Genomic DNA, 55716 nt, shown 5'->3' with positions numbered 1-55716 from the left:
GACCATCGAACAGACCCGCCGTGCCGCCGCGCTTGGCGCCAGCCACGCGCTGGTGGTCACCCCGCCGTACGTGCGGCCGACCCAGGCTGGCCTGATCGCCCACTACCGCGCGGTTGCCGACCAGGGCGGGCTGCCGGTCGTGCTGTACAACGTGCCCGGCCGTACCGGGTGCGACATGCAGCCGGATACCGTGGCCGAACTGGCCAGCCATCCCAACATCGTCGGCATCAAGGAGGCGGTGGGTGACACCGGCCGGGTGCAGGCGCTGCTCGCCCTGCGCAGCCCGCAGTTTGCCGTGTTCAGTGGCGACGACGGTACGGCGGCGCGCTCGATCCAGGCCGGTATCGATGGCCTGATCTCGGTCGGCTCCAACGTGCTGCCCGGCGCCTACCGCCGGATGTGCGAGCTGGCTGCCGCCCACGACCACGAAGCCACCGGGTCCTGGGATGCGCGCCTGCAGCCGTTCCATGATTTCTGCGGCGTTGAGCCGAACCCGATTCCGGTCAAGGCGCTGCTGCGCCGTATCGGCATCGGTCACGACCTGCGCCTGCCGCTGCTGCCGCTGTCGGCGGCGCACCATCCGGCGGCCGATCATCTTGCCGGCGACATCGCCGCCCTCGAAGCCCTTTCCAGCCACTGACCTTCCGTCTTGGTCTGACCCAGGAGATTCACATGCGTCAATCCGTATCCACCGTCCGCGTGCTGTCCTACGCCCTGCTTGCGGTGGCCGTTGCCGCCGGCACCACCGGCTGCTTCAAGCGTGGCGTCAAGGGCGACTACGCCCTGGCCCCGGAAATGCGTCCGCTGGAAGTGCCGCCGGACCTGAACCTGCCCAACGCCACCAGTGACAACAAGGTGCCGACCCTTGCCTCGGCGACCAAGCCGGCGGCCCCGGTGGCTGCGGCCCCGGCCGTGGGCAACACCGGTTTCACCATCGCCGGCGGCAAGGACGAGGCTTTCGCCAAGGTCGGCACCGCGCTGGAAGGCGTGGAAGGCGTGACCATCGCCAGCCGCGCGCAGCTGCTGGGCTCGTATGACGTGGCCTACGAAGGCAGCAACTTCCTGGTCCGCGTGGTCGCCGTCGATGCCGGCGCCTACATCTCCGCGGTCGACCCGCGTGGCCTGCCGGCCACTGCAGAAGCGCCGGTGAAGCTGATCGCCGCGCTCAAGGCAAAGCTGGCCCAGTAAGGGCCGGTCGGGTGGGTGCGGGCCCAGGTCCGCACGTGCCCGGGTAGAGGCCGACCTTGGTCGGCGCTTCTGTGCCAACCAAGGTTGGCACCTACCGGATCCTGCGGTTGGCAGCTACCGGATCCTGCGGTTGGCACCTATCGGATCTTGCGGTTGGCATCTATCGGATCGCGCGGATGCTATCTGCCGAGCAACGAAAAAGGGCGCCATAGGCGCCCTTTTCGTTGCGGCAAGAGGCGCTTCTCAGCGCTCCAGCAGCTTCAGCTTGTCCGGCTTGCCGTCCCATTCGCCGGCGTCGGCGGGCGGGTCCTTGCGCACGGTCAGTACCGGCCACTCCTTCGCCAGCTCGGCGTTGAGGGCGACGAAGCTCTCCTGGCCGGCAGGAACATCGTCCTCCGGGAAGATCGCGTTGACCGGGCATTCCGGTTCGCAGAGGGTGCAGTCGATGCACTCATCCGGGTCGATCACCAGGAAGTTCGGGCCTTCGTGGAAGCAATCCACGGGGCATACTTCCACGCAATCGGTGTGTTTGCACTTGATGCAGTTTTCGGTGACGACAAAGGGCATGGGCTGGGGGTGGATCGATTCCTGAACCCGCCAATTCTAGAACAGGTTGGCCCCCGGTGTCGGCGCGGGGCGGAAATCAGGCGTCTGGCAGGCGCGGCCGTGGTGGTCGTTGGCGGCAGGGTGAGGCCTGTGCGACGCTGCGGGTCAGCCGGCTGCGTTGGATGGCCGGACCCCTTCCCAGCAGGATCGTTCATGTCCCCAGCCCAGCCCAACATCGCCTCCCATGGTGGTGAGAACACTGCATTCATCGTCCTGATCAGCTGCGTGGCCACGCTGGGTGGATTCCTGTTCGGCTTCGACAGTGGTGTCATCAATGGCACGGTCGACGGCCTGCGCCAGGCCTTCAACTCCAGCGAGGCGGCGCTCGGTTTCGAAGTCGCCTCGATGCTGCTGGGCTGCGCGATCGGTGCCTTCCTGGCCGGCTGGCTGGGGGATCGCCTGGGCCGTCGTGGCGTGCTGATTGCCTCGGCACTGATGTTCCTGGTCTCGGCGCTGGGCGCCGGTGCCGCTCACGCTTCCTGGCTGTTCATCGCCGCACGGGTGCTCGGCGGCTTCGCGGTGGGCGCGGCCAGCGTGATGTCGCCGGCCTACATTGCCGAGGTGGCCTCGGCGCGCTATCGCGGGCGTTTGGCCACGGTGCAGCAGATGGCGATCATCTGCGGCCTGTTCGCCGCCTTCCTCAGCAATTACCTGCTGGCCCGAGCTGCTGGGGCGTCAACCGAGCCGCTATGGCTGGGCCATGAGGCCTGGCGCTGGATGTTTTGGATGCAGGCGCTGCCGTCCGGGCTGTTCCTGCTGTTGTTGCTGGTGATTCCGGAAAGCCCGCGCTTCCTGGTCCTGAAGGGGCGTCAGCAGCAGGCGAGGGCGGTACTGTCGCGGCTGTACGGCGAGGCGGCAGCGGCGACCAAGCAGGCCGAGATCGAAGCCAGCTTGGCCCAGGATCAGCACAAGCCGCGCTTCAGCGACCTGCGCGACACGGTCACCGGCAAGCTGCGCCCGATCCTCTGGGTAGGCATTGGCCTGGCCATGTTCCAGCAGCTGGTCGGCATCAACGTGGTGTTCTATTACGGCGCGGTGCTGTGGCAGGCGGTGGGCTTCTCGGAAAGCGACGCGCTGCTGATCAACGTGCTGTCCGGCGCGCTGAGCATCGGCGCCTGCCTGCTGACGGTGCTGTTGATCGACCGCATCGGGCGCAAGCCGCTGCTGTGGATCGGCTCGGTTGGGATGTCGGTGGCGCTGGTGCTGATGGTGGTCGCCTTCGCCAGTGGCAGCCTGGCCGATGGTCGCCTGCAGCTGTCCGACGGCATGGGCCGGCTGGCGCTGGTTGCGGCCAACGTCTACGTGGTGTTCTTCAACATGTCCTGGGGCCCGGTGATGTGGGTGATGCTGGGCGAAATGTTCCCGAACCAGATCCGCGGCCCGGCGTTGGCCGTTGCCGGTGCGGCGCAGTGGACCTCGAACTTCGCGATCACCGTGACCTTCCCGATGCTGCTGGCCGGCATCGGCCTGGCCGGGGCCTACGGCATCTACGCTGTCGTTGCGATCCTCTCGATCTTCTTCGTGGTCCGCTGCGTGCGCGAGACCAAGGGCAAGGAGCTGGAGCAGATGGAAGGCTGACGCTGCCCGGCTTCGGTTGCATCCTGTTGGCGCCTGGTTGTCCCGAGTTTGAGGGGGCAGGCCACCCTCTCCAAGACACGCAAAAGCCCGTCCATGGTGCTCGATGGCGCCATCCATGGCGCCAACGGTCCTGGAGAGGGCGGTCTGCCCCCTCCTGACAGTTTCATGGTGCGTGCGGACGCGGCGAAGCGCTGGTCGGTTGTTGCCGAGGGTCGCGGGAAACCGTCCAGAGCCGGTGGGGTCACTCAGGGCGGGACCGTTGGCGCCATGGGTTGGGCGCATGCGCCCGACGGGTTGGGCAGGAGCCCAACCCCGGTCTTGCCGTGTGCGCAGGACAGCGCACGCGAGCAAGGCGCCATCGAGCACCATGGATGGGCTTTTGCGTATCCAGGCCAGGATGGCCCGCCCCCTCCCACGCAGGAACAGGAAGGCGCTACTGCGACCAGGCCGACCGATGCCAATGCAAACCCCGGAAAACAGAAAAGCCCGCACAAAGGCGGGCTTTTTCGGTTCCTGCTGCGGCGACTGGCGCTCCCTAGGGGACTCGAACCCCTGTTTTAGCCTTGAGAGGGCCACGTCCTAACCACTAGACGAAGGGAGCGTAACTGTGTCGCTGCCGAGGCAGGAGCGCTAGTATATGCACCTCGATGCCATTGGGCAATCCCGAAACTTCAACCGGAAGCGCCAACATCATTTCCTCTGCTACATCACCGTTCAGCCTGCGCGTCATCCCGCGCGACCAGCACACGATCTCCCGCAAGGACATCAGCCCGAACGCCCTGCGCGTGCTTTATCGCCTGCGCGATGCCGGCTTCGGCGCCTACCTTGTCGGCGGCGCGGTGCGCGATCTGCTGGTCAATGGCCAACCCAAGGATTTCGACGTGGCCACCGACGCCACGCCCGAGCAGGTCAAGCAGTTGTTCCGCAACTGCCGCCTGATCGGTCGCCGGTTCCGCCTCGCCCACGTCGTGTTCGGCCGCGAGATCATCGAAGTCGCCACGTTCCGTGCCAACAGCGATGACGGCAGCGGCGACCGCGAGATGGAAAACGGCATGCTCGTGCGCGACAACGTGTACGGCACCATCGAAGACGACGCCATCCGCCGCGACTTCACCTGCAACGCCCTGTACTACGCCATCGAGGACTTCTCGGTGCGTGATTACACCGGCGGCTTCGAGGACGTCCAGGCGCGCCTGATGAAGCTGATCGGCGACCCCGAGCAGCGTTATCGCGAAGATCCGGTGCGCATGCTGCGTGCGGTGCGCCTGGCGGCCAAACTCGGCTTCCAGATCGAAGAGGGCACCGCCGCGCCGATCCCGCACCTGGCGGGCCTGCTCAACGAAGCCGCACCGGCGCGCCTGTTCGAAGAAGTGCTCAAACTGTTCCTGTCCGGGCACGGCGTGGCCAGCTTCGAAGGCCTCGAACGTTACGGCCTGCTGGACGTGCTGTTCCCGGAGAGCGCCAAGGCGCTGAAGTCCAACCGCACCGGCGCGCTGCGCCGCATGCTGGTGGAGGGCCTGGCCAACACCGATGCCCGCGTGGCCAACGATGAACCAGTCTCGCCCGCGTTCCTGTTTGCGCTGCTGCTGTGGCCGGCGTTCTGCCGCGCCCAGGCAACCCTGCTCAAGCAAGGCGTGGCACCGGAAGAGGCACAGCGCCGTGCCGCCGATCGCGTCACGGTGCAGCAGCTGAGCACCATCGCGCTGCCGCGCCGCTTCTCGCTGCCGATGCAGGAAATCTGGCTGCTGCAGTCGCGCTTCAGCTCGCGCCAGCGCAAGCGCGTGTTCCGTACCCTGACCCATCCGCGCTTCCGCGCTGCGTTCGACTTCCTCAGCCTGCGCCAGGTGGCCTCGGCCGAGCACGCCGCCGATGTCGAGTTCTGGCGTGAGGCGCAGGCGCAGTCCGGTCGCGAGCTGGAATCGTCGCTGGACGTGATGCACAGCGAAGAGGGGGATGACGAGAGCGGGGCACCGCGCAAGCGCCGCCGTCGCCGCCGTCGTCCGGGTGCCCCGGCCGGTGCGGCTGGCGAGTAAACGATGACCCTTGCCTGGATCGGCCTCGGCGCCAACCTTGGCGACGCGGCCGTCACCGTCGGCGCGGCGATTGCCGCGCTCGACGGCCTGCCCGATACCCGCCTGCGCCAAGCCTCAAGGCTGTACGCCACGCCGGCCTGGGGCAATGAAGACCAGCCGCCGTTCGTCAACGCGGTGGCTGCGGTCGAGACCACGCTGCCCGCCGATACGCTACTGCAGGCGATGCTGGCGCTGGAGCAGCGTTTTGGTCGCGTACGCGATCCGGCGGTGCACTGGGGCCCGCGCGCGCTGGACCTGGACCTGCTGCTGTATGGCGCGCAGGTGCTCGACCAGCCTGGTCTGCAGGTGCCGCATCCTTACCTGCACGAGCGTGCCTTCGTGTTGGTGCCGCTGGCCGAAATCGCGCCGGATCTGGCCATTCCCGGCCATGGCCGCGTGCGGGATGCAGTGATGCGGGTGGATGCCTGCGGGATTGCGCCGATAGGGTGATAATGCCCGGGTTATCTCCCCCGGTTATCAGCACATGAGCACCCACGCAGACAGCAAGCCCTGGACCGTTCCCGCCCTGGCCGAGGCCAAGCGCAATGGCCAGAAGCTGGTCATGTTGACCGCCTACGACGCCGGCTTCGCCCGCACTTTCGATGCCAACGGCGTCGACCTGATCCTGATCGGCGATTCGCTGGGCATGGTCGTGCAGGGCCATGATTCGACCTTGCCGGTGACCGTGGCCGACATGGTCTACCACACCCGCGCCGTGGCCCGCGTGCTGCAGCGTGCGTTGCTGGTGGCCGACCTGCCGTTCGGCGCCGATGCCACCCCGGAGCGCGCGCTGGATGCCTCGTTGCAGCTGCTGCAGGCGGGCGCCGAGATGGTCAAGATCGAAGGTGCCGGCTTCAAGGTCGACATCATCCGCTACCTGGTGGAGCGCGAGATTCCGGTCTGCGCGCATCTGGGCCTGACCCCGCAGTCGGTGCTGCGACTGGGCGGCTTCAAGATCCAGGGTCGTGGCGATGCCGCGCGCCAGCTGGTGGAAGATGCCAAGGCTGTGGCCGCTGCCGGCGCCAGCATCATGGTGCTCGAATGCGTGCCGACTCCGGTCGCCGCCGAAGTGACCGCTGCGGTGGATGTGCCGACCATCGGCATTGGCGCAGGCCCGCAGTGCGATGGCCAGGTGCTGGTGCTGCATGATTTCCTCGGCCTGGACAGTGGTCATCGCCGTCCCAAGTTCGTCAAGGATTTCCTTGCCGAAGGCGGTTCGGTGGCCGGTGCCACCCGCGCCTATGCCGACGCGGTGCGCGACGGCAGCTTCCCCGACGAACAGCACGCCTACGCCCAATGATCCAGACCTTCAACGAGCTCGGCGCACTGCGCGGGCAGATCGCCCAGTGGAAGCGCGAGGGCCTGCGGGTGGCGCTGGTGCCGACCATGGGCAACCTGCATGGAGGTCACCATTCGCTGGTGACCCTGGCCCGCCAGTACGCCGACAAGGTGGTGGCGAGCATCTTCGTCAACCCGACCCAGTTCGGGCCGAACGAGGATTTCAGCCGCTACCCGCGCACGCCCGAGGCCGACGTGGCCGGGCTGGAGCAGGCCGGCTGCGATGCGGTGTGGCTGCCCAGCGTCGAGGTGATGTACCCGCTGGGGGTGGACAAGACCACGCGCATGCACGCGCCGGGCGTGAGTGAAGTGCTGGAAGGCGCCAGCCGTCCGGGGCACTTCGATGGCGTGTGCACGGTGGTGGCGCGCCTGTTCCTGCAGGTGCAGCCGGATGTGGCCGTGTTCGGCCGCAAGGATTACCAGCAGCTGGCGGTCATCCGCCAGATGGTGGCCGAGCTGTCGTTCCCGATCCAGATCGTCGGTGCGGACATCGTGCGCGACGAGGATGGCCTGGCCAAGAGTTCGCGCAACCAGTACCTGAGCGCCGAACAGCGCCCGGTCGCGACCAGCATCCACCGCACCCTGCTGGGCATGCGCGAAGGCTACGTGGCCGGGCAGGCACGTGATCGCATCGAGGCCGACGCCACGGCGGCATTGCAGGTGGCCGGTTTCCAGGTCGACTATGCAGTGCTGCGGACCCCGGAACTGGCCGAGCCGACCTTCGACGGCGGTGGCCGCGTGGCGCTGATCGCCGCACGCCTGGGCAGCACGCGCCTGATCGACAACCTGGAGTTCTGAGCCGCATGCGGCTCCGGGGCGCCCGCAACGGGCGCCTCTCGACTTCCCACGGACGGGAGACCGGAAATGAAGACCCCCAGCACTGATACCGGCCGTCTTGCCCAGGCCTCGATCCTGGCGGTGCTGGCCGCCGGCATGCTGCCGGCCCAGCTGTTTGGCGGCCTGTTGTTCGCGCTTGAATTCCGGCGCACGCCGATGCCTGCGCTCACCGGCGGTGGGCTGATGTTCGTATTGGCCGTGTGCAATGCGATCGCGGTGTTGCTGCCGATGGCGCTGATCCTGCAGTCTCAACAGCGGCTGCGCCGGACCGGATTCGTGCTGGTCGGCTTCGGGCTGGGCGCGCTGGCCATGGCCACCTGCACCTGGCCGGGCGCGGACAATGGTCCGCTGCTGCAGCGCCTGCGCTATGTCGACACCTTCGACGTGATCAGCTATGCCTTGCAGGTGCTGGCCGCAGGTGGCTTAGGCCTGGTCGCCGGGCTGGCCTTCCATACGGTGTTCCGGCTGTCTCTGGAGGGTCGTTCCGGGCATGCCGCGCCGCCGCCGCCGGGGGAGGGGGCCTGAACAGCCCTCAGCGTCCTGCTGCGGCCCCCTGACGATGGCCAAGCGGGTGCTAGAATCCGCTCTTTCCTTTGCCGTTGCAGCGCCCCCATGCACCTGTCCCTGCTCAAGACCAAGATCCACCGCGCCACCGTCACCCATTCCGAGCTGAACTACGAAGGCTCGATCGCCATCGATGACAACCTGCTGGCTGCCACCGGCATCCGTGAGTTCGAGCAGGTGCACATCTGGGACGTGACCAACGGTGCGCGCTTCTCGACCTATGCCATCCGTGCCGAAGCCGGCAGCGGCGTTGTTTCGCTCAACGGTGGTGCCGCGCGCCACGTGCAGGTCGGTGACATCATCATCATCGCCGCGTTCGCCAGCATGACCGAGCAGGAAGCTGACAGCTTCAAGCCGAAGCTGGTGTACGTTGATGGCAAGAACCAGATCTCCCACACCAACGACACGATCCCGACCCAGGCCGCATGACAACGAACAACGGATTCGACTCGCTGCATTTCCACGCCCAGCGCCTGAAGGGCGCAAGCATTCCCAGCCTGCTCGCCGCCGAACCCGGCCGCGTGCAGGACCTGGCGCTGCGGGTCGGTCCGTTGTATGTCAATTTCGCGCGGCAGAAATACGATGCCGCGGCGTTGCAGGCCCTGCTCACGTTGGCCGCCGATCGTGATGTCGGTGGTGCCATCACCCGCTTGTTCCGTGGCGAGCAGGTCAACCTGACCGAAGGTCGCGCCGCGCTGCATACCGCGCTGCGCGGCGACGTGGTCGATGCGCCGGTGGCGGCCGAGGCCTATGCCACCGCGCGCGACATCCGCCAGCGCATGGGCGTGCTGGTGCGTGCGCTGGAAGACAGCGGCGTCACTGACGTGGTCAGCGTCGGCATCGGTGGTTCCGATCTCGGTCCGCGCCTGGTCGCCGATGCGCTGCGCCCGGTCACCGGTGCGCGCCTGCGCGTGCATTTCGTATCGAACGTGGACGGCGCCGCCATGCAGCGCACACTGGCCACGCTGGATCCGGCGAAGACCGCCGGCATCCTCATCTCCAAGACCTTCGGTACGCAGGAAACCCTGCTCAACGGCCAGATCCTGCACGACTGGCTGGGTGGCAGCGAGCGCCTGTATGCAGTCAGCGCCAATCCGGATCGCGCCGCCAAGGCCTTCGCGATCGCCGCCGATCGCGTACTGCCGATGTGGGACTGGGTCGGTGGCCGTTATTCGCTGTGGTCGGCCGTTGGTTTCCCGATCGCGCTTGCGATCGGCTTCGAGCGCTTCGAGCAGCTGCTGGACGGCGCCGCGCAGATGGATGCGCACGCGCTGGATGCACCGCTGGAGCGCAACCTGCCGGTGCTGCACGGCCTGACCGACATCTGGAACCGCAACCTGCTGGGCCATGCCACGCACGCGGTGATGACTTACGACCAGCGCCTGGCGCTGCTGCCGGCCTACCTGCAGCAGCTGGTGATGGAAAGCCTGGGCAAGCGCGTGCAGCGTGACGGCCAGCCGGTCACCACCGACACCGTGCCGGTGTGGTGGGGCGGCGCGGGCACCGATGTGCAGCACAGCTTCTTCCAGGCGCTGCATCAGGGTACCAGCATCGTTCCGGCCGACTTCATCGGCTGCGTACACAACGACGATCCCTACACGATCAATCATCAGGCCCTGCTGGCCAATCTGCTGGCGCAGACCGAAGCACTGGCCAATGGCCAGAGCAGCGACGACCCGCACCGTGATTACCCGGGCGGCCGCCCGAGCACGCTGATCCTGCTCGATGCGCTGACCCCGCAGGCGCTGGGTGCGCTGATCGCCATGTACGAACACGCCGTGTACGTGCAGTCGGTGATCTGGAACATCAATGCCTTCGACCAGTTCGGTGTCGAGCTTGGCAAGCAGCTGGCCAGTGGTCTGCTGCCGGCGCTGCAGGGTGAGGATGTGGCGATTGCCGATCCGATGACCCGCGAGATTCTGGCGCAGTTGATGGGCTGACCGGGCCTGCGGATGTGCCGGCGCCGGCCGGCCATCCGATGCCTCTCCGGTTGCCTTCGATCCGGTCGCGCAGGAATGGCGGCGCGGCCACTCATTCCACGTCACTTCCGTACTGCACGTGCAGCGTATTCGTGCGTCCTGCCGCAGCGCAGCTTGACGCACTTCACACGCGGATGCAGTGTGCACGGGCGGCTGTACCTGTCATCCAGTATCGCTCGCAGCATGAAGTTGATGCCAGGGACTGGCCGTATCCGAAGGGACGTGGAATCGATCCATGTCCTCAACGCCTCATGTTGTGAATGACAGGAGATTGCGAATGGATCTGAACGACGATGTTGTGTCCGGCTGGCTCAATGGCTCGGACGATGTGGATGGATGCGCCAACCCTGCGGGTTCGCTGTTCATCTATGGCGCTGGGGCCACCGAGTCCGCGCTCACGTCGGCCTCCGACACCCTGATCACCGGTGGCGGTACCGAGTGCACCACCACGATGTCGGTGGTCAATCACTGCCTGTGCTGTTGATGTAGCCCGAGCCGGCACGCAGCGGCTTGCGCTGCGTGCCGGCGACTGGAACAGACTCTGGACACTTTGCAGGGGGCGTAATGACCGCTTCTCCGGCTGCGGCCGCGTTTGCGCGCATCACCGAACATTTTCTTGTCGACGCGCGCACCGCGTTGGCGGCTGGCCTGCATGACCCCGCCATCGATCTGCGGCCAGACGAGCGCGCACTCCTGCATGAGCAGGGCGATGCGGCGCTTCGTGAACATGCCCAGCTCAAGCTCAACCGCGTACTGCTGCTGGAACTGCATGCGGCCGCGCGCGGTGGTGACATCGGCCCGCTTGAGGGCGCCGGTGCGCTGGACGAATTCGTGGCCCTCGCCACCGGCGAGGGCTTCCATGAGCATCTGCAGCGACGCTACCCGGTGCTGCTGCCGCGACTGTCGCGCATGCTCGAAGGACAATGTGCGGCTGTGGTGGAGCTGGCCGCGCGCATCGGCCGTGATCGTGCGCTGCTGACGGACCTGCTCGGCAGTCCGGCAGGATCGCTGCGTGCGGTGTCGCTGGGGCGCGGTGACCTGCACGGTGGCGGCCGGACCGTGGCGCGGTTGCAGTTCGACGGCGGTACGCTGATGTACAAGCCGCGCTCGCTGCGCATCGATGCCACGCTTGATGGCCTGCTTGAAGCCGTCTTCGGCGAGGGCCCTGGCCGGGTACGCGTGCCGCGCGTGGTGGATCGTGGCAGCCACGGCTGGGCTGCATTTGCCGAGCACCGTTATTGTTCCGGTGACGAAGAGCTGCGCGCCTACTACCGCGGTCTCGGTCACTGGCTGGCCATCCTGCGCCTGGTGGGCGGGACCGACATCCATCTGGAGAACCTGATCGCGGTCGGGCCGGTGCCGGTGGTGGTCGACGCCGAAAGCGTGTTCTCGCAGGTCATCGACGTCGAACCATCCGGTCTGGGCGATGCCTATGACACGGCAGTCAAGCTGATGCGCAATTCGGTGCTGCGCACCGGTATCGTGCCGTTCCGCACCACCGGCCTCGGCATGGAAGGCGTGGACCTGTCCGCCGCCGGCGCACTGCCGGGCGAGCAGCCGCGCGTGCAGGTGCCGGTGATCATCGAAGACGGGACGGCGCCGGCGCGGCTGGGCCTGGTCGAGGCAGAGGTCGCCATCGCACAGAACCATCCGAGCCCGCAGCCCGATGTGTCGTTGTACTGGGATCACATCAGCGAGGGTTTCGTCGATGCCAGCGGGCGCCTGCGTGCGCTGGATGCCAGGGGCGAACTGATGCCGTTGCTGGCCGGTTTCGAAGGCTGCCAGGTGCGCGATGTGCGGCGGCCGACCATGGCCTACGCCGAGCTCGGGCGGATGCTCTGGCATCCGGCATCGCTGCACAACGAAGCCCAGGCGGTTGAACGCGCGATCGACCTGCTGGTGCGCAATGCGGCGGTGTCACCGGCCGCGCCATCGGACCTGGAGATCGTGCGCGGCGAAGTGGACGACCTGCGCCACGGTGACATTCCGATCTTCGCATCGCAGCTGGACGCGGCCCGCATCCGCTCCATCACCGACAACTGGCGTGCGATGCGCATCGACCTGGAAGACGTGACCATCCGCAGCACGCTGGTAGCCACCGACCTGAACCAGCATGCGCTGGCCCGCGCCGAGGCTCGGTCCGGCTACAGCTACGCCGCGCAGCAGCCTCGCGCGGACGATCTGGACCTGCGCCGACGAACGCTTGCGGCACGCGCGGTGGAGAATCTTCTGCGTCTGGCCGTGCACGGTGAAGATGGTTCGATGACGTGGATCACGCCCGAGGTGACCCGCACAGGATGGACCGTCCAGCCGGTGCAGCCCGACCTGTATTTCGGGCTGGGAGGCATTGCGTTCGCGCTGGCGGCCTACCGCCGGGAAGTGGAGCAGGGCCGCGCCGATCCGGTGGCTGGGTTGGATCCGGCCATCGAAGGCGCCATTGCGGTGTTCCAGACCATGTGCGAGCGCCATCCCGCCGGGATCGATGGTGGTTTCGTCGGCACGGGCTCGCAGATCTGGACCCTGCTGGCATTGCATGATCTGCTGCAGCGCCCCGCACTGCTCGCGCTGGCCGAGCGCTGTGCGGAAGGAGTGGAACGTCGTGGTTTCCAGGGGCCGGTGAAATTCGAACTGATTGATGGCGTGTCCGGCATGATCCTGCCGCTGCTGGCGCTGGCCGAGGCCACCGGCAGATCGCGCTGGCTGGAGTTGGCGGCTGCAGCCGGGCGCCGCATGCAGGAAGCAGCGATCGTCGATGCCGACGGCGCACGCTGGCCGACGCCACAGTTCCGCGAGCCGATCGGTGGCTTTGGCCACGGCGCGATGGGCATGGGCTGGGCGCTGGCACGGCTGGCGCGTTCGGATGCCGGCAGCGTGCCTGAGCGGGCCGCCTGGCGGCAGCTGGCCGAAGGAGCCTTTGCGTTCCAGGCGGCGCTGTTCGAGACGCATACCGGGCGCTGGCGCGATATCCACCTGGAGGACGGGCAGAAGAATTTCCCGACCTGGTGCCATGGCAGTGTTGGCATCGGTCTGGCGGCGGCGGATCTGTACGCCCGCACCGGCGATCCCGCGCAGTTGCGTGACATGCGGCGGGCTGTGGCCGACGCGCGCGGCAAATGGGGGTTCAGCCACACCCTGTGCCATGGCGATGTGTCCACCCGGGAGCTGCTGGTGCTGGCGGCTGCGCTGGATCCGGAGGGATGTCCCTATCCGCAGGATGAGGCCGCCATCGAGATCGTTTCTTCGATCGAGGAGCACCAGGGCATGGTCGGCGGACTGACCCGCGCGGCCTTTACTCCGGGCCTGATGATCGGCCTGGCAGGTGCGATCTATGGCTTCCTGCGCATGCATCCGGCCTGCGCGCTGCCGTCGCCGTTGCTGCAGGAGACGGCGGCGGCGCGGGTCGATGCCCCGGCATCGCGTTCCAGTGCCGCGCAGGACCGACCGGCGCTGGCCGAGGTCTGAGCCGGACGGGTTCGGCAATCAACGGCTGGGATCGCGTTCCGGGCTTGGCCGCTTTGCCAGCTTGCGCTGCAGCGAACGACGGTGCATGCCGAGCAGGCGCGCTGCCGCGGACACGTTGCCGCCGGTCTCGTGCATCGCCTGCTGGATGTGTTCCCACTGCAGGCGGCTGATCGGCGTCATCGCGTCCGGCACTTCCATTTCGCCATCGTCGGCCGGGCCATCGTCTTCCTCGCCGAGGGCGCGCAGGATCATCGGCACCGTGGCCGGCTTCGGCAGGTAGTCGTCGGCGCCGAGCTTGATCGCCTCCACGGCGGTGGCGATGCTGGCGTAGCCGGTCACCAGCAGGATCCGCATGTCCGCGCGCAGCGCGCGCAGCGGCTGGATCAGGGCCAGGCCGGAATCGCTGCCCAGCTTCAGGTCGATCAGCGCGAACGCCGGCGGATGCTGGCGGGCCAGTGCCAGTGCACTGGCGGCGTCCTGCGCGGTCTGCGTTTCAAGCCCCTTGCGGGCCAGGCTGCGCTGCAGGGTGCGCAGGTACAGCTCGTCGTCGTCGACCAGCAGGCCCAGGGTGGAGTGATGAAGGCTCATGGGGTGTCCTCACGTGGGGTCAGCGGCAGGCGGAAGCCGACGCGGCTGCCGGCCCCCTGGGCCGGGCGCATCCACATCTCGCCGTCGAGGCGTTCGATGGTGGCATGGGACAGGGCCAGGCCGACGCCCATGCCCTCGCTTTTGCTGCTGCCGAACAGCTTGCCCGGCAGCACCGCGGCACGGGCGTCGAAGCCGTGGCCGTAGTCGCGGACTTCGCCGATCAGGTCGTCGCCTTCGATGCGCAGGTCCAGGTCCACGCGCGGCCGGCCGGCCTGCTCGCCGGCATCGGCGGCATTGTTGAGCAGGACCATCAGCAGATGGCCCACGCCCGGGTCGAGTGGCAGCCGCAGCGGCGCATCGTCATTGCGATGCAGGTCGATGGTCGGCCGCACCAGGCGCCACTGTTCCAGTACCTGCTGGGCGCTGGAGTGGCTGCGACCCGGTGCATCGGCCGAGGCCGGTGCGGCCAGCGCCAGCACGCGCTCGCGGCACTGCACCAGCAGCTCGCGCAGGGTTTCCATGTCTTCGCGTACTTCGGGCTCTTCGCTGCGCTCGGCGACGTCATCGGCGAGCAGGGTCATGGTCGCCAGCGGCGTGTTCAGTTCATGCGCCACCGAGGCGGCATGGGTGGCCAGGGCGACGATGCCCTCGTTGCGGGCGAAGCGTTCGCGCAGGGCCGACAGTTCCAGTTCGCGCTGGCGCAGCGCCAGTGCCAGGCGGGTGGAAAAGGTCAGCACGACCGCTGCGGAAATCAGGAAATTGGCGACCACGCCCCAGCGGTTGAGGTCCTGCGCGCGGAAATAGCCATCCGGCAGCGACTGGCCGAAGATGCCGCTGGCGGCGTAGCCGAGCAGGCAGGCCAGCGCCACCGCCAGTGCCCAGCGCAGGGGCAGGGCGAACGCGGCGAGCGCGATCAGGATCAGGAACAGCGAACTGAACGGGTTGGCCATGCCGCCACTCCAGCCCACCATCCAGGTCAGGATGATCACGTCCACCAGAATGTGGCCGAATGCGGTCAGTGGCGCGGTGTCGGCCGCCTCCGGGCGCAGCTGGGTGTAGATGTTGAACAGGGTCAGCACGGCCACGCCCGCCCACAATGGCAGCTGCGGCAACGGCAGGCCCAGCACCCAGGTGGCAACCAGGATGGTGGCGGCCTGGCCGCCTACGGCAAGCCAGCGCAGGCTGCACAGGGTTCGGAGAAACGGGGCGTCGGGACCGGTCATTCACGCTCATCGTATGCGTTCACGCGTGACCGTGCCTGCGACAATCGGCCGCAGCCGTGCCGCCGGCTGAATGCGAGTCACCCGGAATGCGGAGGCGGGCGGTAGAATGCGCCCATGCACGACGCCGTTACCCGCCCGACGCCCCCTTCCGATGCCACTGCCTGGCCCCGCCGCCAGACCCATGCCGTCCAGATCGGCGGGGTCACCGTAGGCGGAGGCAAGCCGGTCGTGGTGCAGTCGATGACCAACACCGATACCTCCGACGTGGCCTCCAGCGTGAAGCAGGTGGCCGAGTTGTGGCGTGCGGGTTCGGAAATGGTGCGGCTGACCGTCAATACCGTGGAAGCGGCTGCGGCGATCCCGCGCATTGTCGACAAGCTGGCGATGATGGGCATCGACGTGCCGCTGATCGGTGACTTCCATTACAACGGCCATCAGCTGCTGACCGCCGAACCGGCCTGTGCCGAAGCGCTGGCCAAGTACCGCATCAACCCGGGCAATGTCGGCTTCGGCAAGAAGAAGGACCTGCAGTTCGCCCAGCTGATCGAGTTTGCGATCCGCTACAACAAGCCGGTGCGCATCGGTGCCAACTGGGGCTCGCTGGACCAAGCCCTGGCGGCAAAGCTGATGGACGAGAACAACCTGCGTGAGCAGCCCTGGGACGCCGGCCGCGTGCTGCGCGAGGCGCTGATCCGCTCGGCGCTGGATTCGGCAGAGCAGGCGGTGGAGCTCGGCCTGCCGCGCGACCGCATCGTGCTGTCGGCCAAGGTCAGTGGCGTGCAGGAGCTGATCGCGGTGTACCGCGACCTGGCCCAGCGCTCGGATTTCGCCCTGCACCTGGGCCTGACCGAGGCCGGAATTGGCAGCAAGGGCATCGTCGCCTCGTCCGCGGCGCTGAGCGTGCTGCTGCAGGAGGGCATCGGTGACACCATCCGCATCTCGCTGACCCCGGAACCGGGCCAGTCGCGTACGCAGGAAGTGATCGTCGCCCAGGAACTGTTGCAGACCACCGGCCAGCGCGCCTTCACGCCGCTGGTCACGGCCTGCCCGGGCTGCGGCCGCACCACCTCCGAGTTCTTCCAGGAGCTGGCCAAGGTGGTACAGAACCACGTGCGCGAGAAGATGCCGCTGTGGAAGATCCACCACCCGGGTGCGGAGAACATGACCCTGGCGGTGATGGGCTGCATCGTCAACGGACCGGGTGAGTCGCGCCATGCCAATATCGGCATCTCGCTGCCCGGCACGGGTGAAACGCCTGCAGCGCCGGTGTTCGTCGATGGCGAAAAGAAGGTGACCCTGCGTGGTGAGAACATCGCCCAGGAATTCGTCGCCCTGATCGACGATTACGTCGAACACAAGTATGTCCGAAGCGCCGGATAAGCCTGCGATCCTCGCTGCACCGGAGTCCGCCTCCGGCTTCCGCCACTGGATGGCGCGCAATGCCTGGCGCCTGGTCCTGCTGTTCGGTGGCGTGCTGCTGCCGCTGGCCGGCTTCGTCGCCCTGGCTGACGAGGTGCACGAGTTTGAATCGTTCCATTTCGATGCGCCGCTGCTGTGGCAGATGCATGGCCTGCATTCGCCGCTGCTGGACCGCTTCTTCGTGCTCATTTCCAGACTGGGCTACGAATGGTTCCTGATCCCGGCCGACGTGCTGATCATCGGCGTGCTGCTGGGCTACCGGCGTTGGCGCGAGGCGACCTTCGTGGCGGTCAGCTTCGTCGGCTCGGCGCTGCTGAATATGGGCAGCAAGCACTTCTTCCAGCGCCAGCGCCCCAGCCTGTGGGAATCGATCGCGCCGGAATCGACGTTCAGCTTCCCCAGCGGCCATGCGATGGGCTCGATGACCCTGGCAGTGACCCTGGTACTGCTGGCCTGGAACACCCGCTGGCGCTGGCCGGTGCTGCTGCTGGCACCGGCATTCAGCCTGCTGGTCAGCGTGTCCCGGGTCTACCTGGGGGTGCATTACCCCTCCGATATCCTGGCCGGATGGTGTGCCGCGCTGGTTTGGGTGGTAGGGTGCTATCTGGTCATGTTCAGTCGCCGGCACCCATGGCGACGTCACGGCTCGCCGCCAGCGAAGGCCAGCGAAGCATCATCACAGGGGGATTGACGTGGATGGCCCTTGAGGGACGTCTACGTGATAGATCAGTTGTTTCGTTGCAGCAGGTTCTGCAAGACAGGGGGCAAGCACAACGCGCGGTAGTGTGATGCGCAAGGCAGATTGCCGGGGTCGCATTCCGAACGCGCTTGCAGGGGTATCGGCACCCTGCCTAGCTTGACCTGCAATGGCCGCATTCGAAGAGGTACGTGAATGACGATTCGAGTCTACCTGGTGGATGACCACGCGCTGGTCCGCACCGGGATGAAGATGATTCTGTCGGGGGAAACCGACATCGAGGTGGTGGGCGAAGCCGAGACCGGCGAAGACGCGCTGCGTGAAGTCCGCCAGCTGCTGCCCGATGTGGTGCTGTGTGACCTGCACCTGCCGGGTGTGAGCGGCATGGAAGTGACCGAGCGCATCGTGCGCAGCCACCGCAATACCCGCGTGGTGATCGTGTCGGTGCTGGAAGATGGCCCGCTGCCGAAGCGGCTGCTCGAGGCTGGCGCCGCCGGTTACATCGGCAAGGGCTGCGATGCGCAGGAGCTGTTGCGCGCGGTGCGTGACGTGGCCGGTGGCCGCCGTTACCTGGGCACCAGCATCGCGCAGAATCTGGCGCTGTCGACGGTGGAAGGCAACGGTTCGCCGTTCGACAGCCTGTCCCCGCGCGAGCTGGAAGTGGCGTTGCTGCTGACTCAGGGCCTGCGCCAGGAAGACATCGCACGGCGGTTGAGCCTGAGTGCGAAGACGGTGAACACGCACAAGGCGCGGTTGTTCGAGAAGATGGGGATCCACGACAACATCGCGTTGGCGCGGATGGCCAGCCAGTACGGGCTGGTGGATCCGGCACGGCCGCTGTAAGGGTTTCGGCCAACGGCTGAGCCCCTCGCGGTGTGCGGCAGGATTCGTGGGGTTGGCCCTGCGGAGGGATTGCGCAGGGGACGCCGTGAATCCATCCCTGGAGGCTCGGGCGCGCCATCCATGGCGCTTACGCCCCTGCGCAACCCCTCCGCAGGGCCACGGACAGGTTCCGTGCGCGTCCACCGCGGAATGAAGAAGGAAGAGCAGGAGCGGGTCGCGCGCTGTGCGCGCTCGTCGCCCGGGGTCGGATCCCTTTCCCGGTGGGAAAGGGCTCTGACCCTTGATGATGCCGGAGCCGAGCGTGGGCGCGGCTCTACACCTTTGTCGGGCTCAGTGGCCGCGCACGCGCTTGATGATCTTCGCGGCGTCGGCGGCGCTGGCGCGCACCTTGTCCCATTCGCCGTTGGCGATCCAGTTGCCCGGCACCATCCACGAACCGCCGATGCAGACCACGTTCTTCTGCTCGAGGTACTCGGCGGCGGTGTTTTCGGTGATGCCGCCGGTCGGGCACAGCTTGAGGTCGGCAACCGGGCCGGCCAGGCCCTTGATCATCGCCAGCCCGCCCACGGCCGTGGCCGGGAACAGCTTGCACACGCGGAAGTCGCGCGCGTACAGCGACAGCAGCTCGGTCGGGGTTGCCGCACCCGGCACCACCGGCAGCGGCGCAGCGGCCAGTGCATCAGCCAGCGCCGGCGGCGTACCCGGGGTCACCAGGAAATCCGCACCCGCATCGATGGACTGCTGCATCTGCTCCACGGTCAGCACCGTACCGGCACCCACCACCACGTCCGGCAGCTCGCGCTTGAGCATCGCCAGCGCTTCCATCGCCACCGGCGTGCGCAGCGTCAGCTCGATCGCCGGCAAACCACCTTCCAGCAGCGCCGCGCTGACCGCACGCGCCTGGTCCAGCGTATGAATCGTCACCACAGGCAGGATGCCCGCCGCACGCAACAGCTCCGCCGCCTTCACCTGATGTTGTTCGATACCCATGCTTTTGCCCTTGCCTTTGCTCTTCTTGATTCAGTGGCCGCAGCGCAAATGACGCGCCGGGAATTGTCCAAGGGCAGTAGAGCGCCCTGGCCGGGACCGTGAGCGGCATGGATGCCGCGATCGAGCCCCCATGGATGGGTTTACGGCGTGTCCCGGCCAGGGCGCTCTACTGCCCAAGCCGGGAAGCCTGCCGCGGCTTTTCGCTTCAGGCGTCTTTCGCCTCATGCGGCGCCGCCGCCGCCGCGGCATCGTGCCCCAGCTCATACTCCGCGTCGTACTCCCACGGCCCACCATCAGCCGCCGCCGGCCCGCACGAAATTGAAATCGCACCCTGGTCGGCCGGACCCACCACACGACGGTTGATCGCGAACAGGTTGCGGCCCAGATCATGCGCGGCAGGCGCGGTGTTCGGCGCCAGCGGACGTGCAGCCCATTCGGCTGCGTCCACCAGCACTTCCAGCGTGCCGGCCTCGCCATCGAGGCGGATCATGTCGCCCTCGCGAACCTTGGCCAGCGGACCACCCCGCGCCGCTTCCGGCGTCACATGGATCGCCGCCGGGATCTTGCCCGAGGCGCCGGACAGGCGGCCGTCGGTGACCAGTGCAACGCGCCGGCCCTGGTTCTGCAGCAGGCCCAGCAGCGGCGCCAGCGAATGCAGTTCCGGCATGCCGTTCGCACGCGGGCCCTGGTAACGCACCACCGCCACGAAATGCTCGGGCAGCAGGCCACCGGCGTGCAGCTTGTTCAGCACCTGCGGTGCATCGACCACCACGGCCGGTGCTTCGATCGTGCGGTACTGCGGCTTCACCGCCGACAGCTTGATCAGCGACTTGCCGAGGTTGCCGCGCAGCAGGCGCAGGCCGCCCTGGTGTTCGAACGGATTGTCGACGCCACGCACCACTTCGTCATCGGCGCTGCGTTCCAGGCCCGGCAGGTAGACCAGCTGGCCGTCGCGCAGCTGCGGCTCGCGCGCATAGTCGGTCATGCCGCCACGCGCCACGCTGACCAGGTCGCCGTGCATCAGGCCGGCCTTGATCAGTTCGCCGAACACGAAGGCCGGGCCGCCTGCTGCGGCGAAGCGGTTTACATCGGCTTCGCCGTTCGGGTAGACGCGGGCCAGCAGCGGGATCAGCTGCGACAGTTCGTCGAAGTCGTCCCAGGTCAGCACGATGCCGGCCGCACGCGCCACCGCGATCCAGTGGATGGTGTGGTTGGTCGAACCGCCGGTCGCCATCAGTGCGATGACCGCGTTGATGATCGCGCGCTCGTCGATGATCCGGCCCAACGGGCGGAAGTCGTCGCCGAGTGCCGTGATGTCGAGCGCGCGTTCGGTGGCTTCACGGGTGAGGGCGTCGCGCAACGGCGTGCCTGGATTGACGAACGATGCGCCCGGCAGCTGCACGCCCATCGCTTCCAGCAGTACCTGGTTGGAATTGGCAGTGCCGTAGAAGGTGCAGGTGCCGGCGCCGTGGTACGACGCGGACTCCGCTTCCAGCAGTTCTTCGCGGGTGGCTTCGCCAGCGGCATAGCGCTCGCGCACTTCGGCCTTCTGCTTGTTCGGGATGCCCGGGGTCATCGGGCCGGCCGGCACGAACACCGCCGGCAGATGGCCGAAGGCCAGCGCACCGATCAGCAGGCCCGGCACGATCTTGTCGCACACACCGAGGTAGACGGTGGTGTCGAACATATCGTGGCTGAGCCCGATCGCGGTGGCCTGCGCGATCACATCGCGCGAGAACAGTGACAGTTCCATGCCGCCGCGGCCCTGGGTGACGCCGTCGCACATCGCCGGCACGCCGCCGGCCACCTGTGCGGTGGCGCCCAGCTCGCGGGCGATCTCGCGGATCTGCTCGGGATAGGTCTCGAACGGCTGGTGCGCCGACAGCATGTCGTTGTAGGCGGTGATGATGCCGAGGTTCGGCGTCACGCCGCCGCGCAGGCGGCTCTTGTCGGTGCCGCCGCAGGCGGCGAACCCGTGGGCGAGGTTGCCGCAGCTCAGGCGGCTGCGGAACGGGCCTTCACGCAGGGAGGCGTCGATCGCGGCCAGGTAGGCGGCGCGCGAGGCGGCGCTGCGGCGGATGACACGCTCAGTGATGGCTTGCAGTTGCGGATGGAGGCTCATTGGCTACCGGCGTTCGTGGTGGCGAGAGGCAAGCGGCGGCACGGCGCCGCCGCCAACATCAATCAGCCCAGTGGACGCGCAGGCGCGCGCCTTCCAGGTTGATCGCATTGAGGATGGGGTACTGCTGGGCGTCATTGCTGTCCAGCGCCTGGCGCAGTACCTGCAGCTTCTGCTTGCCGCGCAGCAGCAGCAGGCGCTGGCGGCACTGGCGCAGGCCATGCGGGGTCAGCGTGATGCGCAGCGGCCACTGGTTCGCGCCCGGGCAGCCGGTGGCATCCAGCGCCGCGTAGGGCAGGGTGCTTTCCAGTGCGCGGGCCAGGTCCTTCGAGCCCGGGAACAGCGAGGCGGTGTGGCCGTCGTTGCCCATGCCCAGCGCCACCAGGCTCGGCGGTTGGCTGTGCTGCGCCTGCAGGTTGGCGGTGTACACGCATTCCGGAAGCGGCTTGCCGATGCGCACCAGCGGATCGAAATGTGCACCTTCGGCGCGCTTGAGCAGATTCTCGCGCACCAGCCAGGCATTGCTGTCGCGATCCTGCGGCGACAGCCAGCGCTCATCGGCCAGGCTCACTTCCACGCGGTCCCAGTGCACGTCCAGTTCGGCCAGCGCCTGGTACACCGGTGCCGGCGTGGTGCCACCGGACAACAGGATGCGGGCGCGGCCCACTTCGTTGATGTCGTGGTTGAGGGTCTGCGCCATCTCGGCGGCCACCGCCTCGATCCAGCCATCGGCATCGCCGTGCTGGATGAACTCGATGCGGTCGTCGTGGAAGGTGGTGGGGCTCATGCGGCAACTCCAGGTGCGTCACGTTCGGCGTCGGCGGCATAGGCGGCGGCGCCCAGCAGTCCGGCGTGGGGGTGCATCACGGCCAACGAGGGCACCCGCGCCATGATCGAGGAGAAGCGGCCCTTGTGTTCGAAGCGCTGGCGGAACCCGGAGTGCTGCAGCGAATCGAGCATCTTCGGGGTCAGCCCGCCGGTCAGGAACACGCCGTCCCACGCGCCCTGGGTCAGCACCAGGTCGCCTGCGATGGCGCCGAACACGGCGCAGAACACATCGACGGTGCGCATCGCCTGCGGGTCACCGTGCAGGGCGCGGGCGGTCACGTCCACCGGCTGCAGTTGGCCCGGATCGATGCCGGCCATCTCGCATACCGCGCGATGGATGTTGACCAGGCCAGGGCCGCAGATCAGGCGCTCGTTGGAGACGCGGCCGAACTGTTCGGACAGGATCTCCAGGATGCGGATCTCCTCCGGGGTTCCCGGCGGGAAGCTGACATGGCCGCCTTCGGTTTCCAGCGGGTAGCAGCGGCCGTGGCGCAGGATCAGGCCACCGACACCCAGGCCGGTACCCGGCCCGATCACCGCGTAGTTGCGCGGCTGGCCGGGTTTGCCCGGCACCCAGGCGGCACCGCCGACCTGGACCACGTCATCGGGCTGCAGCAGCGAAATCGCCATCGCCTGTGCGGCGAAGTCGTTGATCAGGTGCAGCTCGTTGAAGCCGAGCATGGCGGCGGTGCGGCTGCGCGAGATCACCCACGGGTGGTTGGTGATGCGCGCTTCGTCACCGTCGACGCGACCGGCCACCGCGAACACGCCGCGGCTGGCCGTGGCGCCGATCTGTTCCAGATGGTGGCGCGCGGCATCACCCAGCGACGGGAACTCCGCCACCGCGTACTCGCGGATGCTGTCCTTCTGCAGCGGTGCGTCCTGCGAGGTGTCGGCCAGGGCGAAGCGGGCGTTGGTACCGCCGATGTCGGCGACCAGCACCGGCTGCGAGCTGGCACTCATGCCGACGCTCCGCTGTCCGGCGCGTCCACGCCCTGCGGCAGGAACTCGCCCGCATTGCTCGGGCCCCATTGGCCGGCCGGGTAGGGCTCCAGCGGCAGCTTGGCATCCTTCCAGGCGTCGGCGACGCTGTCGATCCACGCCCAGGCCGCGCGCACTTCGTCATCGCGCACGAACAGCGTGTGGTTGCCGTTGAAGGCATCCAGGAACAGGCGTTCGTAGGCGATGCGGCGGTGCAGGCCGGTTGGCACCGACAGTTCCAGTTCCAGCGGATGCAGCTCCAGCGCGCCCCATTCCGGGCCGGCCAGGCTGCTCATCAGGCCCAGTTCGATGTTTTCCTGCGGCTGCAGCTGGAACACCAGACGGTTCGGTGCGGCCTGCGCGCGCTGCGGGCGCTCGAACAGCCAGTGGGTGACCGGCTTCAGCGTGACCACCACGCGGGTGGTGCGTTCGGGCAGGCGCTTGCCGGTGACCAGGTGGAACGGCACGCCGCTCCAGCGCCAGTTGTCGATATGCGCGGTGACCCCGGCGAAGGTCTCCACGTCGCTGCCTTCCGGCGGCTGGTAGGCCTGGGCCGGCTGGCCGTTGATGGTACCGGCAGTGTAGCGGCCACGGATGCTGTCACGCGCGGCGTGCTTGGCATCGAGCGGGCGCAGGGCGCGCAGCACCTTGACCTTCTCGTCGCGGATGCGGTCGGCTTCCAGCGAGGCCGGCGGCTCCATCGCCACCATGCACAGCAGCTGCAGGATGTGGCTCTGCACCATGTCGCGCAGCGCGCCGGAGCGGGCGTAGTAGGCGTCGCGGCCATCCACGCCTTCGCTCTCGGCCACCAGGATGTGCACCGATTCGATGTAGTTGCGGTTCCACACTGCTTCCAGCAGCGTGTTGCCGAAGCGCAGCGCGATCAGGTTCTGCACTGCGGCCTTGCCCAGGTAGTGGTCGAGGCGGAACACGCGGTCCTCGTCGATCCACTGGCCGATGGTGCTGATGATTTCCTCGGCGCTCTCGCTGTCGCTGCCGATCGGCTTCTCCAGCATCAGGCGTGCCGGTGCGGCGAGGGCGCCACCCTTGGCCAGGCCTTCGCAGGTGGAGATGTACAGGCCCGGCGGAATGGCCAGGTAGCTGACGCACTTGCGGTGCACCAGGTCGGAGACCGCGGCGGCAACCGAGTCGACGTCGCGCAGGTCCACCGAACGATAGTCGATGCGGCGCAGCAGGGCGCTGATGTCGTCCTGCGTGGCCATCGGCATGGCCTGCTGCAGGCGCGGCCGCAGGATGTCATGGAAGGCTTCGGTGTCATGCCCGGACAGGGCCAGCGCACGGATGCGGAAGTCCTCCGGCAGCAGGCCGTCGCCAAGCAGGCGAAGCAGCGAAGGGAACAGGTAGCGCTGGGCCAGATCACCTGTGGCACCGAACAGGAAGAGGGTGTCGTGCATCGCTCGAGTTTCAGATCCGGGTGACATCGTTGTCAATCGCTTCATGGCTGGGTTCGGGGGACATCCGCGCAACTGCCTGTCCGAGGTTCGTCAGGGGCGATCTCCGGGGTAGCGGAAGACCGTTCCATTCGAAACCACTGCCTCGGCGGAACCTTCGTTCAACCGCCGACGCAGATCGGTGCGCACCGATCATCGGATAGTGCCACGTGAAAACGTTTACATGGCAGAATGGGCAACTGTATTCGATTGCAGTGCTCGCCGTCATGCGGCAGGCGCGCAATCATCACTGCCATCGGGAGGGCCGAGGCAGTCCCAAAAGACAGCCCGGCTTCGGGCGGACCGGATAGGTGATATGGCAAAAGTGCAGTTGCAGGGTGTGCGCAAGGTCTATGACAACGGCCAGGTCGCGGTGAAGGACGCCAGCTTCGAGGTCGCCGATGGCGAGCTGATGGTGCTGGTCGGTCCGTCCGGCTGTGGCAAGTCGACCCTGCTGCGGATGGTGGCTGGCCTGGAGGAGATCAGCGGCGGCACGCTGACCATCGGTGATCGCGTGGTCAACGACGTGGCGCCGAAGGATCGCGACATCGCCATGGTGTTCCAGAGCTACGCGCTGTACCCGCACATGACCGTGGCCGAGAACCTGGCCTTCGGCCTGAAGCTGCGCGGGCATGACAAGGCGACCATCGACAAGCGCATCGCCGAAGCAGCGCAGACCCTGGGCCTGACCGAGATGATGGACAAGCTGCCCAAGGCGATGTCCGGTGGCCAGCGCCAGCGTGTTGCGCTGGGTCGCGCACTGGTGCGCGAGCCGGCGGTGTTCCTGCTCGACGAACCGCTGTCCAACCTCGATGCCAAGCTGCGCCACAGCGTGCGCACCGAGATCGCGCAGCTGCATCGCAAGCTGGGCACCACCATGATCTACGTGACGCACGACCAGGTCGAAGCAATGACCCTGGGCCAGCGCATCGTGGTGCTGAAGGACGGCATCATCCAGCAGATCGATACGCCGATGGCGCTGTACGACCGCCCGGCCAATCTGTTCGTGGCCGGTTTCCTCGGCAGCCCGGCGATGAACGTGCTGCGTGGCACGCTGCAGGGCGATGCCGGTGGCGTGACCGTGGTCGACGGCGAATGGCGGGCACCGCTGGGCCAGGCCACGATCGATCCGGCGTGGCTGCAGAAGCCGATCGCGGTGGGCGTGCGCCCGGAACACCTGCAGCCGGCCCGTGCCGATGATGCGCATGCATTTGCCGCACGCATTGAAGGCATCGAACCGGTCGGCAACGAGATCTTCGTCAACCTGAGCAGTGGCCAGCACGCGCTGACCATGCGCGTGGCGCCACAGTCGCTGCCGGCGGTGGGCGAGCAGATCCGTGTGGCGATCCACCCGCAGGGCCTGCACTTCTTCAACCCGGAAACCGGCGAGCGCCTGTAACGTGTAGTGGCGGGGGGGGGGGGGGGGGGGCCGGCGGGGGGGGGGGGGGGGGGGGGGGGGCGGGGGCGCCCGGGGTCGGGCGGCCCGGTGGCCCCCACCCCCCCCGTGGGGGGGCCCCCCCCCCCCCCCCGGCACTACCATTCCTTCATCCACCGGATTCAGCGCGCCAGGCCATCCAGCAACGGCATGCGCTGCGCGATGGCATCACCCACCTGCAGATCAGCGTCGCTGGCCTCCAGCGGCAGCACCGCCAGTGCCAGGTCGCCGGCCACGCAGGCAATCGTGCCCAGCGCTGCGCCGTCCTGCTGCACGCCATCGCCTGCCTGCGCCGGTGCCGCGGTATGCAGCAGCTGCACCGCACGCTTGGCCTTGCCGAGGAAGTGGGTGCGGGCGACGATTTCCTGGCCGGGATAGCAGCCCTTCTTCACGCTGTAACCGTTCAGGCGGTCCAACCCCAGCTGCTGCGGGGTCCACACTTCGCGCTGGCTTTCTTGCAGCCGGGGCAGGCCGTAGCGCAGGTCTGCCTGGCGCCAGGCCAGTGCGAAAGCGGCCTCATCGGCTTCACTTCCGGCGGCGAAGGCATCGGCGCTGCCAATTCGCAGGGTCCGCGGCAGGGCGTCGCTGCCCAGGTCCAGCTCCCAGCCGTCACCTGCGGTCTGCGCAATCGCAGCGCCGCTGGCGGCTTCGGGCGCAGTGAACGCACCGGCCACGGCCAGATCGCTGCGCACCTGCACCTTCACCTTGCGGCGGAACACGAAGCGCTGCAGTTGCGACGCAATCGCATCGGCATCACCGTCGGCCAGCACCAGCATCATATGGTCTTCGGCCAGCCGAAGCAGCTGGAACACCGCCAGGGTGCGGCCCTTGGCGCTCAGCCAGGCGCTCCACTGCCAGTGCAGCAGGGGCAGGGCAGTGACATCGCTGCTGAACTGGGCGTGGGCAAAGACAGCCGCATCCGGGCCTTGCAGGCTCAGCAGCTGGTGGCCGGGCAGGCGCGGATATCCGACGAAAGCAGGGGGCAGGTTGTCAGGCACGTGAACGAGGTCTAAAATTTGTGCGTTGCGAGACCAACAATGATAGGCCAAACAACCCCCACTCCCGACGACGAATCTGAAGCCCCGCTGGTCCCCGCGGCACCCGTGCCCGTGGAACAGGAAAAAGCAGAGGAATTCGGCGGCCGCGGCGGACTTGATCCGGTGCGGTACGGCGATTGGGAGAAAAACGGACGCTGCATCGATTTCTGATCAGCATTGAGCCAACGCGGCCGTGTGCCGCCCAGCCGAGACAACGAGCCCAGCGAATGGCGACCAGACAACGCCCACTTTCCCCGCACCTTCAGGTGTATCGCTGGCAGATTCAGATGGCCACCTCGATCCTGCATCGAGCCACTGGCGTCTTTCTGTCTGTTGGTGCCCTCATCATCGCCGCCGGCCTGCTGGCCCTGATGATGGGGCCCGAGTCCTGGAACTGCTTCACCGGCCATGCCGGGGCCTGGTATGGCCGCGTGTTCCTGTTCGCGTGGACATGGTCGTTCGCCTATCACCTGTGCAATGGCATCCGCCATGTGGTGCAGGACTTCGCCATCGGCTTCAGCATCCCCGCCTTCATCCGCAGCAGCTGGCTGTCGGTCATCGGCAGCCTGGTGATCACCCTGCTGGTGTGGGCCTATGTGATGTTCGGAGGTGCCGCGTGAGCAAGTTCCGTACCCCGTTGAAGAGCGTGCGCGGCCTCGGTTCGGCCAAGACCGGCACCGAGCACTTCGTGCACCAGCGCCTGACCGCCGCCGCCCTGGTGGCCCTGGGCATCTGGTTCCTGGTCTTCGTGCTGGGCCTGCTGGGCTCGGACTACGCGACCGCCGCCGCCGCCGTGGCCAAGCCGTGGAACGCCGTGCCGCTGATCGGCCTGCTGATCGCCATGTTCTGGCACGCGCAGCTCGGCATGCAGGTCGTGCTGGAAGATTACATCCACGAATCGCTGCTGGCCCTGGTGCTGCAGACCGCGGTGAAGTTCGTCGCCGTGCTCGGCATGATCGTCAGTGTGTTTGCGGTGGGCCGCATCGCCCTCGGCGTTGCCTGAGCCCAGGCACCTACACAGGAATCCAGATTAGATGTCCGCTTACAAGATCACCGAACACAAGTACGACATGGTCGTGGTGGGCGCCGGCGGCGCCGGCCTGCGCGCCACGTTCGGCCTGGCCGCCAAGGGCCTGCAGACCGTGTGCCTGACCAAGGTCTTCCCGACCCGTTCGCACACCGTTGCCGCCCAGGGCGGTATCTCGGCCGCACTCGCCAACATGGGCGAGGACGACTGGCGTTACCACTTCTTCGACACCATCAAGGGCTCGGACTGGCTGGGCGACCAGGACGCCATCGAGTACATGTGCCGTGAGGCCATCCCGGCCATCATCGAGCTCGAACACTACGGCGTGCCGTTCTCGCGCACCGCCGAAGGCAAGATCTACCAGCGTCCGTTCGGTGGCATGACCACCAAGTACGGCGAAGGCCCGGCGGCGCAGCGTACCTGCGCGGCGGCCGACCGTACCGGCCACGCGATGCTGCACACCCTGTACCAGCAGTCGCTGAAGCACGATGCGCGCTTCATGATCGAGTACTTCGCGCTCGACCTGATCTTCGACGACGAAGGCGCCTGCCGCGGCGTGCTGGCTCTGGACATGTCCGACGGCACCCTGCACCTGTTCCGCGCCCAGGGCGTGGTGCTGGCCACCGGCGGTTACGGCCGTGCCTACTTCAGCGCCACCTCGGCGCACACCTGCACCGGCGACGGTGGCGGCCTGGCCATGCGTGCCGGCATCGCCATGCAGGACATGGAGTTCGTGCAGTTCCACCCGACCGGCATCTACGGCGCCGGCTGCCTGATCACCGAGGGTGTCCGCGGTGAAGGCGGCATCCTGCGCAACAGCAGCGGCGAGCGCTTCATGGAGCGTTACGCACCGCACTACAAGGATCTGGCCTCGCGCGACGTGGTCAGCCGTTCGATGACCATCGAGATCCGCGAAGGCCGCGGCGTCGGCGAGCACAAGGACCACATCCTGCTCGACCTGACCCACCTTGGCCCGGGCGTGATCGACGAGAAGCTGCCGGGCATTGCCGAGAGCGCCCGCATCTTCGCCGGCGTCGACGTGCACAAGCAGCCGATCCCGGTGATCCCGACCGTGCACTACAACATGGGCGGCATTCCGACCAATTACCACGGCGAAGTGGTGCGCAAGGATGGCGACAACCCCGATGCGGTGATCCCGGGCCTGTACGCGATCGGCGAAGCCGCCTGCGTGTCGGTGCACGGTGCCAACCGCCTCGGCTCGAACTCGCTGCTGGACCTGGTGGTGTTCGGTCGTGCAGTGGCCAACCGCTGCGCCGAGACCATCAAGCCGGGCGCGTCGCACAAGCCGCTGCCGGCCGATGCCTGCGACAAGGCGCTGGGCCTGCTGGACAAGCTGCGCCACGCCAACGGCGATACCCCGACCTCGGTCATCCGCGATCGCATGCAGCGCACCATGCAGGCCGACGCGGCGGTCTTCCGCACCAGCCAGACGCTGAAGGAAGGCTGCGAGAAGATGGACAAGATCTTCGACTCGTTCCAGGACGTGAAGGTCTCCGACCGTTCGCTGGTCTGGAACTCGGACCTGATCGAGACCTACGAGCTGAACAACCTGCTGCTCAACGCGGTGGCGACGATCAACTCGGCCGAACAGCGCAAGGAAAGCCGCGGCGCGCATGCGCACGAGGACTATCCGGACCGCGACGACGTCAACTGGCAGAAGCACACCCTGGTCAGCGTCGACGAGAAGGGCAAGTGCAGCTTCGACTACCGTCCGGTGCACATGTACACGTTGACCGACGACGTGTCCGTGGTGCCGCCGAAGCCGCGCGTGTACTGATCCGACCCCGCCTACCATGCAATCCGCGCCCACGGGCGCGGGCCGCCTGAGCCAACGAGAGCAGCCATGGCCGAGTTTTCACTCCCCAAGAATTCCAAGATCACGAAGGGCAAGCACTTCCCCGTCAAGAACGGCGGCAAGAACGTGCGCACCTTCAAGATCTACCGCTGGAGTCCGGACGACGACAGCAACCCGCGCACCGATACCTATGAAGTCGATCTGGACGCCTGTGGCCCGATGGTCCTGGACGCCCTGATCAAGATCAAGAACGAGATCGACCCGACCCTGACCTTCCGCCGCTCCTGCCGCGAAGGTATCTGTGGTTCGTGCGCGATGAACATCGACGGCACCAACACCCTGGCCTGCACCCGAGCCATCTCGGACTGCGGCAAGAAGGAAGTGCCGATCTACCCGCTGCCGCACATGAACGTGGTCAAGGATCTGGTTCCGGACCTGACCCACTTCTACGCGCAGTACGCCTCGATCAAGCCGTGGATCCGCACCCAGACTCCGGCACCGCCGGATCGTGAGCGCCTGCAGTCGCCGGAAGACCGCAAGAAGCTGGACGGCCTGTACGAGTGCATCCTGTGCGCCTGCTGCTCGACCAGCTGCCCGAGCTACTGGTGGAACGGCGAGCGTTACCTGGGTCCGGCGATCCTGCTGCAGGCCTACCGCTGGATCATCGACTCGCGCGATGAGGACACCGGTGCGCGCCTGGACGATCTGGAAGATCCGTTCAAGCTGTACCGCTGCCACACCATCATGAACTGCGCCCGGACCTGCCCGAAGGGCCTGAACCCGGCGCTGGCGATCGCCGAGATCAAGAAGCTGATGATGGAACGCCGCGCCTGATCAGGCCTGGCTGTACCCGGTAGAGCCACGCCACGCGTGGCTGTGCCACCCCAGTAGAGCCACGCCATGCGTGGCTTTGCTGTATCTGGAGAAACATGATGGAAGAAGACGTTCTGCTGAAGAAGCTGCGCTGGCGTTGCCGCCGCGGCATGCGTGAGCTGGACCAGCTGTTCGGTCGCTACCTGGACCACGAATGGAGCACTGCGCCGACCGAAGAGCGCGAGGTTTTCCTGTTCCTGCTCGACTGCGAGGACGATAAGTTGTGGCGCTGGTTCATGGGCTATGAGGCCTGTCCACATGCGCACGCGATCCCCCTCATGCAGAAGATCCTCGCCCTCAAGCCTTGAGTGGCGCCCCTCGCGGCTGCAGGCCGCCGCCCAGTTGGCGGTGCTGCTGGCTGCGCCCTGGCTGCTGCGTGCATCGGATCTGGCTTCACGGCTGCTGATGCCCGCGGTGGTGCTGGCCTGGGTCATCGGGTTGGCCGAACTGGCCTGGCGCCAGCGCAGGCCACGCGTGCAGGTGCTTCTGCCGGCACCGCCCGAGCCGCTGCAGGTGGCCGGGCAGGACGCCGATACACCCCAGCTGGTCGTGCGTGGTCCATGGCTGTTGTTGCTCTGGCGTGAGGATCGCCGCCGCCGGCGCCTGCTGTTCTGGCCGGATGTGCTCGATTCCGGGCAGCGACGTGAACTGCGACTGGCCGTGGCCGCACGTGGCGTTTCCCGTAGGCCCCGGTCGATGGCACCATAAGCTGAATTGACCGGCGTGCCTGCATGTTCAAACCCATTCCCGTGGCCATTGGCCTGCGCTACCTGCGCGCCAAGCGCCGCAACGGCTTTATCTCCTTCATCTCGATGGCATCGATCCTGGGCATCGCGCTCGGCGTCACGGTGCTGATCACCACCTTGGCGGTGATGAGCGGTTTCCAGAAGGAAATCCGCAGCCGCCTGCTGCAGATGACCGCGCACACCACCATCAGCCGCGACGGCGAGCCGATGCCGGACTGGATGCGCGTAGTCGACGTGGCCAGCAAGGACCCGCGCGTGGCCGGTGCTGCGCCGTACATCGAGATCCAGTCGATGATCAGCGGCCCGCGCGTGCAGGGCGCGATCATCCAGGGCATCGATCCGGCGCTGGAGCCGAAGGTATCGGTGATCGACAAGAAGGTCACCAAGGGCAGCTATGACAGCCTCACGCCGGGCAGCTTCAACCTGCTGCTGGGCAAGGAGCTGGCGATCTGGCTGGGCGTGGACGTTGGCGATCAGGTGCTGGTGACGTTCGCCGAAGTGCAGGGCACGCCTGCCGGTGCGGTGCCACGGATGAAACGCTTTACCGTGAGCGGCATCTTCGAGGCCGGCTACAACGAGGTCGACCGCGGCGTCGGCTTCGCCAACATGAAGGACCTGGAGCGCGTGCTGCGTTCCGATGGCGCCACCGGCGTGCGGCTGAAGCTGCACGACATGGACCGCTCGCTGGAAGTGGGCGTGGACCTCGCGCAGAACCTCGGTGGTGCGTACCGCGTGAGTGACTGGACCCAGCAGAACGCCAACCTCTACCACTCGCTGCGCATGGAGAAGGTGGTGATGGGCATCCTGCTGTCGCTGATCATCGCCATGGGCGCGTTCAACCTGGTGTCCTCGCAGGTGATGCTGGTGACCGACAAGCAGGCCGACATCGCCATCCTGCGCACGCTGGGCCTGACCCCGGGCGGGGTGATGCAGGTGTTCATGGTGCAGGGTTCGCTGATCGGCATCTTCGGCACGCTGGCCGGCCTGATCGGTGGCATCACCCTCACACTCAACCTGGAGCGCATCCTCGGTGCCATCGAGAGCGTGTTCAACGTCAAGCTGATGCCGGAGGATGTGTACTACATCACCGGCCTGCCGACCGACATGCAGACCGGCGACGTGGTGGCGATCACCGTGGTCGCGCTGCTGATGAGCTTCCTGGCCACCCTGTATCCCGCCTGGCGGGCAGCACGCACCCAGCCGGCGGAGGCCCTGCGTTATGAATAAGGTCTTCAACCGCGGCGATGAAGTGATCCGCGCCGAAGCACTGGGCAAGACCTACGCCGAAGGGCGCATGCAGACCCCGGTGTTCGATGGCCTGGACCTGACCGTGACCGCCGGCGAAACGGTGGCGATCATCGGTGCTTCCGGTGCCGGCAAGAGTACGCTGCTGCACCTGCTGGGTGGCCTGGACATTCCGACCGCCGGCGAGGTCTATGTGACCGGCCAGCGCATGTCAGCGCTGTCCGATACCGTGCGCGGCCTGCTGCGCAACCAGGCGCTGGGCTTCGTCTATCAGTTCCACCACCTGCTGCCTGAGTTCACCGCGCTGGAAAACGTGATGATGCCGGTGCTGCTGGCCGGTACTGCAGTGGCCGAGGCGAGCAGCCGGGCCACCACGCTGCTGGAAGCGGTCGGCCTTGGCCATCGCCTGGACCACAAGCCCGGCGAACTGTCCGGTGGCGAACGCCAGCGTGCCGCAGTGGCGCGTGCGCTGGTCAATCATCCGGCCTGCGTGCTCGGGGACGAGCCGACCGGCAACCTCGATGACCGCACTGCGGCGACGGTGTTCGAGCTGATGCTGGAACTGAATCGTGCGCGGCATACCAGCCTGGTGCTGGTGACCCACGACCGCAGCCTGGCACGGCGCCTGGACCGGGTGCTGGAGCTGCGCGAGGGGCGCCTGCACGCGCTGGCCCACGCCGACGTCTGAGGCGCCGGGCCCGCTTTGGTGGAAGCCGACCTTGGTCGGCTGCTCTTGCAGGGCAAGCACCAACCAAGGTTGGCGGCTACCGGAATCCGGAGCCTTGGGCCTGCTTGGGGCGACCGCCGACCGGCTGCTGAATGGGGTACTGGCTTTCGTGCCGGCGTTGTCTGCGCAGGCGCATGATGGCAACAGTTCCCCGAGGAGATCGCCATGAAGACCCCGATCCTGATGGCCGGACTCTGCCTGGCCCTGGCCGCCTGCGCGACCACCGGCCGGCTCAGCTCTGCCGAGAAACTTGACCTGTACCGTGCCCATGCCGGCGCGCCGCAGAACGACATGCAGTTCTTCGGCAGCCTCAACGGCTGGACCGAACTGGGTGACAGCGCGTTGGCGGTGTGGACGCGTCCCAGCGAGGCCTATCTGCTGGAATTGAGGGGTCCCTGCCAGGACCTGCCGTATGCCACCGCCATCGGCCTGACCAGCCAGATGAACCGTGTTTCGGCGCGATTCGACAAGGTGCTGGTGCGCGACCCTGCCGGTGGCCCGCGCATGCCGTGCTTCATCGACAGCATCCGCAGGCTGGACGTGAAGGCGCTGCGCGCCTCCGAGCAGGAGCTGCGCCAGGCGCAGGTGCAGGAGCGCGAGGAAAGCACGAAATAGCGTGGTAGTGGGGGGGGGGGGGGGGGGGGGGGGCGGTGGGGGGGGGGGGGGGCGCAAGGCGGGGGGGGGGCCCGCGCGCGGCCCGTCTCGGCGAGGTTGCGGGGTTGCCGGCCAGCGGCCGGCACTACCTGTGTGTCAGGCTTCCGGGGTGAAGCCGGCCGGCTTTTCCGCGTCCTTCTCGAACAGGAACTTGACCAGTTCGCCTTCAAGGAACGCGCGATGCTCCGGCGTGCGCGGCGACAGGCGGTTCTCGTTGATCAGCATGGTCTGGTGCGCCAGCCACGCAGCCCAGGCCTGCTTGCCGATGTTGTTGAAGATGCGCTGACCCAGTTCGCCGGGGTAGGGCACGAAGTCCAGGCCCTCGGCATCGCGTTGTTCGTACTGGCAGAAGACGGTTCGGGACATGGCATTCACTCGTGGTTGCGGGGTTTCTTGGAATTTCGTTTCGGCGTCTTGATCGTTGCGCCGTCGAGCAGTTTGCGGATCGGTGCCGGCAGGCCCAGCGCGTGCAGTTCGTCGCTGGCGACCCAGCGCAGCGTGGGTTCTTCCACGCGCAGTCCGTGTACCTGCCGCGACAATACCTGCAGATGCAGCTTGTAGTGGCTGAAGGTGTGCTGCAGCACTGGCAGCTCTTCGGCCTCTTCCAGCGAGCCGTCGACGTGCACGTCGAACCAGTCCTGCAGCACGCTGCCGGCATCGGCCTGCGGCAGCGTCCACAACTGCGCCCAGATGCCGGTGTCCGGCCGCTTCTGCAGCAGCACACGCTGCTGGGCGTCGCGCAGCAGCAGCGCAACGGCCTCGCGCTCGGGCAGGGTCTTGCTGGGCCTGGGCGTGGGTAGTTCAGCGGTGCGGCCTTCGCGCCGTGCCACGCAGTCATCCTGCAACGGGCAGATCACGCAGGCCGGTTTGGCACGGCTGCACACCGTCGCGCCCAGGTCCATCTGCGCCTGCGTGTAGTCGGCCATGCGCCCGGCCGGCACCTGCGCCACATGCGCCTCGGCGATCGCCCACAGCTGCTTCTCGATGGCCGGCAGCCCGGGGAAGCCATCGATGCCGTGGTAGCGGCTGAGCACCCGCTTGACGTTGCCATCGAGGATCGCGAACGGGTCGTTCCAGGCCTGGCTGAGGATCGCACCGGCGGTGCTGCGGCCGATGCCGGGCAGGGCATGCAATGCATCGAAATCACGCGGCAGGTCGCCGTCGTGCAGTTCCATGCAGCGCTTAGCAGCGGCATGCAGGTTGCGTGCGCGGGCGTAGTAGCCGAGCCCGGCCCACTGCGCCATCACCGCGTCGTTGCTGGCTGCGGCAAGGTCGGGCAGGGTCGGGAAGTGCTGCAGGAACCGCTGGAAATACGGGATGACCGTACTCACCTGGGTCTGCTGCAGCATGATTTCCGACAGCCAGACCCGGTAGGGACTGCGTGGGTGCTGCCAGGGCAGGTCGTGGCGGCCGTGGTCGTCGAACCAATGCAGCAGGTGGGCGACGAAGTCGTCAGTCTGCGTGGTTCCGGCGCTGGCGTGCGGCTGGCGGGGCATCGGTGTTCCAGAGAGGCAGCCACCCGTGGGGTGGCTCTACTGGATTGCAGTAGAGCCACGCCATGCGTGGCTGCACGGTGTATCAGGCGCCCAGCGCTTCGGGCAGCAGGGCGTCGACGAAAGCTTCCGGGTCGAACACGCGCAGGTCTTCCGGGCGCTCGCCGATGCCGGCGAAACGGATCGGAATGCCGAACTCGCGGGCCAGCGCGAACACCACGCCGCCCTTGGCGGTGCCGTCCAGCTTGGTCACCACCAGGCCGGTCACGTTCACTGCGGCATTGAACTGGCGCAGCTGCGACAGCGCGTTCTGGCCAGTGGTGCCGTCGATCACCATCAGCACTTCGTGCGGGGCGGTGGGGTCGATCTTGCCGAGCACGCGGCGGATCTTGCCCAGCTCGTTCATCAGGCCGGACTGGGTATGCAGGCGGCCGGCGGTGTCGGCGATCAGCACCGAGGTGCCACGGGCCTTGCCGGCCTGCAGCGCGTCGAATGCCACCGAAGCGGCATCGGCGTTCTGCCCCTGCGCGACCACGGCCACGCCGTTGCGCTCGCCCCAGGCCTGCAGCTGTGCCACGGCGGCGGCGCGGAAGGTGTCACCGGCGGCCAGCATCAGGCTGTGGCCATCGTCCTTGAAACGCTTGGCCAGCTTGCCGATGGTGGTGGTCTTGCCGACGCCGTTGACGCCGACGGTGAGCACCACGAAGGGCTTGGCGTTGCGGTCGATCACCAGCGGCTTGGCCACCGGCTGCAGGATCGCGATCAGCTCCGCGCGCAGCGCGGCCAGCAACGCATTGGCGTCGGCGAACTCGCGCGACTTCATGCGCTTGCGCAGGCCCTCGACCAGGTCGGTGGTGGCACCGACACCGACGTCGGCGGTGATCAGTGCGGTTTCCAGCTCGTCCAGCAGGTCGTCGTCAAGCTTGGGGTTGCGCGAGAACAGGCCACCAAAGCTGCGCGCGATGACGCTGTTGCGCAGGCGCTCGCGCCAGCCGGGCTTGCCAGCCGGCGCCGGAACGGCGTCGATCGAGGCGGCGGCAGGCAGGTCGTCGGTGACCGGTGCCGGTGCCGGTGCCGGGGTGGGCTCAGGCAGCGGTACGGGGGCCGGTTCGATGGCCGGAGTCGCGATAGGGGCGACGTCGATCTGAGCCGTCGGCGCAGGAGCTGCCGGAACCGGTGCGGCTGGGGCCGGAATAACCGGGGGGGGCTCGACAGCGACCGGAACGGCGGTTGCTGGGGGCGGCTCGACCGGTACAGGCTCGGCCGGTACTGCTACCGGCGCCGGCTCCTTGTCCTCGACCGGCGCGGCCGACGGGAATGCCGCCGCCAGCTCTTCAGCCGAGTAGTGCTGGGTCTTGGGCGCCTCCGTTGCGGGGGCATCCTGGGGCTTCTTGCGGCGGAAAAAACTGAGCATTGGCAAAAGGCGCTGAAATCAGAGGGATATGCTACCACTCGGGCCTGTCGGGCCGATGTGGACTCAAGGTTGCGGCCCGCCGGCCGTTAACCGGTCCGGAGGGCTGCGTCGTGCGGCCCGGAGACCGCCATGGGCAACGTGATGGGAATCGCCCTCAGCGGGATGCGTGCGGCCCAGCAGGGCGTGCAGGTGGCCACGCACAACGTGGCCAACCTGGCGACCCCGGATGCCCAGCACCTGCAGTTGCAGCGCATTCCCACCGAGCAGGGTGGGGTGCAGGCTTCGGTGGCGTCCATCGGCGCCGATGCCGGCGCGCCGCTGGGTGATCTGCTGGCCGCGAAAGCCGAGGTCGTGGCCTTTGCCGCCAATGCCACGGTGATCCGTCGCCAGGACCAGATGCTGGGCTCACTGCTGGATCGGGACGCCTGAGCAACACCGTTTTGGCAGGTGCCAACCGCCGCCCCTGGTGGGTGCCAACCTTGGTCGGCACGCTTCGACCCAGCCTGGTAGGTGCCAACCTTGGTCGGCACGCTCGACCCGCCCTGGTAGGTGCCAACCAAGGTTGGCATCCACCAGCACCCGGTAGCGCCGGGCCATGCCCGGCGACCACCGCCTCGATCAGGCCGACAGCTCCAGCAGCAGCTTGTTCAGGCGCGCCACATAGGCACCCGGATCCTTCAGGCTGTCACCGGCGGCCAACGCGGCCTGGTCGAACAGCACCCTGCCGAGGTCGTCAAAGCGCGCGCCATCGGCTTCGGCGTCGAGCTTGGCAATCAGCGGGTGGCCCGGATTGATCTCCAGCACCGGCTTGCTGTCCGGCACCTTCTGCCCGCTGGCCTCCAGGATCTGGCGCATCTGCAGGCCCAGGTCCTGCTCGCCGATGGCCAGCACCGCCGGCGAATCGGTCAGGCGGTGCGAGACGCGCACTTCGGCCACGTCATCGCCCAGCACCGTCTTCAGGCGCTCGACCAGGCCCTGCTTGTCCTTCGCCGCCGCTTCCTGTTCCTGCTTGTCCGCTTCGGTTTCCAGGGCGCCCAGGTCGAGGTCGCCACGGGCGATGTCGACGAAGCCCTTGCCGTCGAAATCGGTCAGGTAGCCCATCAGCCACTCGTCGATGCGGTCGGTCAGCAGCAGCACTTCCACGCCCTTCTTGCGGAACACTTCCAGGTGCGGGCTGTTGCGCACCTGGCTGTAGCTCTCGCCGGTCAGGTAGTAGATCTTGTCCTGGCCTTCGGTCATGCGGCCGAGGTAGTCGGCCAGCGACACGGTCTGCGCATCGCCGTCGCCACGGGTGGAGGCGAAGCGCAGCAGGCCGGCCACCTTCTCGCGGTTGTTGTAGTCCTCGGCCGGGCCTTCCTTCAGCACCTGGCCGAATTCCTTCCAGAACGTGGCGTACTGCTCCGGCTTGTCGGCGGCCAGCTTTTCCAGCATGTCCAGCGAGCGCTTGGTCAGCGCGGCCTTCATCGAATCGATGACCGGACCGGACTGCAGGATCTCGCGCGAGACGTTCAGCGACAGGTCGTTGGAATCGACCACGCCCTTGATGAAGCGCAGGTACAGCGGCAGGAACTGCTCGGCCTGGTCCATCACGAACACGCGCTGCACGTACAGCTTCAGGCCCTTGGGTGCATCGCGGTGATACAGGTCGAACGGTGCGCGGCCGGGCACATACAGCAGCGAGGTGTACTCCAGCTTGCCCTCGACCTTGTTGTGGCTCCACGCCAGCGGATCGCTGTGGTCGTGTGCCACGTGCTTGTAGAACTCGGTGTACTCGGCGTCGCTGATCTCAGTGCGCGGGCGGGTCCACAGCGCGCTGGCGCGGTTGACGGTCTCCCACTCGCCGGCAGCGCCGTCTTCGCCCTCCTTGGGCATCTGGATCGGCAGGCCGATGTGGTCCGAATACTTCTTGAGAATGCTGCGCAGGCGCCAGCCATCGGCGAAGTCGTGCTCGCCGTCCTTCAGGTGCAGCACGATGCGGGTGCCGCGCTCGGCCTTGTCGACCGTGGCGACTTCGAAATCGCCTTCGCCGCGCGAGGTCCAGCGCACGCCTTCGCCTGCAGCCATGCCAGCGCGGCGCGAGGTCACTTCCACTTCGTCGGCGACGATGAAGGCACTGTAGAAGCCGACGCCGAACTGGCCGATCAGCTGCGAATCCTTCTTCTGGTCGCCGGACAGCTGGCGCAGGAAATCGCCGGTGCCGGACTTTGCAATCGTGCCGAGGTGGGCGATGGCTTCGGCGCGGCTCATGCCGATGCCGTTGTCTTCGATGGTGATGGTGTGGGCGGTGGGGTCGAAGCTGACGCGCACGCGCAGCTCGCTGTCGCCTTCCAGCAGTGCCGGCTGGGTCAGGGCCTCGAAGCGCAGCTTGTCGGCGGCGTCGGCGGCGTTGGAGACCAGCTCGCGGAGGAAGATCTCCTTGTTGGAGTACAGCGAGTGGATCATCAGTTGCAGCAGCTGCTTGACTTCGGTCTGGAAGCCAAGGGTTTCGGTCTGGGTGGTCTCGGTCATCGATAAGGCTCCGTGTGCAATGCCGCGCCAGCGCGTGCGGCCTCGCCAAGGGGTATGGCTGATTGTCCCGAAATCAAGGGGTTGGTCGGCCGGGCTGCGCCCGGCACCCGCTCAGTGCAACTGCAACTGCCAAAGCCAGGGCCAGAGCGGCATCCCGTGGGATGGCGGGGCACTGTGGGTTCGCGGGGGCGGCGCAAGTACGTCCATGTAGCCTTGGTCGCCGCATCCATGCGGCTCACACCCCGCGAACCCACAGTGCCCCGCCTCTGACAGGTTCACGCGGCTGTTGGTAGGTGTCGACCTTGGTCGACACATCTGTCAGATATCGATACATCAAATGGAGTCAGATCCGTTTTCCGCAGGAAAACGGATCTGACTCCAAGAGAGTTCCGACAGATCGCAGCAAACTGTCGAAGGCGGGGTGGGTCCGGTTGAGGGGGCGTGAGCCGCATGGATGCGGCGACCGAGCTTACATGGACGTACTTGCAGCGTCCCCCTCGACCGGACCCACCCCGCCATCCCAAGGAATGCCCGCTGTTGCTGTTGCTTCGGCCGTTGCTGTGGCTTCTGCGGGTGCCGGGCAAAGCCCGGCCGAACTACAATCCCGCTCATGCTGAAATTCTCGAATACCTCCCGCCGGGGGCGCCGATGAGCGGCCGTGGCGGCAATGACGGCCAGGTCCGCATCATCGGCGGGCGCTGGCGCAATACCCGCCTGCCGGTGCCGACCCTGCCGGGGCTGCGGCCCAGCAGCGACCGCGTGCGCGAGACCCTGTTCAACTGGCTGATGCCCAGGCTCGGTGGGGCCCGCGTGCTGGACCTGTTCGCCGGCAGTGGCGCACTGGGCCTGGAGGCGGTCTCGCGCGGTGCCGCCCACGCCACCCTGGTCGAACGCGATGCGCAGCTGGGACGCAATCTGACCGCTGCCGTGGCCAGGCTGCAGGCCTCCGACCAGATCAGCGTCGTGCAGGCCGATGCCCTGCGCTGGCTGCAGGGCGCGCCGGCGCAGCAGGCCGATCTGGTCTTCATCGACCCGCCGTTCGCCGACGGCCTGTGGCAGGACGTGCTGGCCCAGCTGCCGCGGCACTTGGCCGCCGATGCCTGGCTGTACCTGGAATCGCCGGCGGGCCACGTGCCGGTGCTGCCGCCGGACTGGCTGCTGCACCGCGAGGGTGGCACCCGCGAGGTGCGCTTTGCCCTGTACCGCCGCGCCACTGCTACACTTTGACCTCATCTGAACATCTGCATCCGCCCATGACCGTGGCCAACCGCCGCATTGCCGTCTACCCCGGCACGTTCGATCCGATCACCAACGGTCACATCGACCTGGTGAGCCGTGCCGCGCCGCTGTTCGAAAAGGTCGTGGTCGGCGTGGCGCAGAGCCCGTCCAAGGGCCCGGCGCTGCCGCTGGAGCAGCGCGTGCAGCTGGCGCGTGGCGCGCTGGCCCACCACAGCAACGTCGAGGTCATCGGCTTCGATACCCTGCTGGCGCATTTCGTACGTTCGGTCCAGGGCGGGGTGCTGCTGCGCGGCCTGCGCGCGGTGTCCGACTTCGAGTACGAGTTCCAGATGGCCAGCATGAACCGGCACCTGATCCCCGAGGTCGAGACCCTGTTCCTGACCCCGGCCGAGCAGCACAGCTTCATTTCGTCCTCGCTGGTCCGCGAGATCGCGCGCCTGGGCGGCGACGTGTCCGGCTTCGTGCCGGCCGCGGTGCTCGAAGCCCTGCGCAAGGTCCGCGAAGCGAAGTCGGCACAGTCGTAAGCCCCGCTGTACCCGCACCCCATTACGTACAACACCACGCACCATTCCGGGAGGAAACCCATGAACACCACCATGCGCGCGATGCTGATCGCTTCGTTGGCCCTGGCCTTCACCGCCTGCAAGAAGGAAGAGGCCGCTCCGGTCGACGAGGCCAAGCAGGCCCTGGTCGCTCCGTCCAAGGACGACGATGCAGGCTGGAAGAAGTACCTGCAGGAAGTGGCGATCCAGAACATGGGCAACATCACCAACAGCCCGTTCCTGTACTACCTCTCGCCGGAATCGGACCCGGACTTCCAGGCCAAGTACGAGCGCCAGACCGAGAGCGCGACCCAGGCCGTGGCCCGTGGCGTGCAGCCGGGCAACATGCTGGCCTTCGGTTCGTCGGCCTCGGGCAAGATGGCTGACATGATCCAGGCCGTGTTCAAGGACGTGTCGCCGGATTCGATGAAGGGCGTGCGCGTCGTCTTCATCGGCCAGTCGGCCGACAACGCCCGCGTACAGGCTGCGATCCAGCCGACCGGTGCCGAGTACATTTTCGTCGAAGCCAAGTAATACCGAGCCATGGCGGCCATGCTCCGGCATGGCCCGGGCGGCGTCCTGCAAGGGCGCCGCTGATGACCTGACCGGCCCGCGCGCCCGCGCTGGCCGGTCCTTTGTCCCAGGGCGCGGGCGAGGAGTATCGCCGTGTCGCTGAAAATCAACGAGCTCTGCGTCAACTGCGACGTATGCGAGCCGGCCTGCCCGAACCAGGCCATTGCGATGGGTGAAACCATCTACGTGATCGACCCTGCGCGCTGCACCGAATGCGTGGGTCATTTCGACGAGCCACAGTGCGTGGTCGTCTGCCCGGTCGAGTGCATCGACCCGGACCCGGAGATCGTGGAAACGGAAGACCAGCTGCTGGCCAAGCTGCGCCAGCTGCAGCACGATCACCCCGAACTCTACGCGGAGCCCCCATCCGAATGAAGACGCTGATCGTCCGCCCCCTGTTGCTGCTCGGCCTGCTGCTGAGCCCGATTGCCTGGGCCGACAGCCCGGCCCGTGCCGAGCGCCCCGATGGCGCGGCCATTGCCAGCGGCCATGCGCTGGCCACCCAGGCGGGCATCGACATCCTGGCGCAGGGCGGCAACGCCTTCGATGCCGCGGTGGCGGTATCGTCCACGCTGGCGGTGGTCGAGCCGATCAGTTCCGGCCTGGGCGGTGGTGGCTTCTTCCTGCTGCACGATGCGGCCACCGGCAAGGATGTGATGCTGGATGCGCGCGAGACCGCGCCGGCTGCAGCAACCCCGCAGGCCTTCCTCGACAAGCAGGGCAACCTCGACCGTGACCGCTCGGTCAACGGCGCGTGGTCGGCTGGCATTCCGGGCCTGCCCGCAGCGCTGGTCGAGCTGTCGGCCAAGCACGGCAAGCTGCCATTGGCGACCTCGCTGCAGCCGGCCATCCGCATCGCGCGCGAAGGCTTCCCGGTGTACGACCGCATGGCCAAGGGCTATGCCTCGCGCCGTGAAGTGATGGAGCGCTATCCCGGAACGCGCGAGGTCTACCTGCGCAACGGCAAGCCGATCGCCAGCGGTGACCTGTTCAAGCAGCCGGAGCTGGCACAGACGCTGGAGCGCCTGGCCGCAGGTGGCTTCGATGGCTTCTACAAGGGCCAGACCGGAACGCTGTTGCTGGCCGGCGTGAAGCAGGCCGGCGGCAAGTGGACCGCTGAAGAGCTGGCCGGTTACCGCGTGAAGCAGCGCGAGCCGATCGTGTTCAACTACAACGGCTGGAAGATCATCACCGCGCCGCCGCCGTCGTCCGGTGGCATCGCGCTGGCCAGCATGCTGCAGATCCTGGAAGGCTGGGATATCAAGAAGATGGACCCGGCGCACCGCACCCACCTGGTGGTGGAGTCGATGCGTCGCGCCTACCGCGACCGCACCTTCTTCCTCGGCGATCCGGACTTCGTGCAGATCCCGCAGAAGGTGCTGACCAGCAAGGACTATGCACAGGGCCTGCGGGCGACCATCCATCCGGAGAAGGCCACGCCCAGCGACCTGCTGTCGGGCAACCCGACGCCGCTGGAAGACGACGAGACCACGCACTTCTCGATCATCGACCGCGACGGCAACCGCGTCGGCGCCACCCAGACCGTCAACCTGCTGTATGGCTCGGGGCTGATTCCCAAGGGTACCGGCGTGCTGCTGAACAACGAGATGGACGACTTCGCGCTGAAGCCGGGCACGCCCAATGCGTTCGGCGTGATGGGTTATGAAGCCAATGCGCCGAAGCCGGGCAAGCGCATGCTCAGCTCGATGACGCCGACCTTCATGGAGAACGCCGACAAGGTGGTGGTGCTGGGCACCCCGGGTGGCAGCCGCATCATCACCATGGTGCTGCTGGGCATCCTCGGCTACGACGACGGCCTGGATGCGCAGCAGGTTGCCGCACTGCCGCGCTACCACCACCAGTGGCTGCCGGACCTGATCGAAGCCGAGGACGATGCGTTCGACGCGGCGACGGTGAAGCAGCTGCAGGCGATGGGCCACAAGATCGACCTGCCGGGCAATGTCGCCGCGGGTGGCCGCGGTTCCAGCCACGTGTGGGGCAACCTGCAGACCGTGGAATGGGACCGCAGGGCCAACAAGCTGTTCGGCGGCAGCGACCCGCGCAATCCGGTCGGCAGTGCCCAGGTGGTGCCGGCACACTGATCCGGTGGTGCCGGCTGCGGGCCGGCAATCCGGCTGATTATCGAAACCCCGCCTTTGCCGGCGGGGTTTTCTGTTTCCCTTCTAGCGATTATTTAACGAGCCGGCGCCGATAATCGACACATGAAACTCTGGTCTATTCGTGGAAACTCGCAGCGCCTCGATGGCGGCGCGATGTTCGGCAACGCGCCGCGCGCGTTGTGGGAAAAATGGGCGGCACCGGACGAGCTCAATCGCATCGAGCTGGCCTGCCGTGCGCTGCTTGCCAGCCCGCTGGAAGGCAAGACGGTGCTGTTTGAAACCGGTATCGGGGCGTTCTTCGATCCGCGCATGCGCGAACGCTACGGTGTGCAGGAAAGCCAGCACGTGCTGATCGATTCGCTGCGCGAAGCCGGCTTCGAGCACGAGGATATCGACGTGGTGGTACTCAGCCACCTGCACTTCGATCATGCCGGCGGACTGCTGGCGGCATGGAGCGAAGGGCGTGAGCCCGAGCTGCTGTTCCCCAACGCAACCTATGTGGTCGGCGCGCAGCATTGGCAGCGCGCCGTGCAGCCACACCCGCGCGATCGCGCCAGCTTCATTCCGGAACTGCCGGGCCTGCTGCAGGCCAGTGGCCGGCTGGAAGTGGTGGACGGGGAGTACTCGAAGGCGCTCGGCCGCAGCGTGCGCTTCAGTTACAGCGACGGGCATACACCGGGGCTGATGCTGGCCGAGATCGTCGGTCACGCGCATGCAGGCGAAAGTGCGCATGGTGGCGTGGTGTTCTGTGCCGACCTGATCCCGGGCCGCTCATGGGTACACGTGCCGATCACCATGGGCTATGACCGCAATGCCGAGCTGCTGATCGACGAGAAGCGGCAGTTCCTGGAAGACAAGCTGGCGCGCAACGTGCGGCTGTTCTTCACCCACGACCCGCAGGTGGCATTGGCGCAGCTTGGCAGGGATGACAAGGGGCGTTTCGTGACCCTGCACGAGCAGGGCGAGCTGAAGGCGCGCGCCCTGGGGTAATGGCATGGCCGGGCAATGCCCGGCCTTTTACTGATGACGGTATATCCACGCCATGCGTGGATGGCGTTTCATCCGGACACGACCATTACGACGCCTTCAGGCAGCTGCTCATGAAGGTCTTGCGCGCATCACCGGCCAGCTTTTTGGCGCCCGCGTCAGCGTTGCACTTGCGCATGCGTTCCTGCTGCGTATTGACCGGCTTGGCGTCGGCCGCGTGGCCGCTGAGGCAGGAGCTCTGTGCAGTCTTGTAGGCATCGCCCTTCAGCCCCTTGTTCTTGGCCGAACATTCGGCCATGCGCTGCTGCTGCGGAGTGGTGGCATTGGCAGCCAGGGGCAGGCCGACCAGCAGGACGGCGGCCAGCAGGAAAGAGGCTTTCATCGGGAGCTCCAAGGGTGGCGGGTGCGCGGAGCATTCGCTTCCCGGCGCCAAGAGCACGTGAAGAATCGCAACGCGGCCGCGGCGGCCTGCGCTGTCGGGGGCAGATCCCTTTCGTGGCGAAAGGGCTCTGACCCCGGATCGTCCGATCAGCCGACGCGGGTACCGAAGATGCGGTCACCGGCATCGCCCAGGCCCGGCAGGATGTAGCCCTTGTCGTTGAGCTGGGCATCAATGGCCGCGGTGTAGATCTCCACGTCCGGGTGCACGGCCTTGACCGCTTCGATGCCTTCCGGCGCGGCCACCAGGAAGATGCCCTTGATGCGGCGGGCACCGGCCCGCTTGAGCATGTCGATGGTGGCGATCAGGGTGCCGCCGGTGGCCAGCATCGGGTCCAGGATCAGCGCGTCGCGCTCTTCCAGGCGGCCGGTGAGACGCTCGAAGTAGGGCACCGGCTGCAGGGTTTCCTCATCGCGCTGCAGGCCGACCACGCTGACACGGGCCGCCGGGATCAGCGACAGCACGCCGCTGAGCATGCCCAGGCCGGCGCGCAGGATCGGCACCACGGTGATCTTGGCGCCCGCAATGCGCTGCACGGTGACCGGGCCGGCCCAGCCGGGCAGGGTGTGCGGCTCGGTCTCCAGGTCAGCGGTGGCCTCGTAGGCCAACAGCGTGCCCAGCTCGTTGGCCAGTTCGCGGAAATCCTTGGTGCTGAGCGCAGCGTTGCGCATCAGGCCGATCTTGTGCTGCACCAGCGGGTGGCGCACTTCGACGATCTTCATGGTCGGGAAGGGGAAAAGGAGAGAGGGCGCCATTCTGCCGGATCGGCGGGCCGAACCCAAACCGGGCCGTGGCCCTGGTACGCGAAATGTGCAGATGCATGTCATTGCCATGCAACCTTGCGGACATACCGTGCAGACCCATTCTTAACAGGAATGGGGATTCCCAGTGCATATCAAGACTCCGTTGGCCGTTGCCATCACCCTGACCCTGGCGATGGGGGCCGCAGCACCCCTGCAGGCCGCCGGGCAGCAGGCGGTAGCCGCCACCGGCGCCGTGGCGTCCGACGCGGTCGACCTGGACCGCATCGAAGTGCGCGCCCAGCTCGAATCACAGATCCGCGCGGTCGACCTCAAGCGCAGCAGCGACGCCATCGAAGATGCGGTGTCCTCCGATGCACTGGGCCAGTACCCGGACAAGAACGTCGCCGAGTCGCTGCAGCGCCTGCCGGGCATCAGCGTGACCCGCGACCAGGGCGAGGGGCGCTTCGTGGTCATCCGCGGTCTGGACGCCAACCTCAACAGCGTCAGCGTGGATGGCATCGCCATCGGTACGCCGGAGGATTCCAGCCGCGCCGCACCGCTGGACGTGATCCCGTCCGACTCCACCGAGCGCCTGCGCGTGGTCAAGTCGCCGACCCCGGACATGCCCGGTGATGCCATCGGCGGCGCCGTGCTGGTGGAATCGGCCTCGGCCTTCGACCGTGACGGTCGCAGCCTGCGTGGCAAGATCGAAGGCAGCCACCAGCAGTTGTCCGGCGAGACCAGTCCCAAGGCCGCCTTCAACTACAGCGAGGTATTCAACGACACCTTCGGTGTGGCGCTGGGCGTGAACTACCAGAAGCGCAGGTTCGAGTCGGACAACACCGAAGTGGAGTATGACGGCAAGGACGATGCCGTCCCCGGCGATGTCACCGCGATCAACCTGCAGCACCGCAAGTACGAGATCGAGCGCAAGCGCATCGGTGCCAACCTCAACCTCGACTGGCGCCCGAATGAAGACAGCAAGTACTACCTGCGCACGCTGTACAGCCAGTTCGACGATGCGGAGACCCGCCAGCGCGTGATCTTCAACTTCGACGACGCGAAGATGGTCAAGACCGGCACCGACCAGTACCGCCTGGATGGAATGCCGAAGGATTCCATCGACAAGCGCATGCGCTACCGCACCAAGAAGGAGAACACCTTCGCGGCCAGTCTCGGTGGCGAGAACAAGCTGACCAACGCCGTGGTCGATTACCGGATCGGCTACACCCGCACCGAAGAGCGCGTGAACGACGAGATGGAGGCCCGTTTCAAGCTTGATGGCAAGGCCTTCAATGGCACCCTCGACCAGCGCAGCCGCCTGCCCAGCTACAGCTTCGACAACCCGCAGTGGCTGGACAACAGCAACTACGCGTTCGACCGCTTCGTGCTCTCGCCCAAGCAGGTCAACGACAAGGAACACAGCGCGCAGGTCAACGTACGCTTCGACGGCGACAGCAGCAGCATCAAATTCGGCCTGCTGGGTCGCTGGCGCGACCGCGACGTGAATGTGGACGAGCGCGAACTGCGTGTCGGCCCGAAGGTGGCGCTGTCGAGCTGGAGCACCTCCTCGCCGGAGCACCGCCACGGCAACCTCGGTGACGGCATGGATTCGGCCGCGATGCGTGCCTTCTGGGCGGCCAATGGCGGCCAGTACAGCGCCCGTCCCCAGGATGCCGGTGGCAACGCGATGACATCGCTGGAAGAGGACTACGTGGCCAGCGAAGACATCTTCGCCAGCTATGCGATGGGCACCTGGGACGTGGGCGCGCTGCGCATCATCGGCGGTGTGCGCGTGGAAAACACCCAGTTCAAGGCGATCGGCAACCAGGTGGACGTGGCCGCCAACGGGCGCAGCTTCACCGTCACCCCGCGGGTGGCCAACAGCAGCTACACCAACGTGCTGCCGGGCCTGCACCTGCGCTACGACGCGGCCGATGACTGGGTACTGCGCGCCTCGGCCAACAAGACCGTATCGCGTCCTTCCTTCGGCGATGTCTCGCCACGCGTGGGCTACAGCCGCGGCGACGAGGAAGTGCGCCTGGGTAATCCGGAACTGGATCCGTACGAGTCGAAGAACATCGACCTGTCGGTGGAGAAGTACATCGGCAGCACCGGTATCGTTTCACTTGGCCTGTTCCACAAGTCGATCGATGGCTACATCGTGCAAATGGTGCGGACCAATGATCCCGCTTATGGCGGCTTCGACGTGACCCAGCCGATCAATGGCCGCAAGGCCACCGTGCGCGGTGCGGAATTCAACTGGCAGCAGCAGCTGGCCTTCCTGCCGGACGGCCTGGATGGCCTGCTGGTCGGTGCCAGTGGCACCTGGCTGGATACCAAATTCGATGCCGGCATCAAGGACCGTGCAGGCGAGGATTTCACACTGCCGCGCGCCTCCAAGCATGTCTACAGCGCACACATCGGCTATGAAAAGTACGGTGTGAGTACACGCCTGGCGGCGGTATACCGCAGCGAGTACCTGGACAGCATCGGCAAGGGCCGGGCGTTCGACATCTACGTTGCGCCGAACACCCAGCTCGATTTCTCGCTGGACTACAAGTTCACCCCGCGGGTGAGCATGTATTTCGAAGCACAGAACCTGCTGGACAAGCCGCTTGAGCTGTACCAGGGCACGCGCTCGCGCACCCTGCAGATGGAAGAATACGGTCGTACCTACGCGCTCGGCCTGAAGGTGGCACTGTGATGGGGCGTGGCATCACCGTCCTGGCGGTCGCGCTCGCGGTGACCCTGGCCGCCGGCTGCAGGCCGGCGACCGGCAACGATCCGGCCGCGGCCCCCACGGCAGCGAAAGCCGGGGGCGCGCGAACGGTGACCACCATCGCCGAAGCCTTCCTGTCACCGATGACCCCGGCCGACAACATCGACTCGCCGGCGGCCTGGCGCGCGCCGGACGGCGCGCTGTGGCTGATCGCCACCGCCAAGGCCACCGACAAGCTGGTGGTCTACGACGGCAGCACCGGCCAGCACCTGCGTGACGTCGGCAGCAGCGGCACCGCATCGGGGCAGTTCGACCGCCCAAACGGCATCGCGGTAATCGACGACCTGCTGTGGATCGTGGAGCGCGACAATCACCGCGTGCAGGTGCTGAGCCTGCCGGACTTCGCGCCGCTGGCGACGTTCGCTGCGGACGACCTGCGCAAGCCGTACGGGCTGTGGGTCGACCGCCGTGCCGATGGCTACAGCGTCTACGTTACCGACTCCTGGGACAACGGCGAGGATGCGCAGGGGCGTGACATCCTGCCGCCGCTGGCCGAGCTGGACAAGCGCGTGCGCCAGTACCACGTGACCCGCGACGGTGCGAAGGTCGAGGCGAAGCTGGTGGCCAGCATCGGTGACACCAGCGAAGCCGGTGCGCTGCGCGTGGTCGAGTCGATCTGGGGCGACCCGGAGAATGATCGCCTGCTGATCGCCGAAGAGGATGAGAGCTACGCCAGCGAGTTCAAGGTCTACACCCTGGCCGGACGCTTCACCGGCACCACGTTCGGCCGCGACGTGTTCAAGGCGCAGGCCGAAGGCGTGACCCTGCGTACCTGCGGCAAGGACGGCTGGTGGATCACCACAGAACAGGGCAAGCAGCGCAGCGTGTTCCATCTGTTCGACCGGCACACGCTGAAGCCGGTGGGCGCGTTCCAGGGCAATACCGTGGCCAACACCGACGGCATCTGGATGATGCAGCAACCCAGTGCGCGCTTCCCGCACGGTGCACTGTATGCAGTGCATGACGACCAGGGCGTGGTGGCGTTCGACTGGGAGAGCATCGCCAAGCAGTTGGCATTGCCGCTGGAGTGTGGCGCATGAGCCGGCAGTGCGTGATGCGCACGCTGGCGTTGGGCCTGCTGCTGGCACTGCCGTCGCTGTCGTTCGCAGCGGCCGAACCCAACACCCAGGTGCCGGCGGGCAGCCGGCACTACGCAGCGACGGCGGTGCCGGATCGCATCGTCGCCTCGCCGGCGGTCGATCCCAGCCACGGTTTCGCCGTGGCCTGGCGTACTGACGGCAGCGTGCAGGCACCGCTGCTCGAGATCGCTCTCGCCGGGGATTCGCCGGCCATCGAGGGCATCCGCCAGGTGCGCGCAACGACCCGCGCGCTGCAGACCGAGAACGGGCTGTCGCACCATCATCGTGCCGACATCGCTGGCCTGCAGCCGGACACCCAGTACGTCTACCGCGTGCAGGGCAATGGCAGCTGGAGCGCCTGGAACCAGCTGCGCACGCTGGCCGCGGCCGACAAGCCGCTGACCCTGCTGTACTTCGGTGATACCCAGAACAAGAACGTCAGCCATGTCAGCCGCGTGGTGCGTGCCGCACAGAAGGCTGCACCGCAGGCACGCATGAGCCTGTTCGCCGGTGACCTGGTCAGCGGCGGCGACAACATGGATGACAGCGAATGGGGCGAGTGGTTTGCTGCCACCGGCTGGCTGGCGCAGGAAACGCTGGTGGCGCCGGCGATCGGCAACCACGAGTATTTCGAGGAATTCGAGGACACCCCGCAGGAGCAGCGCGTGCTGGGCAAGCATTGGCCAGTCACCTTCGCGCTGCCGGGCAACGGCGCCACCGCCGCGCAGCAGACCAGCTACTGGTTCGATGCGCAGGGTGTACGCGTGGCGGTGGTCGATGGCACCTCGGCACTCGACCTCGGCACCGCCAAGGCACAGGCGCAGTGGCTGGACAAGGTGCTGGCCGGCAACAGGCAGCCGTGGACCATTGTGCTGCTGCACCAGCCGTTCTACTCACCCCGCGAAGGCCGCGAGAACGCTGCGCTGCGTGACGTGCTGCTGCCAGTGGTACGCCGCCACAACGTCGACCTGGTGCTGCAGGGCCACGATCACACCTATGGCCGTCGCGGTGAAGGGCAGGCCGCCACGCCGCAGTACGTGGTGACCGTGGCCGGGCCGAAGCAGTACCGCCTTTCCGACGAAGCACGCAGGACGATGGATCCGGTGGCCGAGGATACCCAGTTGTTCCAGGTGTTGAACATTGATCCGCAGCACCTGCGCTATGAAGCACGCACGGTGACCGGCCGCCTCTACGACGCCTTCGAACTACGCCGCGATGCCAAGGGCGCAAAGCAACGCACGGAGTTGACCGAAGGCCGCATCGCACCGCGCGACTGCCCGCGTGCGCAGACCGCCAAGGGTCGCGCCGACCGCTGCTGGGAATGACGAGATGCCAATGACCACGCTCCGACGCATCCTTCCTCTCGCTGCCATCGGCTCCGCCCTGCTGTTGCTGGCCAGTGCGGTGACGGCCGCCGATACCGTGCTGCATCCGTTCCTGGTCGCCCAGCCGAAGCAGGCCCCGCAGGAGGTGAATCTGGCGGTGGAGATTCCGGCCGGCAGCTTCACCAAGTACGAGATCAAGGAAGACGGCCTGGTCCATGTGGACCGCTTCCAGTCGATGCCGGTCGCCTATCCGGCCAACTACGGCTCGATGCCGCGCACCCTGGCCGGCGACAACGATCCGCTGGATGCGCTGGTGCTGACCCGTGAGCCGCTGCATCCGGGCGTGATCGTGCGCTTCCGGCCGATCGGCTACCTGAAGATGATCGATGGCGGCGAGCACGACGAGAAGATCATCGGCGTGCCGACCGACAAGGTCGACCCGACCTACGCCAGCATCCGCGACCTGAAGGATCTGCCGGAGGTCGAGCGTCAGCGCATCGAGGCGTTCTTCCGGGTCTACAAGGACCTGCCGGCGGGACGCAACCCGGTGCAGCTCAATGGCTGGGGCAACGCCGCCGAGGCGCGGGTACTGATCAGCGAAGCGATGAAGCGCTTCGAGAAGTAGATCCACGCCATGCGTGGATTCAGTCCAGCAACGTCCCGATGAACGACTCGGCCTGCAGGCGGTCGCCCAGTACCCGGGCCACCGCCTGTACGGCTGCCTCCTGGTGTTCAGGACGGATACCGCCATCGTCATCGTCGTTGTAGAGGTCGTCGCCTGCATCGAGGTACACCGTGCCTGCAGCAGCCAGAGCCGCCATCAAGGTCGGCACATCGGTAGTGACCTCGCCGGCATCCAGCAGGCCCGCACCGTGGTGACTGAACAGCACACGGCCGTCATCCAGGTCGAGGATGAACGGATCGGCGCCGCGATCGGCAATCACCAGCCAGTTCGATGGCCAGTCGTTGATCCGTTCGCCGCTGATGCCATGCCATCGATAGCCGGCCTGCTGGCTCCACAGGCGTTGCAGTGGCGGTATCCAGACATCGAGGCCCGGAATGGTGATGCCGGAGTTGCCCACCTTCGCATTGATCTCATGACCCAGCGGTCCCACCTGCGCGTAGAAGCGCGTCAGCACCGGAGGTAACGGGAACGGTCCCTGCCAGTCACCTTCGTACTGGGCCCGCAGCAGCCCGAAGCGGGCGAATGAGGCGTGCAGATCAACCATGGCGGGGTCCAACGAGGAGCGGCCCAGCAGCCTAGCAGACGGCGTCTGCGTGCAACGCCTTCACCGCCGCTGGCTATCATGTCCGCCTTCAACAACGAAGGCGGTGCCTGTGTCGGTAGCGTTGGTATGGTTCCGCCGTGATCTGCGGCTGCAGGACAATCCGGCCCTGCAGGCCGCGCTGGATGCCGGTCACGACGTGGTGCCGATCTACATCCATGCGCCCCACGAAGAGGGTGAGTGGGTGCCGGGTGCCGCCTCCGATGCGTGGCGCCACCGTTCACTGGCCGCGTTGGACGCCGACCTGCGCGTGCGCGGTTCGTCGCTGGTGCTGCGCAGTGGTGACAGCCTGCCGGTCCTGCAGTTGCTGATCGAGCAGACCGGCGCCGGGGCGGTGTACTGGAACCGCAAGTACGAACCGGCCACCCAGCCACGCGACGCCACCATCAAGCGCACGTTGCGCGAGCAGGGCTTCGACGCACAGAGCTGCAATGGCAGCCTGCTGTTCGAGCCGTGGGATATCGCCACCCAGCAGGGTCAGCCGTACAAGGTATTCACGCCGTACTGGCGCAATGTACTCAGTCATTGGCGCCTGCCCGCGCTGCAGGCTGCACCGAAGGCACTGGCGACGCACGCGGTCGACAGCCTGGCATTGGATGATCTCCAGTTGGCACCGACGCTGGACTGGGATACCGGCTTCTGGGAGCACTGGCAGCCGGGTGAAGCCGGTGCGCTGGAAGCGCTGTCCGTGTTCGAGGACGGTGCGCTGCGCGGCTACCGCGAGCAGCGTGACCTGCCAGATCGCGTGGGCACCTCGCGGATGTCGCCGCACCTGCATTTCGGCGAGATCGCACCGTGGCGCATTGCCCATGCGCTGGAAGGCCTGCGCAGTGCCGGTACCGACGCCGACATCGACGGCTATCTGCGCCAGCTCGGCTGGCGTGACTTCGCCTACCACCTGTTGCATCACTTCCCGAAGACGCCGACCGACAACCTCAACCCGCGCTTTGACCGTTTCTCGTGGGCCACACCGAGTGCCGCGCAGCTGCACGACTGGCAGCGAGGCAACACCGGCGTGCCGATCGTCGATGCAGGCCTGCGCGAGCTGTGGCACACCGGTTACATGCACAACCGGGTGCGGATGATCGTGGCCAGCTATCTGTGCAAGCACCTGCGCGCGCACTGGCTGCATGGCGCGCGCTGGTTCTGGGACACCCTGGTCGATGCCGACCTGGCCAACAACACGATGGGCTGGCAGTGGGTGGCCGGGACCGGTGCCGATGCCGCGCCTTACTTCCGCGTGTTCAACCCGGTCACCCAGGCCGAGAAGTTCGACCCCCAGGCCCGCTACATCAGCCGCTGGGTGCCCGAACTGGGGGCGCTGCCGGTGAAGGCGCGCTTCGCGCCGTGGCAGCATCCGCTGCTGCTGGCCGCGCATGCCCCGGGCTATCCGCGTACGCCGCTGGTGGACCTGGCCGCGGGCCGCGACGCCGCATTGGCGGCTTACCGCCAGTCGGGGGAGGGGTAAAGGGCGACCTGAGCGATCTGGTCAGTTAGCTGAACGCGGCCCTGTCGGTGTGCCCGATCATCATTCCGGCATCGCATCGGGCTGTTTATTCTCTTTGCGCCCGCAGGCCGCCGGCCGACCGGAAACCAAGGAGAACCTCATGATCCGCAACACCACCCGCAACGTCGCACTGGCCCTGATGAGTGCGGCCGTCCTGTCGGCCTGCGCCACCGGCGGCTCCTACGTACAGAGTGACCAGTACGGCAACCCGACCGAGCAGCAGAACCGCACCGGCCGCAACGCGCTGATCGGCACCGCCATCGGCGTAGCCGCCGGCCTGCTGACCGGTGACAGCGCCACGGAGCGTCGTCAGCATGCGCTGATCGGCGCCGGTATCGGCGCGCTCAGCGGCGCCGCGGTAGGCCAGTACCAGGATCGCCAGGAACGCGCACTGCGCGAGCGCACTGCCAACACCGGCATTGATGTGCAGCGCCAGGGCGACAACATCATGCTGAACCTGCCGGACGGCATCACCTTCGACTTCGGCAAGGCGACCCTGAAGCCGCAGTTCTACGGCTCGCTCAATGGCGTGGCAGGCACCCTGCGTGACTACAACCAGACCATGATCGAAGTGGTCGGCCATACCGACAGCATCGGCAGTGACGCGGTCAACAACCGCCTGTCGAAGGAACGTGCCGACTCGGTCGCGCAGTACCTGATCGGCCAGGGCGTGCAGAGCGTGCGCATCGAAACCCTGGGCGCCGGCAAGTCGTACCCGATTGCCGACAACAGCACCGATGCCGGCCGCGCCAAGAACCGCCGCGTCGAGATCCGCGTGATTCCCCTGAAGCAGTAACGCGTAGCGTTACGGTTCCGGCGTAGCCGGAACGAAAATGCCGCCCTTGCAGGCGGCATTTTCTGTAGGTGCCGAGCTTGCTCGGCACACCGATAGCGCTTCCGGTTGCGGCTTCTCCGAACGGCGCCGACCAAGGTCGGCATCTACCGAAAGCCACGTAGCCGGAACGAAAATGCCGCCCTTGCAGGCGGCATTTTCTGTAGGTGCCGAGCTTGCTCGGCACACCGATAGCGCTCCCGGTTGCGGTTTCTCCAAACGGCGCCGACCAAGGTCGGCATCTACCGAAAGCCACGTAGCCGGAACGAAAATGTCGCCCTTGCAGGCGGCATTTTCTGTAGGTGCCGAGCTTGCTCGGCACACCGATAGCGCTCCCGGTCGCGGCTTCTCCAAACGGCGCCGACCAAGGTCGGCATCTACCGAAAGCCACGTAGCCGGAACGAAAATGCCGCCCTTGCAGGCGGCATTTTTGTGGGTGCCGAGCGTTGCTCGGCACACCGATAGCGCCCGTAGAGTCGAGCTTGCTCGACTGAAGCGCAAGAGGGGGGGGGGCAGCGCGGGTG

General features: G+C 67.0%; 55 protein-coding genes and 1 tRNA gene (1 of these 56 cut by a window edge). 39 read left to right on the top strand and 17 right to left on the bottom strand.

Annotated elements, in window-relative coordinates; translation table 11 throughout:
- Both dapA and V3B48_RS07435 read left to right on the top strand, forming a co-directional pair.
- On the top strand, nucleotides 1–640 hold the 3' portion of the coding sequence (gene dapA / locus V3B48_RS07440) for a 4-hydroxy-tetrahydrodipicolinate synthase (protein ID WP_285302747.1). Its footprint begins 254 nt before the window's first position; the window shows 640 of its 894 coding nt (coding positions 255–894); the start codon falls outside the window, past its left edge; it ends in the stop codon at nucleotides 638–640.
- A 32-nt stretch (nucleotides 641–672) separates the two neighbouring features.
- Nucleotides 673–1188 (top strand): hypothetical protein, encoded by a 516-nt coding sequence (locus V3B48_RS07435; protein WP_006432432.1) that lies wholly within the window; start codon nucleotides 673–675, stop codon nucleotides 1186–1188.
- Between the two features lie 243 nt (nucleotides 1189–1431).
- On the opposite strand, the gene fdxA is transcribed toward V3B48_RS07435, so the two are convergent.
- A complete protein-coding gene (gene fdxA / locus V3B48_RS07430; RefSeq protein WP_004153066.1) occupies nucleotides 1432–1755 on the bottom strand; it encodes a ferredoxin FdxA in 324 nt (107 codons plus the stop codon).
- Between the two features lie 192 nt (nucleotides 1756–1947).
- Here fdxA and V3B48_RS07425 point away from each other — a divergent pair, with 192 nt between their 5' ends.
- Entirely contained in the window at nucleotides 1948–3372 is a 1425-nt protein-coding gene (locus V3B48_RS07425; RefSeq protein WP_049400938.1) for a sugar porter family MFS transporter, read from the top strand.
- A gap of 526 nt (nucleotides 3373–3898) precedes the next feature.
- Here the strand turns inward: V3B48_RS07425 and V3B48_RS07420 are convergent.
- Nucleotides 3899–3973: transfer RNA gene (locus V3B48_RS07420), tRNA-Glu, on the bottom strand.
- Nucleotides 3974–4025: 52 nt separating this feature from the next.
- Here V3B48_RS07420 and pcnB point away from each other — a divergent pair.
- The 9 genes from pcnB (at nucleotide 4026) to V3B48_RS07375 (ending at nucleotide 13624) form a co-directional block, all read left to right on the top strand.
- Nucleotides 4026–5405, top strand: a complete 1380-nt coding sequence (pcnB, locus tag V3B48_RS07415) for a polynucleotide adenylyltransferase PcnB (RefSeq protein WP_032128849.1) — start codon at nucleotides 4026–4028, stop codon at nucleotides 5403–5405.
- A 3-nt stretch (nucleotides 5406–5408) separates the two neighbouring features.
- Nucleotides 5409–5894, top strand: a complete 486-nt coding sequence (gene folK / locus V3B48_RS07410; RefSeq protein WP_032128850.1) for a 2-amino-4-hydroxy-6-hydroxymethyldihydropteridine diphosphokinase — start codon at nucleotides 5409–5411, stop codon at nucleotides 5892–5894.
- A 34-nt stretch (nucleotides 5895–5928) separates the two neighbouring features.
- On the top strand, nucleotides 5929–6744 hold the full coding sequence (panB, locus tag V3B48_RS07405; RefSeq protein ID WP_005416119.1) for a 3-methyl-2-oxobutanoate hydroxymethyltransferase: 816 nt from the start codon (nucleotides 5929–5931) through the stop codon (nucleotides 6742–6744).
- Entirely contained in the window at nucleotides 6741–7580 is an 840-nt protein-coding gene (gene panC / locus V3B48_RS07400) for a pantoate--beta-alanine ligase (protein ID WP_329893452.1), read from the top strand. The genes panB and panC overlap by 4 nt, the downstream gene beginning before the upstream one ends.
- A gap of 66 nt (nucleotides 7581–7646) precedes the next feature.
- Complete coding sequence (locus tag V3B48_RS07395; protein WP_329893451.1) at nucleotides 7647–8144, top strand: hypothetical protein; 498 nt, start codon at nucleotides 7647–7649, stop codon at nucleotides 8142–8144.
- Nucleotides 8145–8231: 87 nt separating this feature from the next.
- Nucleotides 8232–8612 (top strand): aspartate 1-decarboxylase, encoded by a 381-nt coding sequence (panD, locus tag V3B48_RS07390; protein WP_032128853.1) that lies wholly within the window; start codon nucleotides 8232–8234, stop codon nucleotides 8610–8612.
- Entirely contained in the window at nucleotides 8609–10123 is a 1515-nt protein-coding gene (gene pgi, locus V3B48_RS07385) for a glucose-6-phosphate isomerase (RefSeq protein WP_329893450.1), read from the top strand. Before panD ends, pgi begins: the two co-directional genes overlap by 4 nt.
- 316 nt (nucleotides 10124–10439) lie before the next feature.
- The gene (locus V3B48_RS07380) at nucleotides 10440–10646 is read left to right on the top strand and encodes a DUF6229 family protein (protein ID WP_049400943.1); all 207 of its coding nucleotides are present in this window, start codon (nucleotides 10440–10442) and stop codon (nucleotides 10644–10646) included.
- An 80-nt stretch (nucleotides 10647–10726) separates the two neighbouring features.
- Complete coding sequence (locus tag V3B48_RS07375) at nucleotides 10727–13624, top strand: type 2 lanthipeptide synthetase LanM family protein (protein ID WP_329893449.1); 2898 nt, start codon at nucleotides 10727–10729, stop codon at nucleotides 13622–13624.
- Between the two features lie 18 nt (nucleotides 13625–13642).
- On the opposite strand, the gene V3B48_RS07370 is transcribed toward V3B48_RS07375, so the two are convergent.
- Nucleotides 13643–14212: a response regulator transcription factor gene (locus V3B48_RS07370; RefSeq protein ID WP_012510702.1), complete on the bottom strand. Its 570-nt coding sequence runs from the start codon at nucleotides 14210–14212 to the stop codon at nucleotides 13643–13645.
- A complete protein-coding gene (locus V3B48_RS07365; RefSeq protein WP_032128856.1) occupies nucleotides 14209–15435 on the bottom strand; it encodes an ATP-binding protein in 1227 nt (408 codons plus the stop codon). Before V3B48_RS07365 ends, V3B48_RS07370 begins: the two co-directional genes overlap by 4 nt.
- Nucleotides 15436–15549: 114 nt before the next feature.
- Between V3B48_RS07365 and ispG the strand changes: the two genes are divergently transcribed.
- From ispG to V3B48_RS07350, 3 genes are all read left to right on the top strand, one after another.
- Nucleotides 15550–16815 (top strand): flavodoxin-dependent (E)-4-hydroxy-3-methylbut-2-enyl-diphosphate synthase, encoded by a 1266-nt coding sequence (gene ispG, locus V3B48_RS07360; protein ID WP_032128857.1) that lies wholly within the window; start codon nucleotides 15550–15552, stop codon nucleotides 16813–16815.
- Nucleotides 16796–17545, top strand: coding sequence for a phosphatase PAP2 family protein (locus V3B48_RS07355; protein WP_032128858.1), 750 nt, complete (start codon nucleotides 16796–16798; stop codon nucleotides 17543–17545). Before ispG ends, V3B48_RS07355 begins: the two co-directional genes overlap by 20 nt.
- Nucleotides 17546–17746: 201 nt before the next feature.
- Complete coding sequence (locus tag V3B48_RS07350) at nucleotides 17747–18394, top strand: response regulator (protein ID WP_004153112.1); 648 nt, start codon at nucleotides 17747–17749, stop codon at nucleotides 18392–18394.
- 330 nt (nucleotides 18395–18724) lie between these two features.
- Here the strand turns inward: V3B48_RS07350 and eda are convergent, their stop codons facing one another.
- The 5 genes from eda to zwf form a co-directional block, all read right to left on the bottom strand.
- Nucleotides 18725–19384: a bifunctional 4-hydroxy-2-oxoglutarate aldolase/2-dehydro-3-deoxy-phosphogluconate aldolase gene (eda, locus tag V3B48_RS07345; protein ID WP_285302753.1), complete on the bottom strand. Its 660-nt coding sequence runs from the start codon at nucleotides 19382–19384 to the stop codon at nucleotides 18725–18727.
- A 205-nt stretch (nucleotides 19385–19589) separates the two neighbouring features.
- Nucleotides 19590–21506: a phosphogluconate dehydratase gene (gene edd, locus V3B48_RS07340; RefSeq protein WP_329893448.1), complete on the bottom strand. Its 1917-nt coding sequence runs from the start codon at nucleotides 21504–21506 to the stop codon at nucleotides 19590–19592.
- A 58-nt stretch (nucleotides 21507–21564) separates the two neighbouring features.
- Entirely contained in the window at nucleotides 21565–22290 is a 726-nt protein-coding gene (pgl, locus tag V3B48_RS07335; protein ID WP_012510707.1) for a 6-phosphogluconolactonase, read from the bottom strand.
- On the bottom strand, nucleotides 22287–23294 hold the full coding sequence (gene glk, locus V3B48_RS07330) for a glucokinase (protein ID WP_049400948.1): 1008 nt from the start codon (nucleotides 23292–23294) through the stop codon (nucleotides 22287–22289). Before glk ends, pgl begins: the two co-directional genes overlap by 4 nt.
- Nucleotides 23291–24727, bottom strand: coding sequence for a glucose-6-phosphate dehydrogenase (gene zwf / locus V3B48_RS07325; RefSeq protein WP_010484333.1), 1437 nt, complete (start codon nucleotides 24725–24727; stop codon nucleotides 23291–23293). The genes glk and zwf overlap by 4 nt, the downstream gene beginning before the upstream one ends.
- A 352-nt stretch (nucleotides 24728–25079) precedes the next feature.
- Between zwf and ugpC the strand changes: the two genes are divergently transcribed.
- Nucleotides 25080–26162, top strand: a complete 1083-nt coding sequence (gene ugpC / locus V3B48_RS07320; protein ID WP_125895703.1) for a sn-glycerol-3-phosphate ABC transporter ATP-binding protein UgpC — start codon at nucleotides 25080–25082, stop codon at nucleotides 26160–26162.
- Between the two features lie 158 nt (nucleotides 26163–26320).
- Here the strand turns inward: ugpC and V3B48_RS07315 are convergent, their stop codons facing one another.
- On the bottom strand, nucleotides 26321–27196 hold the full coding sequence (locus V3B48_RS07315) for a folate-binding protein (RefSeq protein ID WP_329893447.1): 876 nt from the start codon (nucleotides 27194–27196) through the stop codon (nucleotides 26321–26323).
- Between the two features lie 39 nt (nucleotides 27197–27235).
- Between V3B48_RS07315 and V3B48_RS07310 the strand changes: the two genes are divergently transcribed.
- From V3B48_RS07310 to V3B48_RS07265, 10 genes are all read left to right on the top strand, one after another.
- Nucleotides 27236–27406 (top strand): DUF1674 domain-containing protein, encoded by a 171-nt coding sequence (locus tag V3B48_RS07310; protein WP_005409075.1) that lies wholly within the window; start codon nucleotides 27236–27238, stop codon nucleotides 27404–27406.
- A gap of 56 nt (nucleotides 27407–27462) precedes the next feature.
- The gene (gene sdhC / locus V3B48_RS07305; protein WP_024958620.1) at nucleotides 27463–27855 is read left to right on the top strand and encodes a succinate dehydrogenase, cytochrome b556 subunit; all 393 of its coding nucleotides are present in this window, start codon (nucleotides 27463–27465) and stop codon (nucleotides 27853–27855) included.
- Nucleotides 27852–28238, top strand: a complete 387-nt coding sequence (sdhD, locus tag V3B48_RS07300) for a succinate dehydrogenase, hydrophobic membrane anchor protein (RefSeq protein WP_032128865.1) — start codon at nucleotides 27852–27854, stop codon at nucleotides 28236–28238. The genes sdhC and sdhD overlap by 4 nt, the downstream gene beginning before the upstream one ends.
- 31 nt (nucleotides 28239–28269) lie before the next feature.
- Nucleotides 28270–30060 (top strand): succinate dehydrogenase flavoprotein subunit, encoded by a 1791-nt coding sequence (gene sdhA / locus V3B48_RS07295; protein ID WP_134951043.1) that lies wholly within the window; start codon nucleotides 28270–28272, stop codon nucleotides 30058–30060.
- Nucleotides 30061–30126: 66 nt separating this feature from the next.
- Nucleotides 30127–30912 carry a succinate dehydrogenase iron-sulfur subunit gene (locus tag V3B48_RS07290; protein WP_005409079.1) on the top strand — a complete coding sequence of 262 codons (786 nt, stop codon included), beginning with the start codon at nucleotides 30127–30129 and terminating at the stop codon, nucleotides 30910–30912.
- Between the two features lie 98 nt (nucleotides 30913–31010).
- Nucleotides 31011–31259, top strand: a complete 249-nt coding sequence (locus V3B48_RS07285) for a succinate dehydrogenase assembly factor 2 (RefSeq protein WP_005409080.1) — start codon at nucleotides 31011–31013, stop codon at nucleotides 31257–31259.
- A complete protein-coding gene (locus V3B48_RS07280; RefSeq protein WP_329893446.1) occupies nucleotides 31210–31659 on the top strand; it encodes a hypothetical protein in 450 nt (149 codons plus the stop codon). The genes V3B48_RS07285 and V3B48_RS07280 overlap by 50 nt, the downstream gene beginning before the upstream one ends.
- Before the next feature lie 23 nt (nucleotides 31660–31682).
- Nucleotides 31683–32924 carry a lipoprotein-releasing ABC transporter permease subunit gene (locus V3B48_RS07275; protein ID WP_049434175.1) on the top strand — a complete coding sequence of 414 codons (1242 nt, stop codon included), beginning with the start codon at nucleotides 31683–31685 and terminating at the stop codon, nucleotides 32922–32924.
- Complete coding sequence (lolD, locus tag V3B48_RS07270; protein WP_076739259.1) at nucleotides 32917–33630, top strand: lipoprotein-releasing ABC transporter ATP-binding protein LolD; 714 nt, start codon at nucleotides 32917–32919, stop codon at nucleotides 33628–33630. Before V3B48_RS07275 ends, lolD begins: the two co-directional genes overlap by 8 nt.
- A 204-nt stretch (nucleotides 33631–33834) precedes the next feature.
- Nucleotides 33835–34284, top strand: a complete 450-nt coding sequence (locus V3B48_RS07265) for a DUF6491 family protein (RefSeq protein ID WP_329893445.1) — start codon at nucleotides 33835–33837, stop codon at nucleotides 34282–34284.
- A 135-nt stretch (nucleotides 34285–34419) separates the two neighbouring features.
- Here V3B48_RS07265 and V3B48_RS07260 read toward each other — a convergent pair whose 3' ends face one another.
- From V3B48_RS07260 to ftsY, 3 genes are all read right to left on the bottom strand, one after another.
- Nucleotides 34420–34689 (bottom strand): oxidative damage protection protein, encoded by a 270-nt coding sequence (locus V3B48_RS07260; RefSeq protein WP_004153160.1) that lies wholly within the window; start codon nucleotides 34687–34689, stop codon nucleotides 34420–34422.
- A gap of 5 nt (nucleotides 34690–34694) precedes the next feature.
- Complete coding sequence (gene mutY, locus V3B48_RS07255) at nucleotides 34695–35819, bottom strand: A/G-specific adenine glycosylase (protein WP_329893444.1); 1125 nt, start codon at nucleotides 35817–35819, stop codon at nucleotides 34695–34697.
- A gap of 82 nt (nucleotides 35820–35901) precedes the next feature.
- Nucleotides 35902–37230 (bottom strand): signal recognition particle-docking protein FtsY, encoded by a 1329-nt coding sequence (ftsY, locus tag V3B48_RS07250; protein WP_329893443.1) that lies wholly within the window; start codon nucleotides 37228–37230, stop codon nucleotides 35902–35904.
- A gap of 129 nt (nucleotides 37231–37359) precedes the next feature.
- On the opposite strand from ftsY, the gene V3B48_RS07245 reads away from it, so the two are divergent.
- Entirely contained in the window at nucleotides 37360–37659 is a 300-nt protein-coding gene (locus V3B48_RS07245; protein WP_329893442.1) for a hypothetical protein, read from the top strand.
- Between the two features lie 189 nt (nucleotides 37660–37848).
- Here the strand turns inward: V3B48_RS07245 and htpG are convergent, their stop codons facing one another.
- Nucleotides 37849–39738, bottom strand: coding sequence for a molecular chaperone HtpG (htpG, locus tag V3B48_RS07240; protein ID WP_329893441.1), 1890 nt, complete (start codon nucleotides 39736–39738; stop codon nucleotides 37849–37851).
- 648 nt (nucleotides 39739–40386) lie between these two features.
- Between htpG and rsmD the strand changes: the two genes are divergently transcribed.
- The 6 genes from rsmD (at nucleotide 40387) to V3B48_RS07210 (ending at nucleotide 45202) form a co-directional block, all read left to right on the top strand.
- Entirely contained in the window at nucleotides 40387–40965 is a 579-nt protein-coding gene (rsmD, locus tag V3B48_RS07235) for a 16S rRNA (guanine(966)-N(2))-methyltransferase RsmD (RefSeq protein WP_329893440.1), read from the top strand.
- 26 nt (nucleotides 40966–40991) lie between these two features.
- Nucleotides 40992–41501 (top strand): pantetheine-phosphate adenylyltransferase, encoded by a 510-nt coding sequence (coaD, locus tag V3B48_RS07230; RefSeq protein WP_032130277.1) that lies wholly within the window; start codon nucleotides 40992–40994, stop codon nucleotides 41499–41501.
- A gap of 60 nt (nucleotides 41502–41561) precedes the next feature.
- The gene (locus tag V3B48_RS07225) at nucleotides 41562–42053 is read left to right on the top strand and encodes a hypothetical protein (protein ID WP_004153167.1); all 492 of its coding nucleotides are present in this window, start codon (nucleotides 41562–41564) and stop codon (nucleotides 42051–42053) included.
- 132 nt (nucleotides 42054–42185) lie between these two features.
- A complete protein-coding gene (locus V3B48_RS07220; RefSeq protein WP_004153175.1) occupies nucleotides 42186–42467 on the top strand; it encodes a YfhL family 4Fe-4S dicluster ferredoxin in 282 nt (93 codons plus the stop codon).
- Nucleotides 42464–44194, top strand: coding sequence for a gamma-glutamyltransferase (gene ggt, locus V3B48_RS07215; RefSeq protein ID WP_329893438.1), 1731 nt, complete (start codon nucleotides 42464–42466; stop codon nucleotides 44192–44194). The genes V3B48_RS07220 and ggt overlap by 4 nt, the downstream gene beginning before the upstream one ends.
- A gap of 120 nt (nucleotides 44195–44314) precedes the next feature.
- Nucleotides 44315–45202, top strand: a complete 888-nt coding sequence (locus V3B48_RS07210) for an MBL fold metallo-hydrolase (protein ID WP_019338337.1) — start codon at nucleotides 44315–44317, stop codon at nucleotides 45200–45202.
- Nucleotides 45203–45287: 85 nt separating this feature from the next.
- Here the strand turns inward: V3B48_RS07210 and V3B48_RS07205 are convergent, their stop codons facing one another.
- Together V3B48_RS07205 and upp are read right to left on the bottom strand one after the other, a co-directional pair.
- Nucleotides 45288–45581, bottom strand: coding sequence for a PsiF family protein (locus V3B48_RS07205; RefSeq protein ID WP_032130275.1), 294 nt, complete (start codon nucleotides 45579–45581; stop codon nucleotides 45288–45290).
- Between the two features lie 146 nt (nucleotides 45582–45727).
- Entirely contained in the window at nucleotides 45728–46360 is a 633-nt protein-coding gene (gene upp / locus V3B48_RS07200) for a uracil phosphoribosyltransferase (protein ID WP_004153184.1), read from the bottom strand.
- 166 nt (nucleotides 46361–46526) lie between these two features.
- Between upp and V3B48_RS07195 the strand changes: the two genes are divergently transcribed.
- The 4 genes from V3B48_RS07195 to V3B48_RS07180 are packed head-to-tail and all read left to right on the top strand — an operon-like array spanning nucleotide 46527 to nucleotide 52192.
- Nucleotides 46527–49088, top strand: a complete 2562-nt coding sequence (locus tag V3B48_RS07195) for a TonB-dependent receptor (protein ID WP_329893437.1) — start codon at nucleotides 46527–46529, stop codon at nucleotides 49086–49088.
- Nucleotides 49088–50203, top strand: a complete 1116-nt coding sequence (locus V3B48_RS07190; protein WP_329893435.1) for a phytase — start codon at nucleotides 49088–49090, stop codon at nucleotides 50201–50203. Before V3B48_RS07195 ends, V3B48_RS07190 begins: the two co-directional genes overlap by 1 nt.
- Before the next feature lie 14 nt (nucleotides 50204–50217).
- Nucleotides 50218–51567 carry a metallophosphoesterase family protein gene (locus V3B48_RS07185; protein WP_329893473.1) on the top strand — a complete coding sequence of 450 codons (1350 nt, stop codon included), beginning with the start codon at nucleotides 50218–50220 and terminating at the stop codon, nucleotides 51565–51567.
- Between the two features lie 10 nt (nucleotides 51568–51577).
- Complete coding sequence (locus V3B48_RS07180) at nucleotides 51578–52192, top strand: inorganic diphosphatase (protein ID WP_329893434.1); 615 nt, start codon at nucleotides 51578–51580, stop codon at nucleotides 52190–52192.
- Nucleotides 52193–52211: 19 nt separating this feature from the next.
- On the opposite strand, the gene V3B48_RS07175 is transcribed toward V3B48_RS07180, so the two are convergent.
- Complete coding sequence (locus tag V3B48_RS07175; protein WP_329893433.1) at nucleotides 52212–52796, bottom strand: hypothetical protein; 585 nt, start codon at nucleotides 52794–52796, stop codon at nucleotides 52212–52214.
- A 109-nt stretch (nucleotides 52797–52905) separates the two neighbouring features.
- Here V3B48_RS07175 and V3B48_RS07170 point away from each other — a divergent pair, with 109 nt between their 5' ends.
- Together V3B48_RS07170 and V3B48_RS07165 are read left to right on the top strand one after the other, a co-directional pair.
- Nucleotides 52906–54321: a deoxyribodipyrimidine photo-lyase gene (locus tag V3B48_RS07170; protein ID WP_329893432.1), complete on the top strand. Its 1416-nt coding sequence runs from the start codon at nucleotides 52906–52908 to the stop codon at nucleotides 54319–54321.
- A gap of 139 nt (nucleotides 54322–54460) precedes the next feature.
- The gene (locus tag V3B48_RS07165; RefSeq protein WP_008267948.1) at nucleotides 54461–55156 is read left to right on the top strand and encodes an OmpA family lipoprotein; all 696 of its coding nucleotides are present in this window, start codon (nucleotides 54461–54463) and stop codon (nucleotides 55154–55156) included.
- Nucleotides 55157–55716: the final 560 nt, after the last annotated feature.

This window comes from Stenotrophomonas sp. SMYL20, from assembly GCF_036320045.1.
Classification (GTDB): Bacteria; Pseudomonadota; Gammaproteobacteria; order Xanthomonadales; family Xanthomonadaceae; genus Stenotrophomonas; species Stenotrophomonas maltophilia_A.
Note: the sequence above shows the minus strand (reverse complement) of the source record. Positions and strands in the feature narration are given on the sequence as shown.

Coding starts and splice junctions, on each gene's coding strand:
- sdhC (WP_024958620.1), top strand. CDS start 27,463: ATGGCGACCAGACAACGCCCACTTTCCCCGCACCTTCAGGTGTATCGC.
- pgl (WP_012510707.1), bottom strand. CDS start 22,290: ATGAGCCCCACCACCTTCCACGACGACCGCATCGAGTTCATCCAGCAC.
- V3B48_RS07355 (WP_032128858.1), top strand. CDS start 16,796: ATGTCCGAAGCGCCGGATAAGCCTGCGATCCTCGCTGCACCGGAGTCC.
- V3B48_RS07280 (WP_329893446.1), top strand. CDS start 31,210: ATGCGCACGCGATCCCCCTCATGCAGAAGATCCTCGCCCTCAAGCCTT.
- V3B48_RS07260 (WP_004153160.1), bottom strand. CDS start 34,689: ATGTCCCGAACCGTCTTCTGCCAGTACGAACAACGCGATGCCGAGGGC.
- zwf (WP_010484333.1), bottom strand. CDS start 24,727: ATGCACGACACCCTCTTCCTGTTCGGTGCCACAGGTGATCTGGCCCAG.
- V3B48_RS07180 (WP_329893434.1), top strand. CDS start 51,578: ATGACCACGCTCCGACGCATCCTTCCTCTCGCTGCCATCGGCTCCGCC.
- V3B48_RS07395 (WP_329893451.1), top strand. CDS start 7,647: ATGAAGACCCCCAGCACTGATACCGGCCGTCTTGCCCAGGCCTCGATC.
- V3B48_RS07375 (WP_329893449.1), top strand. CDS start 10,727: ATGACCGCTTCTCCGGCTGCGGCCGCGTTTGCGCGCATCACCGAACAT.
- fdxA (WP_004153066.1), bottom strand. CDS start 1,755: ATGCCCTTTGTCGTCACCGAAAACTGCATCAAGTGCAAACACACCGAT.
- mutY (WP_329893444.1), bottom strand. CDS start 35,819: ATGCCCCGCCAGCCGCACGCCAGCGCCGGAACCACGCAGACTGACGAC.
- ispG (WP_032128857.1), top strand. CDS start 15,550: ATGCACGACGCCGTTACCCGCCCGACGCCCCCTTCCGATGCCACTGCC.
- htpG (WP_329893441.1), bottom strand. CDS start 39,738: ATGACCGAGACCACCCAGACCGAAACCCTTGGCTTCCAGACCGAAGTC.
- V3B48_RS07275 (WP_049434175.1), top strand. CDS start 31,683: ATGTTCAAACCCATTCCCGTGGCCATTGGCCTGCGCTACCTGCGCGCC.
- panD (WP_032128853.1), top strand. CDS start 8,232: ATGCACCTGTCCCTGCTCAAGACCAAGATCCACCGCGCCACCGTCACC.
- V3B48_RS07350 (WP_004153112.1), top strand. CDS start 17,747: ATGACGATTCGAGTCTACCTGGTGGATGACCACGCGCTGGTCCGCACC.
- pgi (WP_329893450.1), top strand. CDS start 8,609: ATGACAACGAACAACGGATTCGACTCGCTGCATTTCCACGCCCAGCGC.
- coaD (WP_032130277.1), top strand. CDS start 40,992: ATGACCGTGGCCAACCGCCGCATTGCCGTCTACCCCGGCACGTTCGAT.
- folK (WP_032128850.1), top strand. CDS start 5,409: ATGACCCTTGCCTGGATCGGCCTCGGCGCCAACCTTGGCGACGCGGCC.
- V3B48_RS07380 (WP_049400943.1), top strand. CDS start 10,440: ATGGATCTGAACGACGATGTTGTGTCCGGCTGGCTCAATGGCTCGGAC.
- V3B48_RS07425 (WP_049400938.1), top strand. CDS start 1,948: ATGTCCCCAGCCCAGCCCAACATCGCCTCCCATGGTGGTGAGAACACT.
- V3B48_RS07245 (WP_329893442.1), top strand. CDS start 37,360: ATGGGCAACGTGATGGGAATCGCCCTCAGCGGGATGCGTGCGGCCCAG.
- V3B48_RS07265 (WP_329893445.1), top strand. CDS start 33,835: ATGAAGACCCCGATCCTGATGGCCGGACTCTGCCTGGCCCTGGCCGCC.
- ggt (WP_329893438.1), top strand. CDS start 42,464: ATGAAGACGCTGATCGTCCGCCCCCTGTTGCTGCTCGGCCTGCTGCTG.
- panB (WP_005416119.1), top strand. CDS start 5,929: ATGAGCACCCACGCAGACAGCAAGCCCTGGACCGTTCCCGCCCTGGCC.
- V3B48_RS07210 (WP_019338337.1), top strand. CDS start 44,315: ATGAAACTCTGGTCTATTCGTGGAAACTCGCAGCGCCTCGATGGCGGC.
- edd (WP_329893448.1), bottom strand. CDS start 21,506: ATGAGCCTCCATCCGCAACTGCAAGCCATCACTGAGCGTGTCATCCGC.
- V3B48_RS07185 (WP_329893473.1), top strand. CDS start 50,218: ATGCGCACGCTGGCGTTGGGCCTGCTGCTGGCACTGCCGTCGCTGTCG.
- upp (WP_004153184.1), bottom strand. CDS start 46,360: ATGAAGATCGTCGAAGTGCGCCACCCGCTGGTGCAGCACAAGATCGGC.
- V3B48_RS07365 (WP_032128856.1), bottom strand. CDS start 15,435: ATGACCGGTCCCGACGCCCCGTTTCTCCGAACCCTGTGCAGCCTGCGC.
- ftsY (WP_329893443.1), bottom strand. CDS start 37,230: ATGCTCAGTTTTTTCCGCCGCAAGAAGCCCCAGGATGCCCCCGCAACG.
- V3B48_RS07175 (WP_329893433.1), bottom strand. CDS start 52,796: ATGGTTGATCTGCACGCCTCATTCGCCCGCTTCGGGCTGCTGCGGGCC.
- V3B48_RS07435 (WP_006432432.1), top strand. CDS start 673: ATGCGTCAATCCGTATCCACCGTCCGCGTGCTGTCCTACGCCCTGCTT.
- V3B48_RS07205 (WP_032130275.1), bottom strand. CDS start 45,581: ATGAAAGCCTCTTTCCTGCTGGCCGCCGTCCTGCTGGTCGGCCTGCCC.
- V3B48_RS07370 (WP_012510702.1), bottom strand. CDS start 14,212: ATGAGCCTTCATCACTCCACCCTGGGCCTGCTGGTCGACGACGACGAG.
- glk (WP_049400948.1), bottom strand. CDS start 23,294: ATGAGTGCCAGCTCGCAGCCGGTGCTGGTCGCCGACATCGGCGGTACC.
- panC (WP_329893452.1), top strand. CDS start 6,741: ATGATCCAGACCTTCAACGAGCTCGGCGCACTGCGCGGGCAGATCGCC.
- V3B48_RS07290 (WP_005409079.1), top strand. CDS start 30,127: ATGGCCGAGTTTTCACTCCCCAAGAATTCCAAGATCACGAAGGGCAAG.
- sdhA (WP_134951043.1), top strand. CDS start 28,270: ATGTCCGCTTACAAGATCACCGAACACAAGTACGACATGGTCGTGGTG.
- V3B48_RS07165 (WP_008267948.1), top strand. CDS start 54,461: ATGATCCGCAACACCACCCGCAACGTCGCACTGGCCCTGATGAGTGCG.
- ugpC (WP_125895703.1), top strand. CDS start 25,080: ATGGCAAAAGTGCAGTTGCAGGGTGTGCGCAAGGTCTATGACAACGGC.
- V3B48_RS07190 (WP_329893435.1), top strand. CDS start 49,088: ATGGGGCGTGGCATCACCGTCCTGGCGGTCGCGCTCGCGGTGACCCTG.
- eda (WP_285302753.1), bottom strand. CDS start 19,384: ATGGGTATCGAACAACATCAGGTGAAGGCGGCGGAGCTGTTGCGTGCG.
- rsmD (WP_329893440.1), top strand. CDS start 40,387: ATGAGCGGCCGTGGCGGCAATGACGGCCAGGTCCGCATCATCGGCGGG.
- V3B48_RS07310 (WP_005409075.1), top strand. CDS start 27,236: ATGATAGGCCAAACAACCCCCACTCCCGACGACGAATCTGAAGCCCCG.
- V3B48_RS07285 (WP_005409080.1), top strand. CDS start 31,011: ATGGAAGAAGACGTTCTGCTGAAGAAGCTGCGCTGGCGTTGCCGCCGC.
- lolD (WP_076739259.1), top strand. CDS start 32,917: ATGAATAAGGTCTTCAACCGCGGCGATGAAGTGATCCGCGCCGAAGCA.
- V3B48_RS07225 (WP_004153167.1), top strand. CDS start 41,562: ATGAACACCACCATGCGCGCGATGCTGATCGCTTCGTTGGCCCTGGCC.